This is a genomic window from Mesorhizobium sp. M7A.F.Ca.CA.001.04.2.1, from assembly GCF_003998485.1.
In the GTDB taxonomy this organism is placed as follows: Bacteria; Pseudomonadota; Alphaproteobacteria; order Rhizobiales; family Rhizobiaceae; genus Mesorhizobium; species Mesorhizobium ciceri.
In genome coordinates, this window is the sequence record NZ_RZQT01000006.1 from 27501 (window position 1) to 84290 (window position 56790).

Annotated in this window: 54 protein-coding genes and 1 tRNA gene (2 of these 55 running past the window's edge); 24 read left to right on the plus strand and 31 right to left on the minus strand. The window is 63.9% G+C overall.

What is annotated here, in order from left to right; all coding sequences use genetic code 11:
* Positions 1–155 carry the beginning of a hypothetical protein gene (locus EN955_RS03510; RefSeq protein WP_050580470.1) on the minus strand. The gene continues 190 nt to the left of window position 1, outside the view, so 155 of the gene's 345 nt are visible here — the first part of the coding sequence; the start codon lies at positions 153–155; the stop codon falls past the left edge of the window.
* 244 nt (positions 156–399) lie between these two features.
* Between EN955_RS03510 and EN955_RS03515 the strand changes: the two genes are divergently transcribed.
* Entirely contained in the window at positions 400–2367 is a 1968-nt protein-coding gene (locus EN955_RS03515) for a M23 family metallopeptidase (RefSeq protein ID WP_024503803.1), read from the plus strand.
* A 6-nt stretch (positions 2368–2373) separates the two neighbouring features.
* On the opposite strand, the gene EN955_RS03520 is transcribed toward EN955_RS03515, so the two are convergent.
* Entirely contained in the window at positions 2374–3933 is a 1560-nt protein-coding gene (locus tag EN955_RS03520) for an MFS transporter (RefSeq protein ID WP_024503802.1), read from the minus strand.
* 151 nt (positions 3934–4084) lie between these two features.
* Between EN955_RS03520 and EN955_RS03525 the strand changes: the two genes are divergently transcribed.
* Complete coding sequence (locus EN955_RS03525; protein WP_024503801.1) at positions 4085–4717, plus strand: TMEM175 family protein; 633 nt, start codon at positions 4085–4087, stop codon at positions 4715–4717.
* On the opposite strand, the gene EN955_RS03530 is transcribed toward EN955_RS03525, so the two are convergent.
* The 8 genes from EN955_RS03530 to EN955_RS03565 form a co-directional block, all read right to left on the minus strand.
* Entirely contained in the window at positions 4691–6196 is a 1506-nt protein-coding gene (locus tag EN955_RS03530) for a L,D-transpeptidase family protein (protein ID WP_024503800.1), read from the minus strand. The genes EN955_RS03525 and EN955_RS03530 overlap by 27 nt on opposite strands.
* A 150-nt stretch (positions 6197–6346) precedes the next feature.
* On the minus strand, positions 6347–6712 hold the full coding sequence (locus tag EN955_RS03535) for an MmcQ/YjbR family DNA-binding protein (RefSeq protein WP_013529465.1): 366 nt from the start codon (positions 6710–6712) through the stop codon (positions 6347–6349).
* Between the two features lie 59 nt (positions 6713–6771).
* Positions 6772–9378 (minus strand): ATP-dependent chaperone ClpB, encoded by a 2607-nt coding sequence (gene clpB / locus EN955_RS03540; protein ID WP_013529464.1) that lies wholly within the window; start codon positions 9376–9378, stop codon positions 6772–6774.
* Positions 9379–9597: 219 nt separating this feature from the next.
* Positions 9598–10542, minus strand: a complete 945-nt coding sequence (locus tag EN955_RS03545; protein ID WP_024503799.1) for a DUF4167 domain-containing protein — start codon at positions 10540–10542, stop codon at positions 9598–9600.
* 303 nt (positions 10543–10845) lie between these two features.
* Complete coding sequence (gene prmC / locus EN955_RS03550) at positions 10846–11718, minus strand: peptide chain release factor N(5)-glutamine methyltransferase (RefSeq protein ID WP_024503798.1); 873 nt, start codon at positions 11716–11718, stop codon at positions 10846–10848.
* Entirely contained in the window at positions 11711–12790 is a 1080-nt protein-coding gene (prfA, locus tag EN955_RS03555) for a peptide chain release factor 1 (protein WP_013529461.1), read from the minus strand. Before prfA ends, prmC begins: the two co-directional genes overlap by 8 nt.
* Positions 12791–12800: 10 nt before the next feature.
* Positions 12801–15071 (minus strand): phosphoenolpyruvate--protein phosphotransferase, encoded by a 2271-nt coding sequence (gene ptsP / locus EN955_RS03560; protein WP_024503797.1) that lies wholly within the window; start codon positions 15069–15071, stop codon positions 12801–12803.
* Positions 15072–15154: 83 nt separating this feature from the next.
* Positions 15155–16408 (minus strand): aspartate kinase, encoded by a 1254-nt coding sequence (locus EN955_RS03565; RefSeq protein WP_024503796.1) that lies wholly within the window; start codon positions 16406–16408, stop codon positions 15155–15157.
* A 258-nt stretch (positions 16409–16666) separates the two neighbouring features.
* Between EN955_RS03565 and EN955_RS03570 the strand changes: the two genes are divergently transcribed.
* Positions 16667–18523, plus strand: a complete 1857-nt coding sequence (locus tag EN955_RS03570; RefSeq protein WP_024503795.1) for a CHASE3 domain-containing protein — start codon at positions 16667–16669, stop codon at positions 18521–18523.
* Here EN955_RS03570 and EN955_RS03575 read toward each other — a convergent pair.
* Positions 18456–19157: a putative glycolipid-binding domain-containing protein gene (locus EN955_RS03575; RefSeq protein ID WP_245265339.1), complete on the minus strand. Its 702-nt coding sequence runs from the start codon at positions 19155–19157 to the stop codon at positions 18456–18458. The genes EN955_RS03570 and EN955_RS03575 overlap by 68 nt on opposite strands.
* A gap of 231 nt (positions 19158–19388) precedes the next feature.
* Between EN955_RS03575 and ubiG the strand changes: the two genes are divergently transcribed.
* Positions 19389–20138, plus strand: coding sequence for a bifunctional 2-polyprenyl-6-hydroxyphenol methylase/3-demethylubiquinol 3-O-methyltransferase UbiG (gene ubiG / locus EN955_RS03580; RefSeq protein WP_023811162.1), 750 nt, complete (start codon positions 19389–19391; stop codon positions 20136–20138).
* Positions 20139–20140: 2 nt separating this feature from the next.
* Here the strand turns inward: ubiG and EN955_RS03585 are convergent, their stop codons facing one another.
* Together EN955_RS03585 and EN955_RS03590 are read right to left on the minus strand one after the other, a co-directional pair.
* Positions 20141–20659 carry a flavin reductase family protein gene (locus EN955_RS03585; RefSeq protein ID WP_013529455.1) on the minus strand — a complete coding sequence of 173 codons (519 nt, stop codon included), beginning with the start codon at positions 20657–20659 and terminating at the stop codon, positions 20141–20143.
* A 142-nt stretch (positions 20660–20801) separates the two neighbouring features.
* Positions 20802–21692 (minus strand): DMT family transporter, encoded by an 891-nt coding sequence (locus tag EN955_RS03590; RefSeq protein ID WP_013529454.1) that lies wholly within the window; start codon positions 21690–21692, stop codon positions 20802–20804.
* Between the two features lie 96 nt (positions 21693–21788).
* Here EN955_RS03590 and EN955_RS03595 point away from each other — a divergent pair, with 96 nt between their 5' ends.
* Entirely contained in the window at positions 21789–22274 is a 486-nt protein-coding gene (locus EN955_RS03595) for a MarR family transcriptional regulator (RefSeq protein ID WP_013529453.1), read from the plus strand.
* A 6-nt stretch (positions 22275–22280) separates the two neighbouring features.
* On the opposite strand, the gene EN955_RS03600 is transcribed toward EN955_RS03595, so the two are convergent.
* The 5 genes from EN955_RS03600 to EN955_RS03620 all read right to left on the minus strand — a co-directional run bounded on the left by EN955_RS03600 (position 22281) and on the right by EN955_RS03620 (position 25354).
* Positions 22281–22847 carry a hypothetical protein gene (locus EN955_RS03600; protein ID WP_024503794.1) on the minus strand — a complete coding sequence of 189 codons (567 nt, stop codon included), beginning with the start codon at positions 22845–22847 and terminating at the stop codon, positions 22281–22283.
* 110 nt (positions 22848–22957) lie between these two features.
* A complete protein-coding gene (locus EN955_RS03605) occupies positions 22958–23383 on the minus strand; it encodes a DUF1178 family protein (protein ID WP_013529451.1) in 426 nt (141 codons plus the stop codon).
* Complete coding sequence (locus EN955_RS03610; RefSeq protein WP_024503793.1) at positions 23380–24246, minus strand: carbon-nitrogen hydrolase family protein; 867 nt, start codon at positions 24244–24246, stop codon at positions 23380–23382. The genes EN955_RS03605 and EN955_RS03610 overlap by 4 nt, the downstream gene beginning before the upstream one ends.
* Positions 24247–24256: 10 nt before the next feature.
* Positions 24257–24526 (minus strand): glutaredoxin 3, encoded by a 270-nt coding sequence (gene grxC / locus EN955_RS03615; protein WP_024503792.1) that lies wholly within the window; start codon positions 24524–24526, stop codon positions 24257–24259.
* Positions 24527–24553: 27 nt separating this feature from the next.
* Complete coding sequence (locus EN955_RS03620) at positions 24554–25354, minus strand: ComF family protein (RefSeq protein ID WP_013529448.1); 801 nt, start codon at positions 25352–25354, stop codon at positions 24554–24556.
* A 65-nt stretch (positions 25355–25419) separates the two neighbouring features.
* Here EN955_RS03620 and EN955_RS03625 point away from each other — a divergent pair, with 65 nt between their 5' ends.
* Positions 25420–26295 (plus strand): methyltransferase domain-containing protein, encoded by an 876-nt coding sequence (locus EN955_RS03625; RefSeq protein WP_024503791.1) that lies wholly within the window; start codon positions 25420–25422, stop codon positions 26293–26295.
* 27 nt (positions 26296–26322) lie between these two features.
* Here the strand turns inward: EN955_RS03625 and EN955_RS03630 are convergent, their stop codons facing one another.
* The 5 genes from EN955_RS03630 to argJ form a co-directional block, all read right to left on the minus strand.
* Positions 26323–26508, minus strand: coding sequence for a Flp family type IVb pilin (locus tag EN955_RS03630; RefSeq protein WP_013529446.1), 186 nt, complete (start codon positions 26506–26508; stop codon positions 26323–26325).
* Positions 26509–26617: 109 nt separating this feature from the next.
* Complete coding sequence (locus EN955_RS03635) at positions 26618–26932, minus strand: hypothetical protein (protein ID WP_013529445.1); 315 nt, start codon at positions 26930–26932, stop codon at positions 26618–26620.
* Positions 26933–27061: 129 nt separating this feature from the next.
* Positions 27062–27484: a (deoxy)nucleoside triphosphate pyrophosphohydrolase gene (locus EN955_RS03640; RefSeq protein ID WP_024503790.1), complete on the minus strand. Its 423-nt coding sequence runs from the start codon at positions 27482–27484 to the stop codon at positions 27062–27064.
* Positions 27477–28229 (minus strand): GNAT family N-acetyltransferase, encoded by a 753-nt coding sequence (locus tag EN955_RS03645; RefSeq protein ID WP_032899301.1) that lies wholly within the window; start codon positions 28227–28229, stop codon positions 27477–27479. Before EN955_RS03645 ends, EN955_RS03640 begins: the two co-directional genes overlap by 8 nt.
* A gap of 29 nt (positions 28230–28258) precedes the next feature.
* Positions 28259–29500, minus strand: a complete 1242-nt coding sequence (gene argJ, locus EN955_RS03650) for a bifunctional glutamate N-acetyltransferase/amino-acid acetyltransferase ArgJ (RefSeq protein WP_013529442.1) — start codon at positions 29498–29500, stop codon at positions 28259–28261.
* 457 nt (positions 29501–29957) lie between these two features.
* Here argJ and EN955_RS03655 point away from each other — a divergent pair, with 457 nt between their 5' ends.
* Positions 29958–30557 (plus strand): TetR/AcrR family transcriptional regulator, encoded by a 600-nt coding sequence (locus EN955_RS03655; RefSeq protein WP_024503788.1) that lies wholly within the window; start codon positions 29958–29960, stop codon positions 30555–30557.
* A 70-nt stretch (positions 30558–30627) separates the two neighbouring features.
* Here the strand turns inward: EN955_RS03655 and EN955_RS03660 are convergent, their stop codons facing one another.
* Positions 30628–31545, minus strand: a complete 918-nt coding sequence (locus tag EN955_RS03660) for a peptidylprolyl isomerase (protein WP_024503787.1) — start codon at positions 31543–31545, stop codon at positions 30628–30630.
* A 246-nt stretch (positions 31546–31791) separates the two neighbouring features.
* On the opposite strand from EN955_RS03660, the gene secA reads away from it, so the two are divergent.
* The 4 genes from secA (at position 31792) to EN955_RS03680 (ending at position 39223) form a co-directional block, all read left to right on the plus strand.
* Positions 31792–34524: a preprotein translocase subunit SecA gene (gene secA / locus EN955_RS03665; protein ID WP_013529439.1), complete on the plus strand. Its 2733-nt coding sequence runs from the start codon at positions 31792–31794 to the stop codon at positions 34522–34524.
* A 504-nt stretch (positions 34525–35028) separates the two neighbouring features.
* Positions 35029–36429 (plus strand): lipopolysaccharide biosynthesis protein, encoded by a 1401-nt coding sequence (locus tag EN955_RS03670; protein ID WP_024503786.1) that lies wholly within the window; start codon positions 35029–35031, stop codon positions 36427–36429.
* Positions 36429–37709: a GNAT family N-acetyltransferase gene (locus EN955_RS03675; protein WP_024503785.1), complete on the plus strand. Its 1281-nt coding sequence runs from the start codon at positions 36429–36431 to the stop codon at positions 37707–37709. The genes EN955_RS03670 and EN955_RS03675 overlap by 1 nt, the downstream gene beginning before the upstream one ends.
* 230 nt (positions 37710–37939) lie before the next feature.
* On the plus strand, positions 37940–39223 hold the full coding sequence (locus EN955_RS03680; protein ID WP_024503784.1) for a hypothetical protein: 1284 nt from the start codon (positions 37940–37942) through the stop codon (positions 39221–39223).
* 97 nt (positions 39224–39320) lie between these two features.
* Here EN955_RS03680 and EN955_RS03685 read toward each other — a convergent pair.
* Positions 39321–39405: transfer RNA gene (locus EN955_RS03685), tRNA-Leu, on the minus strand.
* Between the two features lie 272 nt (positions 39406–39677).
* Here EN955_RS03685 and EN955_RS03690 point away from each other — a divergent pair.
* Both EN955_RS03690 and EN955_RS03695 read left to right on the plus strand, forming a co-directional pair.
* Positions 39678–40265, plus strand: a complete 588-nt coding sequence (locus EN955_RS03690) for a YqaA family protein (protein WP_013529435.1) — start codon at positions 39678–39680, stop codon at positions 40263–40265.
* A 34-nt stretch (positions 40266–40299) separates the two neighbouring features.
* The gene (locus tag EN955_RS03695; protein WP_013529434.1) at positions 40300–40818 is read left to right on the plus strand and encodes a disulfide bond formation protein B; all 519 of its coding nucleotides are present in this window, start codon (positions 40300–40302) and stop codon (positions 40816–40818) included.
* 165 nt (positions 40819–40983) lie between these two features.
* Here the strand turns inward: EN955_RS03695 and EN955_RS03700 are convergent, their stop codons facing one another.
* On the minus strand, positions 40984–41541 hold the full coding sequence (locus tag EN955_RS03700) for an HNH endonuclease (RefSeq protein ID WP_024503783.1): 558 nt from the start codon (positions 41539–41541) through the stop codon (positions 40984–40986).
* Positions 41542–41669: 128 nt separating this feature from the next.
* Positions 41670–42311 carry a DNA-3-methyladenine glycosylase gene (locus tag EN955_RS03705; RefSeq protein WP_013529433.1) on the minus strand — a complete coding sequence of 214 codons (642 nt, stop codon included), beginning with the start codon at positions 42309–42311 and terminating at the stop codon, positions 41670–41672.
* Between the two features lie 74 nt (positions 42312–42385).
* On the opposite strand from EN955_RS03705, the gene gluQRS reads away from it, so the two are divergent.
* A complete protein-coding gene (gene gluQRS, locus EN955_RS03710) occupies positions 42386–43261 on the plus strand; it encodes a tRNA glutamyl-Q(34) synthetase GluQRS (RefSeq protein WP_024503782.1) in 876 nt (291 codons plus the stop codon).
* 148 nt (positions 43262–43409) lie between these two features.
* Positions 43410–44306: a DMT family transporter gene (locus tag EN955_RS03715; RefSeq protein WP_032899299.1), complete on the plus strand. Its 897-nt coding sequence runs from the start codon at positions 43410–43412 to the stop codon at positions 44304–44306.
* Between the two features lie 102 nt (positions 44307–44408).
* Here EN955_RS03715 and EN955_RS03720 read toward each other — a convergent pair whose 3' ends face one another.
* A complete protein-coding gene (locus EN955_RS03720; RefSeq protein WP_013529430.1) occupies positions 44409–45260 on the minus strand; it encodes a YihY/virulence factor BrkB family protein in 852 nt (283 codons plus the stop codon).
* A gap of 55 nt (positions 45261–45315) precedes the next feature.
* Between EN955_RS03720 and EN955_RS03725 the strand changes: the two genes are divergently transcribed.
* From EN955_RS03725 to EN955_RS03755, 7 genes are all read left to right on the plus strand, one after another.
* Entirely contained in the window at positions 45316–46182 is an 867-nt protein-coding gene (locus tag EN955_RS03725; protein WP_081714319.1) for an SDR family oxidoreductase, read from the plus strand.
* 24 nt (positions 46183–46206) lie between these two features.
* Positions 46207–46398, plus strand: a complete 192-nt coding sequence (locus EN955_RS03730) for a twin transmembrane helix small protein (protein ID WP_013529428.1) — start codon at positions 46207–46209, stop codon at positions 46396–46398.
* 25 nt (positions 46399–46423) lie between these two features.
* Entirely contained in the window at positions 46424–47005 is a 582-nt protein-coding gene (locus EN955_RS03735) for a cob(I)yrinic acid a,c-diamide adenosyltransferase (RefSeq protein ID WP_013529427.1), read from the plus strand.
* A 28-nt stretch (positions 47006–47033) separates the two neighbouring features.
* Positions 47034–47834: a rhomboid family intramembrane serine protease gene (locus tag EN955_RS03740; RefSeq protein ID WP_024503780.1), complete on the plus strand. Its 801-nt coding sequence runs from the start codon at positions 47034–47036 to the stop codon at positions 47832–47834.
* Positions 47835–48032: 198 nt separating this feature from the next.
* Positions 48033–48782, plus strand: a complete 750-nt coding sequence (locus EN955_RS03745; RefSeq protein WP_013529425.1) for an electron transfer flavoprotein subunit beta/FixA family protein — start codon at positions 48033–48035, stop codon at positions 48780–48782.
* 158 nt (positions 48783–48940) lie between these two features.
* Complete coding sequence (locus EN955_RS03750; RefSeq protein ID WP_024503779.1) at positions 48941–49870, plus strand: electron transfer flavoprotein subunit alpha/FixB family protein; 930 nt, start codon at positions 48941–48943, stop codon at positions 49868–49870.
* A gap of 208 nt (positions 49871–50078) precedes the next feature.
* Entirely contained in the window at positions 50079–50957 is an 879-nt protein-coding gene (locus tag EN955_RS03755) for a 3-hydroxybutyryl-CoA dehydrogenase (protein WP_013529423.1), read from the plus strand.
* A gap of 56 nt (positions 50958–51013) precedes the next feature.
* Here the strand turns inward: EN955_RS03755 and EN955_RS03760 are convergent, their stop codons facing one another.
* From EN955_RS03760 to EN955_RS03770, 3 genes are all read right to left on the minus strand, one after another.
* Complete coding sequence (locus EN955_RS03760; protein ID WP_032899297.1) at positions 51014–53053, minus strand: PAS domain S-box protein; 2040 nt, start codon at positions 53051–53053, stop codon at positions 51014–51016.
* A gap of 134 nt (positions 53054–53187) precedes the next feature.
* Complete coding sequence (locus EN955_RS03765) at positions 53188–53826, minus strand: NrsF family protein (protein WP_013529421.1); 639 nt, start codon at positions 53824–53826, stop codon at positions 53188–53190.
* Between the two features lies 1 nt (position 53827).
* Positions 53828–54379, minus strand: coding sequence for a sigma-70 family RNA polymerase sigma factor (locus tag EN955_RS03770; protein WP_013529420.1), 552 nt, complete (start codon positions 54377–54379; stop codon positions 53828–53830).
* A 261-nt stretch (positions 54380–54640) separates the two neighbouring features.
* On the opposite strand from EN955_RS03770, the gene EN955_RS03775 reads away from it, so the two are divergent.
* The gene (locus EN955_RS03775; RefSeq protein ID WP_013529419.1) at positions 54641–55648 is read left to right on the plus strand and encodes an iron ABC transporter substrate-binding protein; all 1008 of its coding nucleotides are present in this window, start codon (positions 54641–54643) and stop codon (positions 55646–55648) included.
* A gap of 174 nt (positions 55649–55822) precedes the next feature.
* On the plus strand, positions 55823–56790 hold the 5' portion of the coding sequence (locus EN955_RS03780; RefSeq protein ID WP_024503777.1) for an iron ABC transporter permease. The gene runs 613 nt beyond the window's last position; only the first 968 of its 1581 coding nucleotides appear in the window; the start codon lies at positions 55823–55825; its stop codon lies off the right edge, out of view.

Genomic DNA, 56790 nt, shown 5'->3' on the forward strand with positions numbered 1-56790 from the left:
AACACACATCGAGAATGTTTTTGAACTTTTTGCGACAGAAATTTCGGACCCGATCTGTCGATAGCCAACTGCCCCAGGGGAACGCTGGCAACATGCGTGGCACGGCCAGGAAGGAGCCCTATTGCCGCCGCATTGCCGTTCGACACCAAAGCCATCGAATGTGGGCGCCGCCGATCGAGCAGCGCCTCTCTTAGGAGCCCTCCTATATAGGAGTGTGCGATGGGCCTTGCGGAGAAGGTACACCGCCCCGCCTGGTAGAGTGCTCTATAGGAGAAGTGCCTGGGGGCAATTCGGTCGGAGCCTGGCGCTTCGTTGACTTCACCTGCCATGACAGGCAAATGTCACGGCCACAACAAAAGCGACAAGCCGTTCCGCCCGGGGAAGAAGCAGCCTTTCTGGATGCCAGACACGGAAGATGTCATAGCCGAACTCGGCAATGAGCCGCCGCTGATCGCGGATGGCCGCAGCGGCCCGCCCGACCGGCGCGAGGTTTCTGCACGCTGGCTGTCGGGAACATTTCTCACTGGCGTGACCTCGAGCGTGTTGATGGGCGTGGCGCTGTTCGCCGCTCTTGACGGCCGCCAGCAGCTGGCCACCCCACCCGAGATCGCCGAGTTGATCAGCCTTGCCGGCAACGGAGATTCCGGCGAAGTCGCCAAGACGACCAGGCTGGTGGCGCCGCGTCAGATCGCAAAGGCCAAGGACCGCCGCCGCATGGAAGTGTCGATGGTCACCAAGGTTGGCGACCGCGACGTCATCCACACCATGCCTTTCGTGCAGATCAAGATGGCCCTTGCCGCCGGCCACACCACCAGCCGCGCCTACCCCCCCTTCGACCCGATGCAAGTGTTCGGCGACGACGGCGACGACAATGCCCAGCCGGTGACGGCTTCGGCCGCTTCCGGCCAGATCTACGGCGCCAAGGTCGAAAGCGAGATGAGCCTGAAGACCGTCGATTTTCCGATCGACACGGCTTCCTTCGACGAAAAGAGCGACCTCTCCGCCGACGAGGTGGAAAAAGTGGTGCGCGAGGCCGGCACCGACCTCAGCGACGGCGCCGTGCAGGTCGCTTCGCTCCACTATGTCGATCCGCAGCGATTCGGCGAAGCATTTGCCGAGAGCATGGCCGGCTCCTACGACGTCAAGATCGTGCCGGAAAACGTCTCGGTGGCGCCGCGAGCCACCGTTGACGACCAGGCGCCGGCTTTCGCCGAGGAAATCATCCCCTTCACCAAGGATCTCGACGTCACCGAGGCTTTTGCTGATTCGGGCTACACAGGGGAAGACGCCACCGGAATGGCCGAAGCCATAGCCAAGTTGCTCAATGCGACGGCGCTCAAGGCTGGAACCGTGCTACGCGTCGGCCTCGAGGTTCACGGCGATGCCGCTAAGGTCGTGCGCACCAGCGTCTACGACCGGACCCAGCACATCGTCACCATCGCGCTCAACGATCGCGGCCAGTATGTGCCGGCGCAGGAACCGGATCCGAACCCCGAATTGCTGACGGCCTTCGATGATTCGTCGGCGCCGGTGGTGGTGCGCGGCAACCTACCCAACGTCTATGACGGCATCTACCGCGCCGCCTACTCCTACGGCATGTCCAAGGCGATGACGCAGCGGTTGATCAAGCTGCTGGCGTCCGATGTCGACTTCCAGTCTCGCCTCAGCCCCGCCGACCGCATCGAAGTCCTGTTCTCGCAGCCCGACGGCGACGATCAGACCTCGGACAGCTCCGAGCTTCTCTACGTCTCGGCGACGTTCGGCGGCCAGACCCGCAACTTCTACCGCTTCCAGATGCAGGACGGCGGTACCGACTATTTCGATGAGGACGGTTCGAGCGCCGAGCAGTTCCTGTTGCGCAATCCCCTGCCCGCCGGGAAATTCCGCTCCGGGTTCGGCGCCCGCAGGCATCCGATCCTCGGCTATGTCCGCATGCACACCGGCGTCGACTGGGCAGCCCCCATCGGCACGCCGATCATCGCCGCCGGCAACGGCACGGTCGAGAAGGTCGGCTGGGCCGGCGGTTACGGCAAGCAGATCATCATCCGCCACGCCAATGGCTACGAAACCTCATACAATCACCAGAGCGCCTTTGCCAAAGGCATCGAACCGGGCGTGCACGTCCGCCAGGGCCAGACCATCGGCTTCCTCGGCCAAACCGGCCTCGCCACCGGCCCGCATCTTCACTACGAGCTGATCGTCAACGGCACCAAGGTCGATCCGATGCGTGTCCGCCTGCCGGTCGGCAAGGTGCTGAAGGGCGATGACCTCGTCGCCTTCAAGCGCGAACGCGAACGCATCGACGAACTGTTGAAGCAGGAAGACAGCGATTCGCTGAAGGTTGCGAGCGCCAAGATCGACGGTTGATCGGCTTCAGCCTGGCGTATCTTCGGCCCGTCGCGGCCATGGCAATCGGTCACCGGGAATGGTCGTCCATGCGATGACAGCCGCAAGCAGGCAAAGCAGCGCGGTCACCGAAGAAACCGCGGCAAACGCGGCGTCGCTGGCGGCGAGCCTTGTCGCATCGATGGCCGGGGCAAGCCCGGCTGGCGCCGGTTCACCAAATCCCGGGATGCCGGACGTTGCGCTCGCGTCCAGTGCATTCGCGTAGACCCACGCGGCAAGCGAGCCCATCGCCGCCACCGCGATCAGACCGCCGATGCGTGAGACGGCATTGTTGATGCCGGAGGCCGCCCCCGTGTCCTTGTCCTCCACCGCCGTCATGATCGCGGTCGACAAGGGCGACACGACCAGAGCCATGCCGAGCCCCATCAGCCCCATCAGCGGGAATGTTCCCGTCCAGAAATTGTGGATGCCGGCGTAGGTGAGCAAGGCCAGCCCGGCAAACGCAAAAGCCACGACCAGGCTGCCGCAGGCGATCGGAAAACGCGGTCCGATCCGGTCCGACAGCTTGCCGACAGGTCCCGACAAAAGCGCGATCGATGCCGACAAGGGCAGGAAGATGAAGCCGACCTCGGCCGTGCTCAGCCCCCAGCCGGCGATCAGCAGCATTGGCAGATAGAAAAGGTTGGCCGACAGCGCAAAATAGAGGAAGAACGTCGCCACATTGGCGCCGGCGAAAGCACCGACGCGAAACAGGCTGAGGTCGATCATCGGCTCGCCCTGCCGAAGCTCGAAGACGATGAAGACAGCCAGCAATACGACGCCGGCGGCAATGCTCGGCCCTGCCATGAGGCCCTCGCCGCTGGCGCTCATCGAGGTCAGCCCATAGGCAAGCGCACCGAAAGCCAATGTCGCGAGCGCTGCACCGCCGAGATCCAGGCTGCGTTTCTCCGTCGGCGCATCGGCCGGAACCTTGGCCAGCAGAAGCCAGATCGAAATCAAGCCCAGCGGCAGGTTGATGGCGAAGATCGCCCGCCAGATGCCGTCACCGAAGGCCGACAGCACGAAGCCGCCGAACACCGGGCCAAGTGCCGTGGTCAGCGCCGAAGCCGCCGCCCAGATGCCGATCGCGCGGCCGCGTTCTTTCTTCGGGTAGGCCTTGGCGATGATGGCGAGGCTGCCAGGCACCATGATTGCCGCACCGATGCCCTGCAACGCGCGAAATGCGATCAGCACAATTGCATTCGGCGCCAGCGCACAGGCAAGCGAAGCGAGGATGAACAGCGCAATGCCGGCCACGAAGGCGCGGCGCAGACCGAATCGGTCGCCGGCACCGCCCCCGGCCAGGATCAGCGCCGACAGCGTCAATGCATAGGCATTGGAAATCCACTGCGCCTCGGCAAGGCTTGCGCCGAGATTGACGCGGATCGCTGGTGTAGCGATGGCCAGGATGGAGCCGTCTATGAAGCCAAGCGCCGAGGCCAGAATTGCCGCGACCAGCACAAATCGTCGCCGCGACTGCGGACAAAACGTTCCATTCGTGACCGGATTGGTCAGCGGGACGGCGGCGGCTTCACTTGGTGAATGCATGAAACCTTGCTTAAACCCCCAGCGCACCGGCAACAACCAGCCAGTGGCTTGCTGTCGCTGAAACCAGCCGTTTGGCCAGGGTCGCACCCTGTCAGATGCAAATGGCGGCAACCATGCTAAGTTTCCGGAAGGTGCCGATGGGGAAACATCGATGAAGCGGCCACTTGAAGCATCGGCTGAGGGACGCGGCCGTATCGTCGGGATCACCGATGGCGTATTCGCCATCGCGCTCACCCTGATCGTTCTCGAAATCAGGGTGCCGGCGCACGAGGCGATCCATTCCGAACGCGAGCTGCTCGCCGCGATCGCCGACCTGGCGCCGCGTTTCCTGACCTACGCCTTGAGCTTCCTGACGCTGACCATCTTCTGGTTTGGCCAGCAGGCGCAGCATGGTCTGATCGCCAAATCCGATCGACGGCTTGCCACGCTGAACCTTTGCTTTCTCGCCTTCATCGCCTTGCTGCCCTTCTCGACCGATCTTCTGGCCGACTTCCTCGAGTTCAGAACCGCGGTGCTGGTCTACTGGCTCAATCTGCTGGCGCTCGGCGTCACGCTGTTCGCGAGCTGGCGTTATGCGGAGAAAAGCGGCTTCGTAGCAGAGGATGTCGATGCGGAAACCAAACGCACGGTCTATCTGCGCATCATCAAGGCACAGATCCTGTGGGCGGTCGGCGCCGCACTCTCGCTTGTCAGTCCCTTGCTCGGCGTCGGCTTCATCCTGGTCGTGCAGTTGGTCTATGCCGCCGCGCTTCGCGGTTCACTGCTGCGCAAGGTTATCGGCTGAGGGCCCGCCGACAAACTCCACCGTCACGCCCGGCGAAACCAATTTGGCCAGCTCCCGCGCATCCCAGTTGGTCAGGCGTACGCAGCCATGGCTCTCGGTCTTGCCGATCTTCGACGGATCGGGCGTGCCGTGGATGCCGTAGGTCGGCTTATCCAGGGCGATCCAGACCGAACCGACGGGACCGTTCGGGCCCGGCGGAATGGTCAGGACCTTGTCGTTTTGACCCTGCTTGAAATTGATGCTGGGATTGTAGGTGTAGTTCGGATCGAGCGCCACGCGCGACACCGTGTGTATGCCGGACGGTGACGGCGTATCCGACGAGCCGATGGTTGCGGGATAGGCGGCGACCAGTTTGCCGCCGGCGTCATAGGCGAAAACCTCTTTCTTGTCCTTGTCGGCGACGATACGCGCCACCGGTGTCGAAACCAGCCTGCCGAAATTGGCGACCTTGATGATCGTGCCGGGACGATTGAAATCGACCTCCGGGTTGAGCGCCTTGAGATAATTCTCGTCCATGTGAAAGCGCTCCGCGAGCGCCTCGGTCACCGACGTATAACCCATGCGGTCGAGTTGCGCCTTCTGGCTGTAGTCTTCCGGGATCGACGCGACATAGGGACCGGCCGCGTCCTCCGCTGTGATCGTGTAGTTGGCGAAGGCATCGCCGCCGGATTGCGCAAGTGCCGCCTGGATGGCGACCGCGTCGGTCGATCGCAGATTGGCGCCGGTGATCTGGTTGTAGGCGGCGAGCGCCTTGTCGACATTCGAACCGAAACGCCCGTCGATGACGCCAGGCGAAGCGCCACCCCGGTCGAGCAGCACCTGAAGGGCGGCGACATCCTGGCGCGCTCCCAGCGAAAGTGCCGGGGCAACGGTGGTCTTGTCGCCGGCCTTTGGCGGCAGAGCCGCCTGATCGGCGGGTGTCTCCGGCTGGGCAGGGTCTATCGAGGCCTCGTTCAGCGGCTGGCGCTTGATTGTACCCGGCTTAGCCGGCTGCGGCGCGTCGGGATAATTGTCGTCGTAATTGCCATCGTCCTGCGGCGCCGGCGGGTAGGCTTCGACGGAATTGTCCCCATAGGGATCGTACTCATCCACCGGCGGCGGGATAACGCGGCCTTCCTCTTCCAACTGCTTGCGCCGGAACCGCGCCATGTCTTCCGGATCGTCGAGATAGTAGCGGTCGTCGCCTTCGGGGGCGCGGCCCAGTTCGCGCAGTCGTGTCTCGCGGCGCAAGGCGCGGCGGTCGAGCCGGGTCTGCGGCGGCTGGATGGCGATGACCTTGCCGGTATCGGCATCGACGATCACGCGGTTGCCCCTGGCGTCGTAGTAGATGTCGAGATTACCGTCCTGGGCGACAAGGATGCCCCCGGTATCGGCAGCGCGGACAACCCTTGGCGCATTGTCCGTCGTCGGCGCGGCGAACGCCCCGGAAGACACAAGCCCGGCGGCTAGCGCCGAGAGGGCAAAGATCGTGCGGAACATGGTGGCCAAATTCTCCGGTCCGTAAATTTGCCGCCGCCGGCATTGTCTTCTGGCGAACCCCTTCGCCAGCAAACCAGTTACACCATCCTATGGTTCCAACATGAACCGGGCATGAAGATGGCGGTTTTCCGGCGCCTCAAGGAATATAGGCTAGCTTTCGGCAAGTCCCAATTCCTTGCGCGCCTGCCTGGTAAGCTTCAGGGCGACAAGGCGATGGCTCTCGCGCAGATAGTCCTTCAGCGCGGCATCATCCATGCTCTGGCTTGTCCGACGCTGGATCCATGTCATGCCGCGCGAAGCAAGATACGGTGCGGGCCGTAGCCCCGGCTGTTCCTTGAGCACATCATAGGCGATATCGGAACATTTGAAGGTGACGAAGAGCTGCTGGCCATCGTCCCAGCCGCCGATCGCGAAGACCTTGGCCCCCACCTTCCAAACATGGGCGCCACCCCACTGGACGACATGGGTCGTCGAAGGCAGCGAGTCGCAGAAGCTGTTGTAGTCGTCCAGTGTCATCCCCGCCCCACGTTTTATATGAAAACGCCGCGCGTCCAGGAAGGACGCGCGGCGCAGGATCAGGCTGCCGCTTCCGCCGCGACGATCGTCGGTTTGGAGCGGAAATTCAGCCGGTCGGAACCGGCTGTCACCTTGACGGTCGAGCCGTCGAGGATGTCGCCGAGCAGGATCTTCTCCGCCAGTGGGTCCTGCAATTCCTTCTGCATCACCCGCTTCAGCGGCCGCGCGCCATAGGCCGGGTCGTAGCCCTTGGCCGCCAGCCAATCCACCGCCTCCTGGTCCAGCGATAGCGTGATCTTGCGGTCGACAAGCAGGCTCTCGAGCCGCTTGAGCTGGATCTCGACGATGCGGCCCATATCCTGCCGGCGCAGCCGGTGGAACAGGATCACCTCATCGACGCGGTTGAGGAACTCCGGCCGGAACGATGCCCTGACGACGTTCATCACCTCGTCGCGCACCAGATCGACATCTTGGTCCTCGGTGAGGTTGACGAGATATTCGGCGCCGAGGTTCGACGTCATGATGATCAGCGTGTTGCGGAAGTCGACCGTGCGGCCCTGGCCGTCGGTCAGACGGCCGTCGTCGAGCACCTGCAAAAGCACGTTGAACACATCCGGATGCGCCTTCTCGATCTCGTCGAACAGCACGACCTGATAGGGCCTGCGCCGCACCGCTTCGGTCAGCGCGCCGCCTTCCTCATAGCCGACATAGCCGGGAGGCGCGCCGATCAGCCGGGCGACCGAGTGCTTTTCCATGAACTCCGACATATCGATGCGCACCATGGCGCTCTCGTCGTCGAACAGAAAGCTCGCCAGCGCCTTGGTCAGCTCGGTCTTGCCGACCCCCGTCGGTCCGAGGAACATGAACGAGCCGATCGGCCGGTTCGGATCCTGCAGGCCCGCGCGGGCGCGCCGCACCGCTTTCGACACAGCTTGCACCGCCTCGCCCTGGCCAACGACGCGCTTGCCGATCTCGTCTTCCATGCGCAGCAGCTTGTCGCGCTCGCCCTGCAGCATCTTGTCGACCGGAATGCCGGTCCAGCGCGAGACGATATGGGCGACGTGGTCGGGGGTAACCACCTCTTCGACCATGCCGGCTTTGCCGTCCTGGGCCTCGGCCTCCTTCAGCTTCTTTTCCAGTTCCGGAATCTTGCCATAGGCAAGCTCGCCGGCGCGCTGGAATTCACCCTTGCGCTGGGCAATGGCAAGGTCGTTGCGCGCCTCGTCGAGCTGCTTCTTCAGGTCGGCGGCGAGCCCGAGCTTCTGCTTCTCGGCCTGCCACTTGGCGGTGATCTCGGTCGATTCCTCCTCAAGGCCGACGAGTTCCTTTTCCAGGCGGGCGAGCCGGTCCTTCGAAGCATCGTCCGTCTCGACCTTCAGCGCCTCGCGCTCGATCTTGAGCTGCATGATGCGGCGATCGATCTCGTCCAGCGCCTCGGGCTTGGAATCGACCTGCATGCGCAGCCGCGATGCGGCTTCGTCGACCAGGTCGATCGCCTTGTCCGGCAGGAAGCGATCGGCGATGTAGCGGTTGGACAGCGTCGCCGCCGCCACCAGCGCTGAATCCGAAATGCGCACCTTGTGGTGCTGCTCGTATTTCTCCTTCAGGCCGCGCAGGATCGAAACGGTGTCTTCCACCGTCGGCTCGTCGACGAAAACCGGCTGGAAGCGCCGGGCAAGGGCTGCATCCTTCTCGACATGCTTGCGATACTCGTCGAGCGTGGTGGCGCCGACGCAGTGCAGCTCGCCGCGCGCCAGCGCCGGCTTCAGCAGGTTGGACGCATCCATGGCGCCATCCGCCTTGCCGGCGCCGACCAGCGTGTGCATCTCGTCGATGAACAGGATGATGTTGCCGCTGGCCGAGGTGACTTCGGAGAGCACGGCCTTCAGCCGCTCCTCGAACTCGCCGCGATATTTGGCGCCGGCAATCAGCGCGCCCATGTCGAGCGCCATCAGCTGCTTGTCCTTCAGCGATTCCGGTACGTCGCCATTGACGATGCGCAGTGCCAGGCCTTCGGCGATCGCCGTCTTGCCGACGCCGGGTTCGCCGATCAGCACCGGATTGTTCTTGGTGCGGCGCGACAGCACCTGGATGGTGCGGCGGATCTCGTCGTCACGGCCGATCACGGGGTCCAGCTTGCCGGCACGGGCATCCGCAGTCAGGTCGCGCGCGTATTTCTTCAGCGCGTCGTAGCCCTGTTCGGCACTCGCCGAATCGGCGGTGCGGCCCTTGCGGACATCGTTGATGACCTGGTTGAGCGCCTGCGCGGTGACGCCGGCCTTGGCCAGTATGTCGGCGGTCTTGGCCGACTTTTCCATGGCGAGCGCCTGCAAGAGCCGCTCGACCGTGACAAAACTGTCGCCGGCTTTCTTGGCCAGTTCCTCGGCGGTCGAAAACACTTTCGCCAGCGGCTGGGCCAGATAGAGCTGGCCATTGCCGCCCTCGACCTTGGGCATCGCTTCGAGCGCCGTCTCGACGCCAAGCTTGACGTCGCGGACGTTGCCGCCGGCGCGTTCGATCAGCGACGCGGCCAAGCCCTCGTCGTCGTCGACGAGCACTTTCAGGATATGTTCAGGGGTGAATTGCTGGTGGTTGCGGGAAAGCGCCATGGTCTGCGCGGACTGGATAAAGCCGCGCACGCGCTCTGAGTATTTCTCAAGGTTCATATCTGTCTCCTTCCATCACCGGCCCGCTTTGCGGCACCGGATCCGATTGCGGTGACGGACCCGCTCATTCGAGCCGGGTCCAGTTGAGGCTGATATGGTGCACAGGCGCTGAACCCTCAAGACGTCCCGATATCGGCAACCACATAATATTGCACGGCCGCCCAAACGAAAACGGCGGAGATTTCTCTCCGCCGCTCAATGCCTTGAAATGCCGTTGGGTCAGTTATCGATATCGACATTGACCGGTTGGGCGTTGCCGCTGTCGGCCGGGGCCGCAGCCACCTCGCCGGCGTCGGTCCCGGAACTGGCATTGTCACTACCGCCATCAACCTGATCGGCGTTGACGCGCGGGCGGCGCGGACGACGCGGACGACGGGCAGCACCGCTTTCGGCGGCCGCCTCGTTGAGTTCGGCCTGGGCGGCAAGACCTGCCGGGGAAAGGTTCTCGAACGACGGAGCCGGTTCGGCCGGCGCCACAGATTCGGTCGGCGAAACGGCTTCGCCCTGGACCGGGATCTCGTTGCCCTGGGGCTGACCACCTTGCTCGGCGGACGATGAAAAGTCGCGCTGGCCGTTCTGGCCATAGCCGCCATTGGGGCGGCGATCACGATGGCGCCCGCCATTGTTGTCGCGGCCGCCATTGTTGCGCCCGCCATTGTTATCGCGGGCCTCGCGGCCACCTTCCCGGTTCAGCGCGACCTCGGCCGGCGTACCTTCGATAACCGGCTGCGGGCCGGCGCCATGGTTGACCACCGGGATCTGGACGTCGGAAGCAGCGTTGCTGTTGTTGCCGCTATTGTCGAAATCGTCGCGGTCCTCATCGCCATCATCGTCGAAATCATCGCGATTCTGCTGCGTGTTCTGGATCGGCATCTGCGCCTGTGCGGCCGCAATGATGCGATTGTAATGCTCGGCGTGCTGGAGATAGTTCTCCGCCATGACCCGGTCGCCGGAGCTGTGTGAATCACGGGCAAGGGTGGCGTATTTTTCGGCGATCTGCTGAGCCGAACCCCGGATCTTCACGTCCGGGCCATTGCTCTCGTAGTTGCGCGTCAGGGGATTAGGCCCCTTGCGGTTGTTGTTGTTATTGTTGTTATTGTTACCACCGCCGCCGCCATTGTTGTTGCGACCGCGCATGCGCCTGTTCTGCTGTTGTGGCCTCATCAAACTCTCTTCATTTTGAAATTTTCGAAAAACTCTTCACGAACGGAGGCGCTCATGCAGCCAGCCGTTTCGTCTCTTCACCGGCGTTCGCCCGCATCGATTGCGTTGGCGCCACGTGTCATCCTGTTCCGGTTACATCACTTGCCGGACGATTCCCGCACGAAGCTTGGGCATCGTTTGCGCAAGAAGGCAGCTATTTCCAAGGAAAACCGAATCGCTAAGAGCACTGCCTGCTTCGTCTCATCCGGTTAAGGCGACCCTAGCCGCATTCCCCGGCATTGCCAAGCGCTTTTTTGCACTGCGTCAAGGCTTTATCCTTTCAAAGACAATAACCCTGTCGTTTCCACCGAGGTCACGGAAAACACTGCCCGGCACGTAGCCGGCTGCAGTGAATATCTCGCAGACCTCGTTGCGTTGCGTATGGCCGATCTCGACCGCAATTCTGCCTTCAATTTCCAAAAACCTTGCCGCTTCCGCAGCGATGGTTCTGTAGGGGTTCAGACCGTCCGCGCCGCCATCCAGGGCTAGGCGCGGGTCGAAATTGCGGACTTCGTCCTGCAGATTTCCAATGTCTTCGGAAGATATATAGGGAGGGTTTGCGACAATTACATGGTACCGGCCGGAAACTTTTTCGAACCAGTCCGACTGCAGCCCCGTGAACCGGCCCGCAAGGCCCAGTTGCCCGGCATTGCGGGCCGCCGTCGCCAGCGCACCCGCGGACAGATCGACGCCGGTGGCATTAGCCGTCGGCACGACGCTGAGCAGCGCCAGCGCAATGGCGCCGGTGCCGGTGCCAAGATCGAGGATGCGACACTCGCCTTCCTGCGTCGCAACCGCCTTGACGAAGGGCAATATCGCCTCGACCAGCGTTTCGGTATCCGGCCGCGGTTCCAGCGTTTCCGGCGACAGCGACAGGCGCAAACCGTAGAATTCACGATAGCCGAGGATGCGATGCACAGGTTCGCCGCCGGCGCGGCGTCTCAACGCGGCATCGATTTCGGCAACAGCGCCGGCGCCGACCCTGCGTTCGGGGTCCGCAATGGCTTGCGTGCGCGTCGTGCCCGAAAAATGCTCGACGATCAGCCTCGCATCGAGCGCCGGGTCGTCGACGGTGCTGCCGAGCCGAGCCCGCGCTTCCCGCAGCAGCGGCCCGAGCGCGTTGGGCAGGTCAGTCATCGATGCCGATGTCGGCGAGCAGCTTGGACTGATGATCGGCGATCAGCGCGTTGATGATCTCGTCGAGTTCGCCCATCATCACCCGGTCGAGCTTGTAGAGCGTCAAATTGATGCGATGGTCGGTGACGCGCCCTTGCGGGAAATTATAGGTGCGGATGCGTTCCGAGCGGTCACCGGAGCCGACCTGTGACTTGCGCGATTCGGAGCGCTCCTCGTCAGCCTTGCCGCGTTCGAGATCATAGAGGCGGGCGCGCAGGATCTGCATCGCCTTGGCGCGGTTCTGGTGCTGCGATTTCTCAGCCTGCACGACCATGATGCCGGTCGGCAGATGGGTGATGCGGACCGCCGAATCGGTGGTGTTGACGTGCTGGCCGCCCGAACCCGAGGCGCGCATCGTGTCGATGCGGATATCTTCGGCCCTGATGTCGATGTCGACCTCTTCGGCTTCGGGCAGCACCGCGACGGTTGCCGCCGACGTGTGGATGCGCCCGCTGGCCTCGGTCGCCGGCACGCGCTGTACGCGGTGCACGCCGGATTCGAATTTCAGATGCGCAAAGACGCCCTTGCCCGACACCGTGGCGATGATTTCCTTGTAGCCGCCGGCGTCGCCATCGCTGGCCGAGGCGGTCTCGAAACGCCAGCCGCGTTCGGCGGCGTAGCGTTCGTACATGCGAAACAGGTCGCCGGCGAAAAGCGCGGCCTCATCGCCGCCGGTGCCGGCGCGGATTTCGAGAATGGCGTTCTTGTCGTCGGCGGCATCCCTGGGCAACAGCAGGATCTGAATGTCCTTCTGCAGCGCCTCGATGCGGTCTTCGACCCCTGGCAGCTCGGCCTCGGCCAGCGCCCGCATCTCGGCGTCGGTGCCCCTGTCGGCAAGCATGGCTTCGAGGTCGGCCTGTTCATGCTCGGCCGCGCGCAGCGCCCTGACCTTGGCCACCATGTCCTGGATTTCGGCATATTCGGACGCCATCCGCACATAGGCGTCCGGCGCCGGGCCGGCCGACATCTGCGCTTCGAGCATCTCGAAACGCTTGACGACTTGATCCATACGATCGCGGGGCAAATTGACCATGATGAGGCTGCTATAACGGGATCGAACGGTCGTCGGCAAAGGCCTGCAGCAGCGCCCGCATCGGCAGGCCCTGTGCCGGAGCCATCAGATTGTCGTCGAAAAACGCCTTCAATTCGTCCAGCGGCAGTTCCGTCAGCATCGCCTTGACCGGCCCGATCGAGGCCGGCGACATCGAGATCGAGCGGAAACCAAGGCCGATCAACGCCATCGCCGAGATCGGCTTGCCGGCGAGTTCGCCGCACAGCGTCACCGGCGTGTGATTGCGGACGCCGGCATCGGCGATCTGCTTGAGGACGCGCAAGAAGGGTGCCGACAGCGTGTCGAAGCGGTTGGCCAGTTGCGTGTTGCCGCGGTCGACGGCCATGACGAACTGGAACAAATCGTTCGAACCGACCGAGACGAAATCGACCGCTTTCATCAATTCATCGAGTTGGAACAGCAGCGATGGCACTTCAAGCATCGCCCCCAGCTTCAGGCTGGTCGGCAAATGATGGGCAAAGCGCGACAAATGCCGCACCTCGCGGTCGATGATCTCGCGTGCCTGGGCGATCTCGCCGAGTTCGGTCACCATCGGCAGCATCAGCTTCAGCTCACGCCCGCCGCTGGCCTTGAGCAAAGCGCGTATCTGGGTGCGTAGCAGGCCCGGCCGGTCGAGCGTCAGGCGGATCGCCCGCCAGCCAAGCGCCGGGTTCTCTTCCTGGATCGCGCCCTTGAAATAGGGCAGCACCTTGTCGCCGCCAATGTCGATGGTGCGGAAGGTGACGGGCTTGCCGCGCGCCGCTTCGAGCACGTCGCGGTAGAGCTTTTCCTGGGCCTCGGCCCGGGGAAAGGTGGAAGCGACCATGAATTGCAATTCGGTGCGGAACAGACCGATGCCGGCCGCGCCCGCTTCGGCAAGCTGCGGCAGGTCGACGGCGAGACCGGCATTCATCAGCAAATCGACCTGTACACCATCCCTGGTCGTCGACGGCTTCTTGCGCAGTTCGCGGTAGACCTCTTGCCGGCGCGCCCTGAAACGCACTTTTTCGGCATAAGCGGCCTCGAGATCTGGCTGCGGCCGCAAATGGATCACGCCCTCCTCGCCGTCGACGATGATGGCATCGCCGTTTTCCGCCATGGAAACAGCGCCCTTCATCTGGCCGGCGACGGGGATGCCCATGGCACGCGCGACGATGACGACGTGGCTGGTCGCTGCACCGTCCTCGAGCACCAGCCCGCGCATCTTGTCGCGGGGATAATCGAGCAGTTCGGCAGCCCCCATCGAACGGGCGACGATGATGGCGTCCTTAGGCAGCGATGCCGCGACATCTTCCGGCCCGCGCCCCATCAGCTGGCGTAGCAGGCGGTTGGCGAGGTCGTCGAAATCGCTCATCCGCTCGCGCAGATAGGGATCGGTCATGTGCAGCATGCGGGCGCGCATGTCGCTCTGCACCTTTTCCACCGCGGCTTCCGCCGTCAGGCCGTTGCGGATCGCCTCTTCCAGCCGTCGCACCCAGCCGCGATCGTTGGCGAACATGCGATAGGCTTCCAGCACCTGGCGATGCTCGCCCTCGAAGGCGACGTCGCGGCGTTCCAGCATGTCGTCGATGGACAGCCTGAGCGAGCTGAGTGAGGTCTCCAACCGGCGAACCTCTTCCTCGCTGTCCTCGTTGAACAGATTGGTGACGACGATGCGCGGCTCGTGCAGCACGACATGGCCAAGCCCGACACCTTCATTGAAGGACAGGCCGGTGAAGCTGACAGGACGGCGCAGATCGAGTTCGAGGCCGGGCCGGGTCAGCCGCACCAGATCGCCGGTGGCGATCATCTCGGCGATCACCATCGCCGTGGTTTCCAGCGCCTCGACCTCGTCGTCGCGGTAGTGGCGCATGGTCTTGTTCTGCACCACCAGCACGCCCAGCGTGCGCCCTGCCCGCAGCACCGGCACGCCCAGGAACGAGTTGTAGATCTCTTCCCCGGTCTCCGGCAGGTAGGCGAAGGCAGGGTGTTCCTGCGCATTGGACAGGTTGAGCGGCCGCGCGCTGGCGGCGATCGTGCCGACCAGGCCTTGGCCCAGCCGCAACTGCGCCAAATGGACGGCGTTCGGGTTCAGACCTTCGGTGGCGTAGAGTTCGAGCACCGAATCGGCACGCAGCACATAGAGCGAGCAGACTTCCGCGACCATGTTTGAGGCGATGTCGCGCACAATCCGGTCAAGCCGCTCCTGCGGCTCCAGCGGCTCCTGCATGAGCTCGCGGAGCCGTTTGAGCAAAACGCGCGGGCCACTGGCCTGATCACGCATCGCGGCTTGTTCTCCAATGGGCATTCTGCCCGCCGCAGTTTCCACCGCGACCGGCGCACACGCAACAACTCAAATCGTTCTCGCTACTGCTTATCCAGACCGTAGACGGAATGCAAAGTACGAACCGCAAGTTCCGTATAGGGGCCGTCGATCAGGATCGAAATCTTGATCTCCGAGGTCGTGATGGCGCGGATGTTGATCGATTTGTCGGCCAGCGCCTTGAAAGCGGTGGCGGCGACGCCGGCATGGCTCCTCATGCCGATGCCGATGACCGAAACCTTCGACATGCCGGCTTCCGACTGCACGACATCGTAGCCGATAGAGGCCTTGAGGCGTTCAAGCACGGCCAGCGCCTTGTCGACATCGCCCGACGGCACGGTAAAGGTCATGTCGGTGAACTTGCCGTCCTCGGAAATGTTCTGGACGATCATGTCGACATTGATGTTGGCCTCGGCCAGCGGCCCGAAGATGCCGGCGGCAACGCCCGGCCGGTCGCCGACCCGGCGCAGTGAAATCTGCGCTTCGTCCTTGGCGTAGGCAATTCCGGTGACGACCTGCTGTTCCACGATCTCTTCCTCGTCGCAAATGAGCGTTCCGGGCGGATTGAACAAATCCCCCATTCCGGGCGCGTCGGGATCGTCGAAGGACGACCGCACGAAGGTACGCACCCTGTGCACCATGGCAAGCTCGACCGAACGCACCTGCAGAACCTTGGCGCCGAGCGAGGCCATTTCAAGCATTTCCTCGAACGAGATCTTGGCCAGCCGCCGCGCCTTGGGCTCGATGCGTGGATCGGTGGTGTAGACCCCGTCGACATCGGTGTAGATGTCACAGCGATCGGCTTTGACCGCCGCAGCGATGGCGACAGCACTGGTGTCGGAGCCGCCGCGGCCGAGCGTGGCAATACGATTGTCCGGGCCGATGCCCTGGAACCCGGCAATCACCGCCACCTGGCCCTCGCCGAAGCGCTTGATCAGGAACGCACCGTCAATGTCGAGGATGCGCGCCGCCCCATGCGCATTATCGGTCTTGATCGGGATCTGCCAGCCCTGCCAGGAGCGGGCGTGCACGCCCATGTTCTGCAAAGTGATGGCCAGCAGGCCGGCCGTGACCTGCTCGCCGGAAGCGACGACCGCATCATATTCGCGTGCGTCATGCATCGGCGAGGCCTCACGCGTCCAGCCGACCAGTTCGTTGGTCTTCCCGGCCATCGCCGAAACGACCACCGCCACCTCATGGCCGGCGTCGACCTCGCGTTTGACGTGACGCGCCACGTTGCGGATGCGGGCGATGTCGGCGACGGAGGTTCCGCCGAATTTCATCACGATGCGCGCCATGGGAGCGAAATGCCTTTGCCTGAAGCCGGATCCCAGCCAAAAGCCGGAATCCCGAAAAGCGGAAGGCCGGCTGACGCCGGCCGCTGAATGCGCGGCCTCCTTAGCCAAATGACGAAGGTTTCGCAAGGCTGGCGGCCAATTGCCGGCTCCAGAAGCCGGCATATTGCCTTCCGCCCCGGCGCCGCCTACGAAATGCTGCCTGCGGGGAATTCTTTTGGTTCGGCATAGCAGATGATGATTGCTCGGTTTCGACGTGCCATGCGATGGCAATCGCTCCCGCTTGTCGCAGGCTTTGCGGTGCTGGCGCTTATTGTCGGCAGCCGTGCCATGCTGGTCGAGGAACAGCGGGCCAACCGCGCCGCCGCGCGCGAGGCAATCGAATATCAGCAATTGCTTTCGGGTCTGCTTTCTCTGGCACAGGAAGCCGAGAACGGCCAGCGTGGCTACCTGCTGACCGGCGAGAAATCCTATCTCGAACCCTATCGGAGCGCTGTCGGCGCCATTCCGGGGCAACTTGCCCGTATCGACAGCTTGACCGCCCCCGACGACCAGTTCGTCCAGCCGATCAACCACATCAAGGACGCGCTTTCGCAAAAGCAGGCTGAACTGGCCGAGACGATTGCCCTGTACGACCAGGGCAATGCGACGAAAGCGCTGGATCTGATTCGCAGCGGCCAGGGCAAGGCAGTCATGGACGAAATCCGAACCAGCATGGATACGGTCCGACGCATCAGCGCCGCAGCCGTCGCCGCGCGCGACGCGCATACCGACCAGGTCGAGACCTGGCTACGCATCGGTTCGGTGGCGGCACTGCTGGCGATCTTCCTGCTTGCCGGCTACGCGATCAGGGAATCGCGCCGCCGCTTCCTTGAGGTGGTCGTCGCCCAGGAGGAGTTGGTGCGCAAGAACGTCGCGCTCGGCAGTGAGATCGAGACACGTGAAAAGGCAGAATCCCAGATCCGCCAGATGCACAAGATGGAGGCGGTCGGCCAGCTTACAGGCGGCATCGCCCACGACTTCAACAACATGCTGGCGGTGATCATCAGCGCCATGAACCTCGCCCAGCGCAAGCTGGCGCGCGGCGAGCACGACATCGCACAATTCATCGACGCGGCGATCGATGCCGCGACCCGTGCCGCCAATCTGACGGCCCGGCTGCTCGCCTTCTCGCGTCAGCAGCCGCTGGCGCCGCAGATCGTCGACGCCAACCGCCTGCTGACCGGGATGTCCGACCTGATCCGGCGGGCACTCGGCGAAACCATACGCATCGAAACGGTGCTGGCGGGAGGCTTGTGGAAAACCCATGCCGACCCGAGCCAGATCGAGAACGCCGTTCTCAACCTGGCTGTCAACGCCCGCGACGCCATGGGCGATGACGGCAAGCTGACCATCGAGACCGCCAACAGCCATCTCGACGACAGCTACGCCGCCGCCCATGCCGAAGTCGCGGCCGGCCAGTATGTGATGATCGCCGTCAGCGATACCGGTTCGGGCATGACCCCCGATGTCATGGCCAAGGCCTTCGAACCCTTCTTCACCACCAAGCCGGTCAACAAGGGCACCGGCCTTGGATTGAGCCAGGTGTTCGGCTTCGTCAAACAGTCGGGCGGCCACGTCAACATCTATTCCGAGCCCGGCGAAGGCACGACAATCAAGATCTACTTGCCGCGGTATTTCGGCGCCGAAGAGCCGGCCGTGCCCACCGGGCGCGGCGACAACCCCGCCGCACCGGTCGCCGAAACGATCCTTGTCGTCGAGGATGATGCCCGCGTGCGGGTCTCCACCGTCGAGGCCATACGCGAACTCGGATACACCGTCATTGATGCCGCGAGTGGCGAGGAAGCGTTGCAGAAACTGGCGGAGAACCCGAAGGTCGCTCTGCTGTTCACCGACATCGTCATGCCCGTCATGAACGGCCGCAAGCTGGCGGAAGAGGCCGTTGCCCGCATGCCGCTGCTGAAGGTGATCTTCACCACCGGCTTCACCAGGAACGCCGTGGTCCACAACGGCGTGCTCGACCACGACGTGCATTTCCTCGCCAAGCCCTTCACCATTGAGCAACTGGCGGCGAAACTGCGTGACGTGCTCGGCACGACGCAAGTCGCAGCGGACTGATCACAATCGCTTCAGCCTGACGCAGCCGCGCTTCTCCACAGGCCGGGATAGTCGCAACGAAGCCGTGCGGCGAGACATTGAGGGTCTCGTCATAGCCGAACACCGGCGCGGCATAGGCATAGCGAACCGTGTCGAGACGCCGATAGGTCTGATCGAGGCGCACCAGGCTCAGTTCAGGGAAAGTCAGGTAGGCAGCCGGGGCAGGCGACGCTTCGCCGATCCCGAGGCCATACCGGCGGATCGCCAGCAGGTTCGATGCCGGTGTGAAGCCAAGATCGACGTCGACAAGACCGTCGACACCCTGCTGGACTTCGCCGTTCAGCGTCCACTGGCCGTTGAAATCGCGTTCGATCGCATAGTGCAGCTGGCGCGTGCCGAGAAAGCCTTCGACAAGCGCCGCCCGTGTGTGCCAGCCGGCATCGCAATCCACCTCGTAGGCGAGGCAGCACGGCTTGCCGTCCTGGATGAAGATGGCTTGTCCCTTGAGGCTGTGCCCGCCATCGGTCTGCGCAAGCAGACAGGCATCATGCCCCTCCACGTCCAGCCGATGCCAGAGGATCGAAGCCGTCATTGCTGTCATCGTCACCTCCTTCGAGTTCAAAACGATGATGTGTTCCTTCGCCCGCCAGGCCAATTGTGTTTCACCGCGGCGCACTCCAGCTGACATGCCCTGACAGAATCCAACTCCCTGCCGGCAGAGGAAAATTGTTGCCTTGACATTCGCGGCCTCACGCCCGACTTCCTAGCGCATGACCCCGAAATCGAAGTCGATTTCGGAAAGGATCATGCGCAGAATCTAAAGTGCTACAGCGTCCTTTGCGCGTCCAAGAGGACGCGCGGCGCTGTAGTGTCGAGGAGACCAACTATGCCAGAGCCCCGACGATCGACGATCGATGCCGGAGAAGTGGAACGCTTTTCCGCCCTTGCCGCCGAATGGTGGAACCCGAACGGCAAGTTCCGTCCCCTGCACAAATTCAATCCGGTCCGGCTGGCCTATATCCGCGACCAGATAGCGACGCGCTTCGGCCGTGACCCACGCGCTGCAAGGCCTTTCGAGGGACTGCGCATCCTCGACATCGGTTGCGGCGGCGGACTTTTGTGCGAGCCGATGGCGCGGCTTGGCGCCGAGGTTGTGGGCGCGGATGCCTCCGAAACCAACATCGAAGTGGCCAAGCTGCACGCCGCCGAAGGCAATGTCAGCGTCGACTATCGCGCCACGACGGCCGAGGACCTTGCCGACGCCGGCGAGAAATTCGACGTCATCCTCAACATGGAAGTGGTCGAGCATGTCGCCGACATAGACCTCTTCGTCGCCAAATGCGGCGAGATGGTGCGGCCCGGCGGCATCATGTTCGTGGCCACCATCAACCGCACGCTGAAGGCGCTGGGCTTAGCCATCATCGGCGCCGAATATGTGCTGCGCTGGCTGCCGCGCGGCACCCACCAGTTCGGCAAGCTGGTGCGCCCGGAAGAACTCGAAAAGGCGCTTGGCGGCGCCGGCCTGACCATCATCGACCGCACCGGCGTCACCTACAATCCGCTGGCCGACCGCTGGGCGCGGTCGAAGGACATGGACGTCAACTACATGGTCCTGGCGGAAAAAGGCTCGGTCTGACCTTATTCAGAATTCAGCGGCCTGTAGCCGCCGCGCCAGTAGATCAGCGCCTGGCCGGCATCGGACGTGCGCACGGCCTCGACCGAACCGATGACGATGGAATGCGTTCCGCGATCGATCATTTCATCGAGGCTGCAGTCGAATGCGGCCACCGCATCCGAAAGCAGCAAAGCTCCGGTCTTGAGCGTCACCCATTCGGCGCCCTCATAGCGGTCCTTGCCCTTGATGCCGCCGAAGCCGGAGAACCGCTCGGCCACGCGCTGATGCTGGGGGCCAAGCGAGTTGACGCCGAAATGCCGGTAGCGTTCGATCACCGGCCAGGTCGACGATGACCGGTTGACACAGGCGATCACCTTGGGCGGCTCGGCCGACAGCGAGACGACCGAAATGACCACCAGACCGGAGCGATCCTCGCCGGTGCCGGCGGTGATGACGCTGACATTGCCGACGATCAGCCGCATCGCGGCGCGAAAATCAGCTACATCGACGGCAGTCCCCTCGGATGTCTTCGGTTCGGTCATGGCTTGCTCCAGAGCACGATTCCAAAAAGGGAAAGGTCCTCGGAAAAGACCACGCTCAAACAAGAAGATAAAGCAGATCTGGATACAAATTCAGGTGAGATCGGCTCCAGGCGCGAAGGCAGTTCGGATCCCCTGCGACCGCTCACGCCTTCTGGCTTTGTGCCCTGGTGGTGATGAACACGCCGGCAGTGATGATGAGCGCGCCTGCCCAGGTCAGCAGTTGATAGTGCTCGCCGAGGAAGAGGGTTCCGGCAAACAGGCCGACGGCCGCCGCCACATAACCGATCTGGCTGAGATAGACCGGACCGCCGACCGCCTGCAGCCGGAAGAAGAACGCGAACATCGCCGATGCCGACGCAACCTGCGCGACGACGACCAGCGGCACGCCGCCGAGTGGGACGAAAGCTTCGCCGCCGAACAGGAGGAGAATGCCGGCAAGCAGCATCGCCGCCGACGCCAGATGGCTGCCGACGGCAAGCTCGATCGGGCCGGTACCGTCCGGCCAGTCGACCGTGCGATAGATGTTGCCGGCGGCAAGGCTGACCGGGATGAGCAACCCCATCGCCACCCAGAACAAATCGGCCGGCTGGCCGGCCTCGCCGCGCGTCACCGCGACCATGACGGCGCCGACGAAGCCGACGGCGATGCCGGCAATGCCCAGCATGTTGGGGCGCCGGACACGCAGCAGGATCGAGAACACCAGCGTGATGACCGGCGACAGCGTGAACATGATGCCGGTGTAGCCGGCGCCCAGATGCGGGATGGCCGAGAACATCAGGAGATTGGGGACAGCATAGGACACCGCGGCGGTGACGAAGAAATAGCGCAATTTGTGCGCGGTGAGCCGGACCCGCTTGCCGCGAGCCAAGAGCATGCACAGCAAGACCCCGCCGGCGCCGAGCGAGATGACGAAGGCCCAGACCATGGCCGGCACGCCGGCAGCCGTGGCGAGCTTGCCGAACGGCAGCGTCAGGCCGAGCAGGCCGCCGGTGACGACCAGCAGGCCGAGCGCCGAATCCCAGAGAAGCTTCATTGACCGAATCCTGTAGCGCGGCTCTTGGCCGGCATTGCATCTTGCAGTAAGATAACGGAAAGATTCTTAACGTCAAGATAAATGATGGTGAGACAGTTGGACAGGGCAGCACGGGCGATCGAGCAATGGAAGCGGGAACGACCCGATCTGGACGTCTCGCCGATGGGTGTGCTCGGGCGGCTGAACGAGGCCGCCTCGCTGATCGCCCGCGAGCGCCTGGCGCCGTTGTTTGCCCGTTATGGATTGCAGTCCGGGGAATTCGACGTGCTGGCAACGCTGCGCCGCTCTGGATCACCCTACGCCCTGACGCCGACCGCCCTCTATGAAGCGACGATGGTGACGTCAGGCGCCATGACCAACCGGCTCGACCGGCTCGAAACGTCCGGATTGATCTTGCGCGGGCCGCACCCCAACGATCGGCGCGGCATTGTCGTGCGGCTGACCGAAAAGGGTCTCGCGTTGATCGATGAGGCTATTGCCGCCCATGTTGCCAACGAGCATGAGATTCTTTCCGGCCTGACACCGGCCGAACGGGAGACGCTCTCTCGGCTGCTTGAGAAATTGATCGGGAGCGTGAGCTAAGCCGGGTCAGTTCGTAGGCTGCCGCGAGAACCGGCGCCGGTGTTTCCAGCGGCGGTATGATACGGTGAGGTCGACAAGCCGGGTCGGCATGTTGAGGTAGAGCAGAGCATCCCGCAAACCGCTGAGATAGCGCTCACTCATCGCCTTGTCGGAAAAGTCCGGCATGGCCTCGAGTGTCGCTTCGGCTTGCTGGCTCCGGCCCTTTCCGGTCGGCAATCTGGCCGCAAAGGCTATTTCTCGACGCAGACAGACCTGCTCCACGCGATCCCGCAGCGCCTCTTCGTAGCCGATACCACATCGCATAAGCCGCGCGTGGGTGGCTTCATGGACGATAATCGAAGCGACCAATTCCGGCGTCGTCCCTTCGCTGATGATATGGCGCTCGTCCAATTCGCATGCCTTGGAAGAGTTTGCCCATTGCGCGACGGAAGCAGGAAGGGTTGTGACAAATACCTGTCTTACGTCACCAAGCAGCCGTCTGTAGCGCACTGGATCAAAATCACGAATAAGCTGAAGCGCCTCGACGATCTTGTCGGTTCCCTTGTCGCTGATGATGAGCAACCCGTCGATCATTCGGGTACCGCTAAGCTTGACGGCGCCCCAGCGGGCCAATCGGCCAACGACGGCTCTTATGCTGCGTCGCGGCTCAATCGCTTCTGGGTCGCGCAAAGCTCCCTCGGAACTCAGTTGCGGTCGTCCGGAAACACCGGGATCGGCATGAACTCGACGCCGTCCTCGACCAGGCTCTTGGCCTCGTCCAGCGTCGCCTCGCCATAGATGCCGCGCGGGTCGCTCTCGCCGAAATGGATCTTTCGCGCTTCCTCGGCGAACTTGTCGCCGACATAATCGGCATTCTCGCGCACCTTCTCGGCCATCGCCTTGAGCTGCGCCAAAGCCTGCTTCTGCGCCTCGCCCATGGCCAGCGCTATGGTTTCCTGCTTGCGCGCCGTGGAGACGGCCGGCGCCATCAGTGCTTTCTGCACCTTGTGCGAACCGCAGCTCGGGCAATCGACGAAGCCGCGCTTCTTCTGGGTATCGAAATCGTCGTTGCTGCGGAACCAGCCTTCGAATTCGTGCTCGTGCTCGCAGATCAGGGCAAAACGGATCAAGAGGCTGCACCCCTGAGCCGCGGCGCCTCGCCCGAGCCGGCATTGACGGCGAAATCCCGCGCATTCCTGAGATTGGGGATCTTCTTGCGCGCGGCAAGCGACTGCGCCGGATCGATCTCGGCGACGATCACCGCCGGTTCGTCATGCGCGGCTTCCGCAATGATCCGGCCCCACGGATCGACGATCAGCGAATGGCCGTAAGTCTCGCGGCCGTCTTCATGCAAGCCGCCTTGCGCGGCGGCGACGACATAGGCGCCGTTCTCGATGGCGCGGGCCCTGAGCAGCACGTGCCAGTGCGCCTCGCCCGTCTGGCGGGTGAAGGCAGCCGGTACGGAAAGCAGGTCTGCGCCGGCCAACGCCTCGGCGCGGAAGAGTTGCGGAAAGCGCAGATCGTAGCAAACGGCGAAGCCGAGCTTTGCACCCTCGATGTCGGTGACGACGGCCTCGGTTCCCGGTTCATAGGCGGCGGACTCACGCCAGCTCTCGCCATTGTCGAGATCGACGTCGAACATGTGGATCTTGTCGTAGACGGCGAGCGCAGCACCATCCGGCCCGAACAGCAGCGCCCGGTTGGCGAGCTTGCCGTCGGCGCGCAGAATGGCGGTCGAGCCGATATGCAGGAAGATGCCGAGCTCCCTGGCCAGCCTGCGCGCGGTCGCGACGACGATGTCCTTGTCTTCCGACGTGAACGATGCGGCGCGAGCTTCCTTGTCGCGGATCAGCGCCCCGGTCATTTCCGGCGTCTGGATGTAGGTGGCACCCAGGCTGGCTGCTTCACGCACCAGCCGTTCGAGATCGACGGCGTTGCGCTCGGGGCTCTCGCCCGAACGCATCTGGATCGCAGCGGCCTTGAAAACACCCATCGTCATTCCCTCAATTCGTCGCGCCGTTGGCGAGCAATTTGTCCAGCCGGCCTTCGGCCTCCAGCTCGTGGAGGTCGTCACAGCCGCCGACATGCGTATCGCCGATGAAAATCTGCGGAAAGGTCGTGCGGCCATGCGCCCGGGAGATCATCTCCTGGCGCAATTCCGGCGAGAAGGAGGCATCGTGCTCGGTAAAGGCGACGCCCTTGCGCTCGAGCAGCCGCTTGGCTGCCGTGCAATAGCCGCACATCATGCGGGTGTAGATCGTGACATCGGTCATGACGAATTTCCGCTGTTCGTTGCCGACTTATATAGTCGCGGACTCGTCCGCCCGAAAGTCCCCCGGCAACACACGCGCAAAGGTCAGCACGTCGACGGCGGCCGCACCTCCCCTTTTCAGCGCCTTGGTGGCGGAACGCACCGTGGCGCCGGTGGTGTAGACATCGTCGATCAAAAGTACCCTGCGGCCGGCGATCTCGATTTCCGCCTCGGCGGGCACCCGGAACGCGGCCCGCACATTCTCCTCGCGTTCGCCGCGCTCCAGCCCAACCTGCTGGCGGGTGAGTTTCACGCGCCGCACCGCCGACGGGGCGAAGGGCAATCCGCTAAGTGCCGAGACCGCCCTTGCCAGTTCCGCCGACTGGTTGAAGCGCCGCCTGAAAAACCGTCGCCAGTGCAGCGGCACCGGCACCACCACATCCGCCTCGGCGATGAGATCGGCACCCGCACGCATCATCCAGCGCGCCATCCAAGGTGCCAGATCCGTGCGATCCTGGTATTTCAACCCTTGCACCATCTGGCGCGCAACGCCGGAATAGGCGACCGCCGCCCGCGCCCGCTCGAAAGGCGGCGGATCGGCAATCGCCTCGGCCGACAGAAAGCCTTCGCCCATATGGTGGGTGAACGGCGTACCCATGACAGGGCACCATGGCCGCTCCAGCAGCCTGAGCTTCGGCCAGCAGGCGCCGCACAGCACGCCCGGCTGCGAGACATGCCGGCGGCAACCGGCGCAGACCGGCGGAAACAGCATCCGCGCCGGCCAGCCGACAACCGACCGGGCCAGGTTCGTGATCCCGATGGACTTGATCTTGGGCATCGGATCGGCCACGTGGTTGCTCCTGCGCGCCACCATATCAACGATCTCGGAGCGTGGACAAACAAAGGATCTGCCCGTTGCAGCCAATAATGGATACCTCTCTGTGGCTGACGCACAAGCGGCGCGCGCTTGCCCGTCCGGTCGACGGCGCGGACTTCCTCATGCGCCGCACGGCCGAGGACCTTGCCGACCGGCTGGGCGCCGTCGAGCGCCGGTTCGGCAAGGCGGCCGTGCTGTTTTGCCAGACGCCGGCGGCGGCCGAAACGCTCGCTGAAAGCGGCAAGGTCGCCGACATTGTCCGCGTCGAGACGGATACGGCTTTCCTGAGCGGTGGCGATGCCGGCCTGATCGCACCGCTCGAAACCGTGCCGTTCGAGCCGGAAAGCCTCGATCTGGCGGTGTCGCTCTTGTCGCTGCAGGCCATGAACGACATCCCAGGCATGCTGATCCAGATCCGCCGTGCGTTGCGGCCGGATGGGCTTTTCCTCGGCGCCTTTGCCGGCGCCGGTACGCTTTTCGAGTTGCGCGAAAGCCTGCTTGCGGCCGAGACCGAGCTTTACGGCGGCGCCAGCCCGCGTGTCGCCCCGTTCACCGACGTGCGCGATGCCGGTGCGCTGCTGCAGCGCGCCGGTCTCGCTCTGCCGGTCGCCGACGTCGAGACGGTGACGGTGCGCTATGCCAGCCTGTTCAACCTGATCGCGGATCTGCGGGCCATGGGCGAGACCAATGCGCTCACCGATCGCAGCCGGCGGCCGGGCTCGCGCAAGCTGTTTGCCCGCGCGGCGGAAATCTACGCCGAGCGGTTTTCCGACCCCGACGGCCGCGTCAGGGCAAGTTTCTCGATTGTCTGGATGTCCGGCTGGGCGCCCGACGCTTCGCAGCAAAAACCGCTGAAGCCAGGGTCGGCCAAGGTCTCGCTGAAAACAATCCTGGAGGCGCCCGACGGGCAATGATCCTGCCCCAGGCGCGGAAAAGCCGGATCAGGGAGTGGGTGCGAAAGCGTTCGCAAGCTTGCTGTTGTTGTCGCTGAACAGCCAGATGATCCCGTCGCGGACCTCACCGATACCGCCGACGATGGCCAGCGACAGCACGGCGATGATCACGCCATATTCGACGGCCGTGGCGCCGGTCTCGTCGTTCAGAAAACCCAGCAGCACTGCTTTCATGGCCTCAACCCCTCTGTCCGGGACCTTACAGCCGACCTGTTAAGAAAGGTTAACGGCAAAGGCTTAACAGGCGGTGAAACCGCCGCCTTTGCGAAATTTCTTAACCATGTCAGCAGTCGCCGCTGCTCCGGCCATTGGACCTGATGATGCAGACCGAGCTCGGCTGCGGCTGCAGCACGCTGCGGCGCAGCGTGTAGGTTTCGCGATGGCCGATCGAGCCTGTGGCCGCCATGTCGAGCCCGCCGAAACCGTCACGGGCCGACAGCGAGCGTGTCTGGCTGTCGAGGAAAGGGGTTGCGATCAGCGCCAGCGCCACCGCGGCCGAACCGAACAGAAGCGTTATGCGCAATATGCCCATGCCCGCATCGGCGGCGCGAAACCCCCGCTCGGGCCGGATCGAGTCCCAATCCCTGTCTAGGCTCATGCTATCGCTCCCCGGCAAATCGACGGCTCGGCCGCGAACGGCCATGCTTCAATTTTTCACGACGAGATAAATCTTCCATTAATGCTGGCTGATACAACGCCTCGGCCAGGAACCGGCCGGACGGGAGCCTCAGAGAAGATCGATGAGGAACGGGATCAGCGGCTCATCGGCCGGCGGCATCGGATAATCGCGCATCTGCTTCGGCCTTACCCATTTCAGCGCCTGCCCTTCCCTGGGCTGCGCGATACCGCGAAAGCGGCGGCAGATGAACAGCGGCATCAGCAGGTGGAAATCGTCGTAGGAATGGCTGGCGAAAGTGAGCGGCGCCAGGCACGGGATGTCGGTTTCGATGCCGATTTCCTCATGCAGTTCGCGAATGATGCATTGTTCGGGCGTCTCGCCCGGCTCGACCTTGCCGCCGGGAAATTCCCACAGCCCGGCAAGTTGCTTGCCCTGAGGCCGCTGCGCCAAAAGCACCCGGCCGTCGGCATCGACCAGCGCGCAGGCGGCGACCAGCAGCAGGCGCTTGCCGGCAATCACGACATCATTCATGACCCGGCGGCCGGCGGTAGTGGTAGCGATAGACTTCCTCGAAGCCGAGCGAATGGTAGAGCGCCAGTGCCGGCACATTGTTGGCCTCGACTTGCAGCCAGGCTTCCCGTGCGCCCCGCAGCCGTGCCCATTTCAGTGCCGACAGGATCAGGTTGCGGCCGTGGCCCCTGTTGCGTGCCGACTTGTCGGTGGCGACTTCGAACAGGCCGGCGAGATCGCCGTCATGCACGCAGATCAGCGTCGCCAGCGCTTCTGATCCATCTTCGAGCGCGAACAGCCCGGCTTCGGGCTGGATGGCGCCGATGATCTCCGACAGGCCGGGGCGCAGCGAAACATCCGAACCGCTGACCTTGAGCGACGCGCCGATGAAGCGGCTGATGTCTTTCAGCGGGATCTGGTCCATGGCAGCGTCGAGTTGCGCATCGGCCAGCGGCAGCCGCATGACCAGCGACTCGTCGAACCGGCTCCATCCCTCACGGTCGAGATGGCCAGCAAGATCGGGACCCGACAACGGCGACATGCGGAATGTCAGCGGCCTGCCATAGGCATCGAAACGGCGGCTGGCCCGGCCGATACGGTCGGCAATGTGCTGGATGTCGCCGGGATCGAGCGGATTGACCGAGTTCAGCCGCTTGGCCGGATGGCCGGCGGTCAGCCGCACCACCCAGGTGCCGTCATAGTGGACGGCGGCCGCCGGCCAGGCGCGAAAGCCGGCCGCCTCGTAACGGCGTACGATCGCGAGCATGCTTGCCGGATGCCTGGAGCTCAAAACCGTCAGCTCCGGTAATCGCCATTGATGGCGACATATTCCTTGGTGAGGTCGCAGGTCCACACCGTCGCCTTGCCGCGGCCGATGCCGATATCGGCGCGGATGCGGATATCGTCGCGCTTCATGTAGGCCGACGTCGCGGCCTCGGAATAGCCGGGGTCGCGCTCGCCTTCATGCGCCAGCCTGTTGTCGCCGAACCAGATCGACAGCCGGTCGCGATCGGCGGGTTCGCCGGCCTTGCCGACGGCCATGACGACGCGTCCCCAATTGGCGTCCTCGCCGGCGACTGCCGTCTTGACCAGCGGCGAATTGGCGATCGACAGCGCGATGCGCTTGGCCGAGCGCGCCGATTTGGCGCCGGTGACGGTGACTTCGACCTGCTTGCGGGCGCCTTCGCCGTCGCGCACCACCTGCAGCGCCAGCGATTTCAGCACCTTGCCGAGCGCCCGGCGGAACGTGCCGAGACGGGCATCCTTGGGATCGGTTATCTCCGGCGCGCCGCGCCTGGCGGCCTTGCCGGTGGCGAAGATCAGCAGCGTGTCGCTGGTCGAGGTGTCGCTGTCAACGGTGACCGCGTTGAAAGTCTTGGCCGTGCCGCGCGACAACAGATCCTGCAGGACAGGTGCGGCGATCGGCGCGTCGGTGGCGATGAAGGAGAGCATCGTCGCCATGTCGGGCGCGATCATGCCGGCGCCCTTGGAAATGCCGTTGATGGTGACATCGGTGTCGCCGAGCTTGACGGTCGCGGTCGCCACTTTCGGATAGGTATCCGTGGTCATGATCGCCTTTGCCGCTTCGGTCCACAGCTCGGGCTTGCCGTTGCTGACCAGCCCCGCGAGCAGATGGCTGAATTTGCTGGTGTCGAGCGGCTCGCCGATGACGCCGGTCGAGGCCATGAAAACCTCCGCTGCCGTGCAGCCGGCCGCCTTCGCCGCCGCCTCGCCGGTCAGTGCGGTCGACTCGCGGCCCTTCTTGCCGGTGAAGGCGTTGGCGTTGCCGGAATTGACGACCAGCACCCGCGCCTTGCCCGCGCCGAGATTCTGCCGGCAGAAATCGACCGGCGCCGAGGGGCATTTCGATTTCGTGAACACGCCGGCGACCGCAGTGCCTTCATCGAAGACCATGGTCAAAAGATCGGTGCGGCCCTTGTACTTTATCCCTGCCTCGGCGGTTGCGATGCGCACCCCCTCGATTTCTGGCATTTTCGGGTATTTCTTCGGCGCAAGCGGCGAAATCGTCGTGGACATGGAGGCCTCGGGCGGGAAAATCGCAAGGGAAGGCCGGTTTGCCCGATAGACCGCGCCGGCGCAAGGGCGTTTTCGTTGCTCTTGTCCGGGAGCTCGAACTCGCCCCTCGGAGCAGGGCTCCGAGACGTCGCAAGCCATGCAGTAGACATCGTCCGACGGCCGGTCCGGCGGTGTCAGCCAGTTTGCGCCGGCCGCGGTCATGTTATTAGGAATTTATTCTTGACAGGGTGAGAGCAGCTATGCTACATTTTCGTCCATGGTGCTGATTTGCGCCAGTGACCCGCCTCCGGCGGGTTTTTCTTTTGGGGCCTCGCCAACCAAGACGCCGGTAAGGTTCCAGAAAAACGACCAACCCCTGCCCCGACTAGCCAGTCTCCAGAAGCTTGAAAACGCGCCGTTTCGTTTGAGCGTCGGGTCACCTATATTGCCGGCGAAGTGTTTGGCGAGGACGACAGAGATGGCCGAGGACGCCGATCCGGCGCGCAGATCGATCGGTGCGCGGCGCAACCCCGACAGCGCCGAGGCCATTCTCCAAGCCGCCGAGACCGTACTGGTCGAAGCCGGTTATGCCGGTTTCTCGATCGAGGCGGTGGCGCGGCGGGCCCGCGCCGGCAAACCCACCATCTATCGCTGGTGGCCGAGCAAGGCGGCGTTGCTGCTTGAGGTCTACCAGCGCCAGAAGCGCGTCGATGTCCCCGATACCGGGCGGCTGGAGGAGGATCTCGTCGGCTTCCTGAAGAACCTGTTCGCCCACTGGCGCGAGACATCGTCGGGAAGCGTGTTCCGGTCGCTGATCGCCGAGGCACAGTCGGACGAGACCGCGGCCGCGGCCCTTGCCGACTACTCACTGGGCCGACGGTCCCATACCGCCCAGATCATCGAACGCGCCAAGGCAAGGGGCGAAATCCCGGCCGAAATCGATTCAGCTGTTGTCGCCGACCTGATCGCCTCCTTCGCCTGGAGACATCTGCTGACCAACCGGCTCGACGAGGACGAAGCGACCATCGGCAAGGCCGTCAACTACGTGATGCGAGGCATAGCGGCGCCTGCCTCGTAAAGACGGCAATGAATGAAAAAGGGCGCGGCAACCCCTGGCTGCCGCGCCCCTTTTCAAAAAGCTGCCAGTCTTACTTGGCGCTTTCCAGCGTATCGACCGCCTTCTTCAGGTTGGCGTCGGGGATCTCGACCTTGGCGCCGGCGCGCAGCGACTTGACCAGCGCGAAATACTTGTCGCGGATGACCGCCTGCTTGGCCTGGTCCTTGACGTCGTCGAAGGCCGGCGGCTGCTTGGTGCGCTTGTCTTCAAGCTTGATGACATGCCAGCCGAACTGCGTTTGCACCGGCTGCTCGGTGTATTTGCCGACCTCGAGCGCGGAGGCCGCCTTGTCGAACTCCGGCACCATCTGGCCAGGTCCGAACCAGCCGAGATCGCCGCCGCTGGTCTTGCCTGACGGATCGCTGGTGTGCTCGTTGGCGAGCTTCTGGAAGTCGGCGCCGCCGTCGAGCTGCTTGATGATCGCCTCGGCCTCTTCCTTCGTCTTCACGAGGATGTGACGGGCATGCAGCTCGTTGGTGGGCGGCGTGTTGGCGATTTCCTGGTCGTAACGGGCGCGGACCTCGGCGTCGGTGACCTTGTCGACGACACCCTTCTCGACCATCTCGCCATGCAGCGCGCGCTGCTGCAGGAAGGCCATGCGGCGCTGGAAGTCGGGATCCTTGTCGAGCCCTGTGGTGACCGCCTGGGCGGCCATGACGCGGATCTCGATGGCAGCCGAAAGGGCGGCGGCACGGCGCTGCTCGGGCGGCAATTGTGCGAACTGCTGCGACAATTCCCCTTCGGCAAGCACCAGATCTGCTTCGGTCAGGGGCTGACCGTTGACCGTGGCGATAACCTTATTGGGATCGACCGGTGCCGCGGCTGGCGCTGCTGCATCCGCTGGAGCGGGAGCGGTTTGCTGCGCCATCACAGGCGAGAGCGAAAGGGCCGACAGGCCGACGGCCAAGCCAAGGCTGGCGAGCGACGCGCGGCGAAACAACAGGGACATAGGGGGACTCCGGTGGGGATTGTTAAGAGGGGTGCTTCCAGATCGGCCAGATTGTGGCGGAATTTGGCGCAGCCAGCAGGGCCAGCGCGGCGTTGACATCAGTTGAGCCCCCTCTTATCTGTCCAACGACTTTGCGTCCAGAACCGTTTTCCGGGCGCTTTTTGTGTTTGTCCACGTTCACGTGGAATTGATGGGGCCGCCCGGCGCTCATCTCAAGATTGAGAATTCTATCGAAAGGACCATTGGATGGTCAGTCTCGGCGGTCTCGCCCGTAAGGTTTTCGGTTCCTCCAACGACCGTCGGGTCAAATCGACCCGGCCCCGTGTCGAGGCGATCAACGCCATGGAAAACGAGATGCGGGCGCTTTCCGATGAGGAATTGGTCGGCCGCACCGCGAAATTCCGCCAGGACATCGCCAACGGCGCCACGCTCGACGATCTGTTGGTGCCGGCCTTCGCCACCGCCCGCGAGGCCGCGCGCCGCGTGCTCGGCATGCGCCCCTTCGATGTCCAGCTGATCGGCGGCATGGTGCTGCACAATGGCGGCATTGCCGAGATGCGCACCGGCGAGGGCAAGACCCTGGTCGCGACGCTGCCGGTCTACCTCAACGCGCTTGCCGGCAAGGGCGTCCACGTCGTCACCGTCAACGACTATCTGGCCACCCGCGACTCCGAATGGATGGGCCGCGTCTACAAATTCCTCGGCCTCTCGGTCGGCGTCATCGTCCACGGCCTGTCCGACGAGGAGCGCAGCGCCGCCTACGCCGCCGATGTCACCTACGCCACCAACAACGAGCTCGGCTTCGACTATCTGCGCGACAACATGAAATACGAGCGCGCCCAGATGGTGCAGCGCGGTCACAATTACGCGATCGTCGACGAAGTCGATTCCATCCTGGTCGACGAGGCACGCACGCCGTTGATCATTTCCGGTCCGCTCGAGGACCGTTCGGAAATGTACAACACCATCGACACCTTCATCATCCAGCTGCAGCCGCAGGATTATGAGATCGACGAGAAGCAGAAGACCTCGATCTTCACCGAGGAAGGCACCGAGAAACTCGAGAACCTTTTGCGCGACGCCGGCCTGCTCAAGGGCGAGTCGCTCTACGACGTCGAGAACGTCGCCATCGTCCACCACGTCAACAACGCGCTGAAGGCGCACCGGCTGTTCCAGAAGGACAAGGACTATATCGTCCGCAACGGCGAGATCGTCATCATCGACGAGTTCACCGGCCGCATGATGCCGGGCCGCCGCTATTCGGAAGGCCTGCACCAGGCGCTCGAAGCCAAGGAGCATGTGGCGATCCAGCCGGAGAACCAGACGCTCGCCTCCGTCACCTTCCAGAACTATTTCCGCCTCTACAAGAAGCTGTCCGGCATGACCGGCACGGCGCTGACCGAGGCAGAGGAATTCGGCAACATCTACGGCCTCGAAGTCACCGAGATCCCGACCAATTTGCCGGTGATCCGCATCGACGAGGACGACGAGGTCTACCGGACGGTCGAGGAGAAATACAAGGCGATCGTCAGGGAGATCCGCGAAGCCAGCGCCAAGGGCCAGCCGACGCTGGTCGGCACCACCTCCATCGAAAAATCCGAGCAGCTGGCCGAGCGCCTGCGCAAGGAAGGTTTTACCGATTTCGAAGTGCTGAACGCTCGCCATCACGAGCGCGAGGCGGCGATCGTCGCCCAGGCAGGCAAGCCCGGCGCCATCACCATCGCCACCAACATGGCCGGCCGCGGCACCGACATCAAGCTCGGCGGCAATGCCGAGATGCGGATCGAGGAAGAGCTGGGCGACATGCCGGCCGGCCCCGAACGCGAGGCGCGGGAAAAGGAAATCATTGCCGACATTGAGCGGCTGAAGGAAAAGGCGCTGGCCGCCGGCGGCCTCTATGTGCTGGCCACCGAACGCCACGAATCGCGCCGCATCGACAACCAGCTTAGAGGTCGTTCAGGAAGACAAGGCGACCCCGGCCGCTCGAAATTCTTCCTGTCGCTACAGGACGATCTGATGCGCATCTTCGGCTCCGAGCGCATGGACGGCATGCTGCAGAAGCTCGGCCTCAAGGAAGACGAGGCGATCATCCATCCGTGGATCAACAAGGCGCTGGAAAAGGCGCAGAAGAAGGTCGAGGCGCGCAACTTCGACATCCGCAAGAACCTGTTGAAATATGACGACGTCTCCAACGACCAGCGCAAGGTGGTGTTCGAGCAGCGCATCGAACTGATGGACGGCGAAGGCCTCTCCGAAACGATCGCCGAGATGCGCGAGGGCGTCATCGACGAGATCGTCGCCAAGGCCATTCCCGAAAACGCCTATGCCGAGCAGTGGAACGTTGCCGGGCTGAAGGCCGAGATCGCCGAGTTCCTGAACCTCGACCTGCCGGTCGAGGACTGGGCCAAGGAAGAGGGCATCGCCGAGGACGACATCCGCGAGCGCATCGCGCAGGCCGCCGAAGCCGCCGCCAAGGAGCGCGCCGAGCGTTTTGGCCCCGAGGTGATGAACTACGTCGAGCGCTCGGTGGTGCTGCAGACGCTCGACCATCTGTGGCGCGAGCACATCGTCAATCTCGACCATCTGCGTTCGGTCGTCGGCTTCCGCGGCTACGCCCAGCGCGATCCGCTGCAGGAGTACAAGGGCGAGGCGTTCGAGCTCTTCCAGGCCATGCTTGGCAATCTGCGCCAGGCCGTCACCGCGCAGCTGATGCGCGTCGAACTGGTCCGGCAGGCCGCCGAAGCGCCGCCTCCGGAAGCCCCCGACATGTTCGGCACCCATATCGACGGCACCACCGGCGAAAACGACTTCGAAGGCGGCGAAACCGCCCTCCTGGTCCGCCCGGAGACAACCGCAATCGTCGCCCCCGAAGACCGCGACCCCAACAACCAGGCCACCTGGGGCAAAGTCGGCCGCAACGAAGCCTGCCCCTGCGGATCGGGAAAGAAGTACAAGCACTGCCACGGGGCGTTTGCGTAAGGGGCGCTTTTCCTTCTCCCCGTTCACGGGGGTGAGGCGTGGTCCGCGTAACGGACGAAAAGCCAATTGCTTGGCTTTTCGAACGACGAACGCCCGGAGCGATAGCGAAGGGCTGGAGTGCCGACGTTCGCGATTAGCCAATCTCCCCACCTGAGGGGGAGATGGCCGGCAGGCCAGAGGGGGGCGCTGTCCCGCCGACTAAGCCGCCTCGAACTCGAACTTCAGCTGCGCGGCCTCTTCCTCTGGCAGCCAAGGCACCATCTGAGGCACGATCTTGCGATAAAGCCGGGTGCTATCCTGATCGGCAACGTCTCCGTGCTGCGCGCCTCGGCGATGATGAAACAGCGGCGCAACCTCAAACGCCTGCGCCGCCCCTCATCCGCCTGCCGGCACGTTCTCCCCGTATAGGGACGGGGCGAAGGAAACTCCTCACCCAACCGTTTCTTAATGTGTCTCCGCTACACCAACGCCTGAAAAAGAAGCGGAAAACGGAGAGAAATCGGGGTGCGCTTTTCCGCGGCCACGACTGCCGGGCGGTTCTTGCCGCAGCGTTGGGCGCTGCGCATGGGGCCGTTGCTTGGCCGCATCGATGCCGTGCTGTTCACCGCCGACGAGCGCGGCGAGGCCAGCCGCATGTCGGTCATCGCCTTCTCGGTCCGCATCGTCAGCGCCGTCATCGCCTTCGTCAGCCAGGTGCTGATGGCACGCTGGATGGGCTCGTTCGAATATGGCATCTTCGTCCTCGTCTGGGTGACGATGGTCATCGTCGGCAATCTCGCCTGCCTGGGCTTCCACACCTCCGTCATCCGCTACATTCCCGAATACCGCGAGCGCGGCTTGATGGACGAGTTGCGCGGCATCGTGCTGGCCAGCCGTCTGTTCGTGCTGATCGCCTCGACGCTGATTGCCGGGCTCGGCGCGCTCGGCGTCTGGCTGGCGGCACCCTGGATCGAGAACTACTATGTGATCCCGTTCATCCTCGGCGTCATCTGCCTGCCGATGATCGCCATGTCCGACCTTTTGTCGGGCCTGGCACGCGCCAACAGCTGGGCGCTGTTTGCCCTGTCGCCGACCTATCTGGTGCGGCCGGTGCTGATCCTGCTGTTCATGGCGCTGATGCTGCTGGCGGGCTATGCTCCTGACGCAAAGACCGCGATCTTCGCCTCGATCGCCGCCACCTACGCCACAACGCTCGGCCAGCTTATCGGTGTCACCCAGCGCATGGAACGGCAGATCCCGGCCGGGCCGATGAAGGTGCATTTCGCGCAATGGTTCGTCGTCTCGCTGCCGATCTTCCTGGTCGAGAGCTTCTTCTTCCTGCTGACCAATGCCGACGTGCTGATGGTCGGCGCCTATATGGACCCCAATGACGTCGCCGTCTATTTCGCCACGGTGAAGACCCTGGCGCTGGTGCATTTCGTCTACTTCGCCGTCAAGGCCGGCGTTGCCCAGCGCTACGCCCAGTTCACCCATGGCGACCCGCAAAGGCTCGCCGCCTTTGCCCGCGAGACGGTGTCGTGGACGTTCTGGCCTTCGCTGTTGATGGCGCTGCTGGTGCTGGCGCTCGGCGAGCCGATGCTGGTGCTGTTCGGCCCGGAATTCAGCAGCGGCTATCCCTTGCTGTTCCTGCTCGTCTTCGGCGTCGCGGCGCGCGCCGCCGTCGGCCCCTGCGAAAGCCTGCTGACGATGAGCGGCAACCAGAACATCTGCGCCGCCGTCTATGCCATGACGCTGGCCTTCAACATCGCCCTCAACGTGGTGCTGATCCCGATGTTCGGCCTGTGGGGCGCGGCCATGGCCACCGCCTTTGCCATGATCTTCGAAGCCGGCGCGCTGTCCTTCACGGTGTGGCGCAAGCTCGGCATCGTCATGCTTATCTTCGTGCCTGCGAAAGGAGCCGCGTGATGGCTGCCATCCCGTTGCTTGAGGAAACCAGCGGCGGCACCGCCGGCGCCATGGTGTCGGGCCTTGCCGGGCTGACCCGTGACGCCGACCCCGCCCATATCGAGATTCTCGCCAACAACCGGCCCGAGCGCAAGCTCGCCATCTACCCGGCATCCGCCGGCTTCGACCTGGTCGAGGAGCTGGATTATCTCTGCGCCCGCACGGTCGAGCCCAACGTGTTCTTCAACCCGCGTTTCCTTGCGCCCGCCATGCCGCGGCTGGAGGATCGCGAGGTGCGGCTGGCGGTCATCCGCGACGGCGACGAATACCGCAACCGGCTGCGCCTTCTGGTGCCGTTCTCGGTGGAACGGCCGGTGGTGCCGCTCGGCGTGCCGGTGATGCGCACATGGTCGAGCCCGTTCGGTCCGCTCGGCACGCCGCTGGTCGACCGCGACGACCCGGTGGGCGTCGTCGAGGATTTCTTCTCGATGCTGTCGCGCCCGCATCTCAAGCTGCCGAAAGTGTTCGTCCTGCCCGATGTCCGGCTCGATGGCCCGGTGGCGAGCCTGTTTGCCACCGTGGCCGAGACGCGCGGCCTGATGCTGGTCACCACCGGCCAGACCCTGCGTCCGGCGCTGGAGAGCGAGCTCGACGGCGATGACTATCTGAAGGCCTCGCTGCGTTCGCACCATTATCGCGAGTTCCGGCGGCTGAAGCGGCGCCTTGGCGACCTCGGCAGGCTGGAGCATGTCGTGGCGCGCGGCCCCGAAGACATCCGCCACGCCATCGAGAACTTCCTGACGCTGGAGGCGGCCGGCTGGAAGGGCCGCGAACGCACCGCCATGGCGATCGACCGTTTCCGCGCCGCCTTCGCCCGCGAAGCCGTGCACCGGCTGGCCGAGCAGGACATGTGCCGCATCCATTCGCTGACGCTCGACGGCCGCACCATTGCCTGCCTGATCGTCTTCGTCGAAGCCGGCATCGCCTACACCTGGAAGACCGCCTATGACGAGACGCTGGCCAGCTATTCGCCGGGCACCTTGCTGATGATCGAGGTGACCAGGCAGCATCTCGACGATCCCAACATCATGATGACCGATTCCTGCGCCGTGCCCGACCATCCGGTGATGAGCCGGCTATGGGCCGAGCACAAGCCGATGGGCACGCTGGTGATCGGCCTGACGCCGGACGCCGACCGCCTCACCCGCCAGGCCGCCTCGCAACTGCACCTCTACCGCGAAACCCGCAACATGGCCCGCCTGCTGCGCAACCGCATGAAGAGCTTGTTGGGGCGGCGCTGAGGCAGGCAGGGTGCGGTTCTGGAAGGATGGCACATTTTCGCTGCAATATTTGACACAGAGGTGGTCGGGACTTTACTTCGATTGCCCAAGAGGCAAGCGCTAAGATCGACTTCCGCTTCAAAAAAACGAGATTTCTTGCAGCAATTTTCCGGTGAAACCCGGCAAGATCTACTCGCATTCTTGTCCTTGATGCACGATAGTCTAGTGATTCGGTCCGCGATGAGAGAAAAATGTCGCTGAATCATGAGGCCAACGGCGCCCGGCACATCAGTGCGAACGACAGCGCCGTTGTCCGAAGGGCCGACGAAGACTTCGAAGAACTGATTCGAAGCATCCGAGCCGCCACGCATCAAGCTTTGCCTCTCTTCGAAGAGGAGCCCGTGACCGGATTGGCCCAGTCAGACACGCTGGCCGCCTCCCTCGGCTCGACTTCGGCCCGGACGGGCTCGAGTCAGGCCCACGCCATGCGCGGCTCCTCGCTCTTGTCCAACGATGACGACTTGGCGTGGTCGCTGGTTGAGGACTATGTGGCCAGGCTCAATGCGCAAACGCACGATGCCGACGCTCCCGATACGGACAAATGGGACTTGCAGGAAGAGGTGGCGAAGCTGCAACGCTTGCAGGATCGCACCTCGAAAGAGCTTGGGCGAAAATCGCGCGAGCTATCGATCGCAAGCAAGACCATCGCCGACCTGGAGGTCCAACTCAACAGGGCACGGCAGACCATTGCGCAGGCAGATAGGCATGCCGGCCAGCGCGCAACACGGTTCCTCGAGGCGAATGTCGAGGTCGAGCGCCTGGGACGGAACCTGGCGCGCGTGTCGGGGCAACTCCGCGACGAGACCATGGCCAGGCAAGCCGCCGAGCAGGCGCGTGAGGACGTTGCATCGCGGCTCGCCAGCTTGCAACAGGCCGCCATGCTGCTTCGTTCCAAGGTCGCGGACTACCAGCTCCACAACGAACGACTGACCGGCAAACTATCTGCGCAGATGCTTGTACAGCAGGACCTGCAGGCGCGGCTGTCCACGGTCGAGCATCAGCGCGGCGTTCTCGGCGATTGCGCCGCCGCCGCGCAGGAACGGGCCGTGGAACTTGAAAAGAGGTTGCGCTCGCTCCAGCGCAGCGCCCCCGATCAAAGCGTGGTCCGCGCAACGCCGAGCGCCGGGCAGCGCGCCGAGGACGTGGCCGAGCATCGGCGCCAAACCTCGGAAACCGAGATTGCGAATTTACGCCAGGAGCGCGACGCGGCGCGCCGGGACTGTGGCGCGGTGAAGGTTCAACTCGCCGATCTCCGCTTGCGCGGCATGACCGACGAACTCGCGCATGCCCGTTGCCGCAACGAGAACCGCCAGCTTCACCAAAGGCTGGAAACGCTGACACGCCAGGATCCGCCCAGCGGACCGGCAGCCGATGACAGCGCCGATCTAGAACGGACATTCGACGAATTGCTGGCAGCTGGCGAGATCGGCCCGGCCAATGACGGCGACCCCAGCGTGGCGCGCAAAGCGTGTTGATCGCCTGCTGAGACGTATCGGGAGCCAAAGCGACCGTGACGCCCTTCGTCTATTGAACTTCGAGTGACCCGCCACCCGAAGCTCGGAGAGCGAAGGGTGGTGCCCCTAGCCGGGATCGAACCAGCACTCCTTGCGGAACTCGATTTTGAGTCGAGCGCGTCTACCAATTCCGCCATAGGGGCTCAGGCCGGGCGGCCTGGATGGCGCGGGACTATACGGTTGGAGGCCTGTTCGTCAACTGGCCAATTCCTCGTCGCCCCGGATGCGACCAAACTGCGCCTTTCGATTTCGTGACGGGGCTGCCATTGTGCAGCGCGGAAAATCTTTCTAGACAGGCGGCGCATCAAAGCGCGGCACGTCCGCGGGGACGGATGGCGTGCGCTGGGTCTTTGTTCTGTGCATGCCGTTACACCCCAACCTGCCTGCAATTGAACGACACGCATTAGGAGTGCCGATGCTTCGCGGACTTTACGACTGGACCCTGTCGCTGGCGGCCCGCAAATCCGCCGAATGGTGGCTGGCCTTCATCGCCTTCGTCGAAAGCTCGGTGTTCCTGGTGCCGGCCGACGTGCTCTATCTGCCGATGGCGCTGTCGCGGCCGGACCGCGCCTACCGCTATGCGCTGATCGCCACCGTCGCCTCGGTGCTGGGCGGCATCGCCGGCTGGTTCATCGGCCACTATGCCTATGACGCGGTCGCCAGGCCGATCCTCGAATTCTACGGCAAGTACGACGAGTTCGAGCAACTGCGCGCGGGCGCCGGCGTCGGCTTCATCGTCCTGATGCTGATCACATCGGGTGCCGCCCACCTGCCGCCGATCAAGGTGGTGACGATCCTGTCCGGTGTCATCGGCGTCAATTTGCTGCTGTTCATCGTGCTGGCGATCGTGGCCCGCGGCGCCCGCTTCCTGCTGCTCGCCTGGCTGCTGCGCCGCTATGGCGAACCGATCCGCGAATTCATCGAAAAGCGCCTCGGCCTGATCGCCGGCGCCGGCGCGGTTGCCCTGATTTTGCTCTATATCCTGGTCAAATACGCGTTCTGAACAGAACCATTGCAAGCCGGACGGACCGATTGAAATGACAGCGACCATGAATGCCGACACCGGACGCCAGCGCACGCTGACCGCCTTGTTCCTCGCCGTCGCCATGGCCGCCACCGTCGGCTCGGCGCTCGGCTTCCAGTATCTCGGCGGCTATATCCCCTGCCACCTCTGCCTCGAACAGCGCACGCCCTACTATATCGGCGTCCCGCTGATGGTGCTGGCGGTGATTGCATCGATGCTGCACGCACCCAGCTGGCTGACACGCGGCCTGCTGGCCGTCGGCGGCATCCTGATGCTCTACGGCCTCTATCTCGGCGTCTACCACTCCGGCGTCGAATGGCAGTGGTGGGCCGGCCCGACCGATTGCACGGCGGGCGCCGGGCCGGTCGACACCGGCGGCAAGGGCGTGCTCGACGCGCTCGACAAATTCGTGCCGCCATCCTGCGACAAGGCCGCCTTGCGCATCCTTGGCCTGTCGCTGGCCGGCTGGAACGCCATCGCCAGCCTGATCCTCGCCGCCGTCGCCTTCCGCGGCGCCCTCACCCGCGACTAAGCCAATTCGATTGAACGGCGCGACGCAGAGTTCGCGCAAAAATTCGCCAGGCTGAGTCGGATGGCGCGGCTTTCGAGAACCGGAGCGGAGCGTACTGAAGTACGTGAGCACCGGAAGCGCAGAAAGCTGCGTCAGGCGGCCAGCATGGCGGATTTGTGCCGAACTCTATGGTTCGAGTTCGACATCCCAGTAGAGATAATCCATCCAGCTTTCATGCAGATGGTTGGGCGGGAACAGGCGGCCATTGTTGTGCAGATCGTGCACCGTCGGCTGGAAAGGCTTCTGCAGCGGCCACATCTTGGCGTGCGCCGGCATCATGCCGCCCTTCCTCAAATTGCACGGCGAGCAGGCGGCAACGACATTCTCCCACGTCGTCGCGCCGCCGCGATGGCGGGGGATGACGTGATCGAAGGTCAGGTCCTCCGGCGTGCCGCAATATTGGCACTGGAAGCGATCGCGCAGGAAGACGTTGAAGCGGGTGAAGGCCGGGTGCCTGGAGGGCTTCACATAGGCCTTAAGACTGACAACGCTCGGCAGCCTCATCGAGAAGGTCGGCGAGGAGACGGCGTGCTCGTATTCGGCGACGATGTTCACCCGGTCGAGGAACACCGCCTTGATAGCGTCCTGCCACGACCAGAGCGACAAGGGGTAATAGCTGAGCGGACGGTAATCCGCATTCAGCACCAGTGCTGGAAGCCCATCCGGAGATACGGCAACCGTCACGTGTTCACCTCCTTGGTTCTAGACCCGAACGGCACGGATACTGTAAGCCCGACATGACAGGGATGTGAAGCGGATTGTCGCGTCGCTGAAGCGCCAAAAATGCATGATTTTTATGATTTTTCGCGGATTCAGGCCGGCGGCGCGGCGTCCCGCCCTCTGGTTTCACGATAATAGGACCAGAAAAGCCGCGATGCGACACCTCGCCACGGGCTCCATGATTCGGCCAATGCGATCAGCGTTTTCTCCGGCGGACGCGGCTCGATGCCGAGCGCGTGGCCGACCGCGCTCTGCAGCGCGACATCACGCGCGGGGAAAATGTCGGGGTGCCCGGCGGCGAATAAAAGGTACACTTCCGCCGTCCACGGGCCGATGCCGGACACCGCCGTCATTGTCGTGATCGCCTCCTCGGCATCGAGCGAACAGAGGTGATGCAGGTCGAGGCCGTCGACCACGGCCTGCGCAATTGCGATCAGGCCGCGCTGCTTCGGCCGCGACAGGCCGGCCTCGCGAAACATGTCCTCGCCGGCGGCCAGGATCGCCTGCGGCGTCAGCGGATCGACGAGCTTGGTCAGCCGGCCGAAGATCGCATCGGCGCTGGCGCGGGACACTTGCTGCGAGACGACGATCGACGCCAGGCTTCGAAACCCCGGTTCGGACAGCCGCAGCGGCACCTCGCCGGCCATGCCGCGCACCTTTTCCAGGCGCGGGTCGATCACGCAAAGCGCATCGAGCCCCCGGGCAATGTCGTCTGATGTCGCGATACGCTGCATGCTTTCTTGTTCCTGAACCGGCAGCACGGTAGCAATTGGCAAAACCGCCGCACAACCCGATTGCCGCCGCAGAGATGACACTCCTGACATTCCGCTTCGCGCCCAGCCCCAATGGCGACCTGCATCTCGGCCACGCCTATTCGGCGCTGCTCAACCAGAAGCTGGCGGCACGGGCGGACGGCCGCCTGCTGCTGCGCATCGAGGATATCGACACGACGCGCTGCACGCCGCAATTCGAGGCCGGCGTGCTTGCCGACCTGGAATGGCTGGGGCTTGGCTGGGAAGAGCCGGTGCGCCGCCAGTCCGAGCATTTCGCCGAATACCAGGCGGTGCTCGAGCGGCTGGTCCGGGAGGAACTCGTCTATCCCGCCTTCATGAGCCGTGGCGAGATCCGCGCCTTCATCGCCGACAGCGAAAAGCGTGGGCGCGACTGGCCGCGCGATCCCGATGGCGTGCCGCTCTACCCCGCCGCGGACAAGGCGCTGCCAGTCAAGGAACGCCAGCGGCGGATCGCCGGGAATGCGCCCTTCGCCTGGCGGCTGGATGTCGATGCCGCCTTGGCGCGTGTCGGCAAGGACCTGTCTTGGACCGAATTCGCCGACGAGACGCTTTCCGCGACACGCTCGATTGAAGCCCGTCCGCAGGACTGGGGCGACGTGATCGTGGCGCGCCGCGATATCCCGACCAGCTACCACCTCGCCGTCGTCATGGACGATGCCCTGCAAGGTGTCAGCCACGTCGTGCGCGGACAAGATCTGTTTTCCGCCACCGGCGTGCAGCGCCTGCTGCAGCAACTCCTGGGACTGCCGCAACCGGCCTATTTCCATCATCGCCTCCTCCTCGGGCCCGACGGACGAAAACTGTCGAAGAGCCTGGGCGATACCGGCCTTGCCGCCTTGCGCCATGCCGGCGCATCGCCTGACGACATCAGGCGAATGGTCGGGCTTTGAGCCCGGTGAGACCAGGGAGCCACCCCCCAGATGGGTCGGCCGTTGAATTCCGGTGATCTATGGATCAACCGTTTCGCTTTGCGCGCCGGGGTGAACGGGATTAGAGCATCGCCACGGCAATTCTCTCCAGTGCGGCGGACTCCGGAACATGCACAGCATCAAGCGGTTCATTCCCGCCACCTTCGTCGTTCTGTGGGCGACCGGCTTCATTGGCGCACGCTACGCCATGCCATGGGCGGAGCCGTTCACCTTCCTCGCCGCGCGGTTCGTCATCGCCGCCATCCTGCTGGCCGTCCTGATGCTTGTATTGGGTTCGAAAAAAGCCACCCGCGAGGAGGCGCTGCATGCCACCGGCGCGGGCATCCTGATGCATGGCGTCTATCTCGGCGCTGTGTTCTGGGCCATCCACAGGGGCATGCCGGCCGGCTTTTCGGCCCTCATCGTCGGCCTGCAGCCGCTGATCACGGCGGTGCTTGCCGGCAAGTTTCTCGGCGAGGCGATCCTGCCGCGCCATTGGCTTGGCCTTGGCATCGGCCTTATCGGCATCGTCATCGTGCTGTGGCCGAAGCTCGGCGCGCTCGGCGGCGGCGTGACCGCGGCGACATTGACAGCCTCGCTGGTTTCGGTGCTCGGCATGAGCGCCGGCACCATCTGGCAGAAGCGCTTTGCCTCCGGCGGCGACCTCGTCGCGGCGACCATGTGGCAATATGTCGGCGGTGGCTCGCTGATGCTCGTCGCCTCCCTCGCCTTCGAAACCCACACCGTCGTCATCAATGGCGAACTGATCTTCGCCATGGCCTGGCTGGTGCTGGTGCTGTCGCTCGGCGCCATCTTCCTCCTGATGGTGATGATCCGCGACGGCGAGATGTCGAAGGTGGCCTCGCTGTTCTACCTGGTGCCGGCGGTGACGGCGATCATCGCCTGGGCCCTGTTCGGCGAGCAACTCAACGCACTTCAGATTTCCGGCATGGCGATCACGACATTCGGCGTCGGCCTGGCAACGGCGCGGCAGGCCAAGGGAAGAACTGTGGAATTGAGGAATTGAGGAATTGAGGAATTGAGGAATTGAGGAAGAAGCACAGACAGCGCCGGATATGGCCCGCTTTTTCTCCAATTCTTCAGTTCTTCAATTCCTCAATTCGACCTGTCATCCGACCCGCGCGCGCGCCTCCAGGTAGCGGCTGATCGCGGCATTGAGCTCGCCGCCGAGGATGAAGATCGCCGAGACCATGTAGAGGAAGACCACGGCGATCATGATCGAGGCCAGGCCGGCATAGGTCGTCACATAGGACGAGAAGTGGTCGAGATAGGTGGCGAAGATGGTCGAACCGATAAGCCATGCCGCCAGCGTGAAGACGATGCCCGGCACCAGCGACACGAAGCGGCGCTTGCCCGCCGGCAGCCAGAAATGGACGGCAAACAATCCGCCGACAATGACCGCCGAAGCGATGACGTAACGCCATAGCGTAATGGTGCCCATATAGGGCTTGATCCAGTCGATATGGGCTTCCGCGAGCCGCGCCAGCAGCGGCGCGAACACCAGGAGCACGCTGATCGCCAGGAAACCGGCCGTGGCGATGAGCACGAAGATGATGCTCTGCACCCGGCGGTAGATGATGCCGCGCGTTTCCGAGACGCGGTAGGCGCGGTTGAGCGACGTGCGCAGCGCCTCGATGCCGTTCGAGGCAAAATAGGCCGCAAGCACCACACCATAGGTCAAAAGGTCGGTGCGCCTGACGGTCAGCACATTGAGCACTTCGCGCGCGATCGGCTTGGCGATCTGTTCGGGCCAGGTGTCGAAGACCAGATGCACGGCCGTGTCGGAGAACGCCTGCGCGCCGAGGAAGCTCGCCAGCGTCGTCGCGAAGATCAGGAACGGGAACAGCGCCATCAGCGAGGTGATCGCCAGATGGCTGGCCATCGCCCAGCCGTCATCGGTGTTGAAATGGCCAAGTGCGTCGTAGAGGACCCGCTTGAGGGCTACGATCTTCCGCAACAAGAACCGCGCCCTCCAATTGTCTCCACGCCGGGAATATGGGAAGGGATTGCGGCAAATGGCAACCCTTGGCGAAACCACGAACAGTCCGGCGCAGAAGTTGCGCTCGATTATCATCACCGGTGCGTCTTCGGGAATAGGCGCGTACTGCGCCCGCGCGTTGAAGGCGGAAGGCTGGCGGGTGTTCGCAACGGCGCGCAAGCCACAGGACATCGCCGCGCTCGAAGCCGATGGCATCGAGGCCTTCTATCTCGATTATTGCGAGCCGGACTCCATCGCCGCGCTGGTGACGGCGGTGCTCGACCGCACCGGCGGCCGGCTCGACGCCCTGTTCAACAACGGCGCGTATGCGCAGCCGGGCGCCGTCGAGGATCTGCCCGTTGCCGCGCTCAAGCAGCAGTTCGAGGCGAATTTCTTCGGCTGGCATGATTTGACCCGCCGGCTGGTGCCGGTGATGCGCCGCCAGGGTCACGGCCGCATCGTCCACTGCTCCTCGATCCTTGGCCTCGTGCCGGTGCGCTTTCGTGGCGCCTATTCGGCGTCGAAGCACGCACTGGAGGCCTTGATGCTCTGCCAGCGCCAGGAACTGGCGGCCAGCGGCGTCCACGTTTCGCTGATCGAGCCGGGGCCGGTGAAGTCGAAGATCGCCAGCAATGGCCTCATTTGGTTTCTCAGCAACATCGACCACGAGAATTCCGTGCACCGCGTGGACTATGCGGCGCAACTCGAGCGACTGCGGGCCGGCGGCAGCCGATCGGCCTTGAAGCCAGGGCCGGAAGTGGTTCATGCGGCGCTGCGCCATGCACTTCTGTCGCGGCGCCCACGCCCGCACTATGTGGTAACAGTGCCCGCCAGGATCGGCGCGGTGCTCAGACGCATCCTGCCGGCATCGATGCTTTACCGCCTGATGGCCAAACGCGCCTGAACGCCAACCAACTGGAACGAAGCAATGGCAACCGTCTTCAACATTCTCGCCATTCTGGTCATGGTCGCCGTTGCGGTCGTGCTTGTTCGCGGCCTCATCAACATGATGCGCGGCGGCTCCGGCGTCACCTCGAACAAGCTGATGCAGGCACGAGTCATGCTGCAGGCCGTGGCGCTGGTGCTGATCCTGCTGGCGGTGTATTTCACCCGCAAGTGAGGATGCCGGCGGCCGGGGAGGCGAAATGGTCAAGCTCAACAAGATCTACACCCGCACCGGCGATGATGGCACCACGGGTCTCGGCACCGGCGAGAGGCGGCTGAAATCCGATCTGCGGGTAGAGGCCTACGGCACGGTCGACGAGGCCAATGCCTGCATCGGCATCGCCAGGGTCCACACGGCCGCGGCCCATCCCGCGATCGACGCCATGCTGTCCCGCATCCAGAACGATCTGTTCGATCTCGGCGCCGATCTCGCCGTACCCGACGACGGCAAGCCGCTCGGCTATGAGCCGCTTCGCATCGTCGCCGTGCAGACCGACCGGGTCGAAAAGGACATCGACCTTCTCAACAAGGAGCTTCAGCCGCTCAAATCCTTCGTGCTCAATGGCGGCACAGCGGCGGCGGCGGCACTTCACCTTGCCCGCACCGTGGCAAGGCGAGCCGAAAGGCTGATGGTCGCACTGGCCCAGGACCCGAACGAGCACGTCAACCGCGACGGTCTGAAATACATCAACCGCGTCTCGGATTTCCTGTTTGTCGCCGCCCGGGCGGTCAATGACAACGGAAACGCCGACGTGCTATGGGTTCCCGGCAAGAACCGCTGATTGTCGAAAGCGGAAGAGGGCCTGGGGCATGTTCATCCCGCTTTACGACACCAACAGGCTGCGCCACATCCGCCTGCAATATGTGACCATCGGGCTGATCGTGGTCAACGCCCTGGTCTACCTCGCCACCGCGCTCGGCGGCGAGAGTTTCTCCAATGCCGCCGTGCTTGGTCTCGGCTTCATCCCGTCGGTCGTCCATGACACCGCCGAGCTCGATCCCCGTTTTATCGTCATCCCCGAAAGCCTGAGCTACCTCACCTATTCCTTCCTGCATGCCGACATCTTCCACCTCGGCGGCAACATGCTGTTCCTGTGGGTGTTCGGCGACAATGTCGAGGACGCGCTCGGTCACATCCGCTACCTCATCTTCTACCTGTTGTGCGCGATCGCCGGCGCCGCCTTCCAGGGCCTCGTCGCCTGGGACTCGCAGGTGCCGCTGATCGGTGCCTCGGGCGCCATCGCCGGCGTGGTCGTCGCCTATCTGATCCTTTATCCCAGGGTGAAGGTCTGGGTGTTGGCCTTCGCCCGCATCCCGCTGCGCATTCCGGCCTTCATCCCGCTCATCCTGTGGGTCCTTTTCCAGGTGGTGATGTTTGCCGCCGGCGGCGAGGATCAGATCTCCTGGGCCTGCCATATCGGCGGCATCATCGCCGGCGCCGTTCTGGTGCTTGTCTTGCGTAGCCGCGGCGTGCCGCTGTTTGCCGGCGCCGACGAAGACGTCGCGCCCGCCGCGCCCGACCAGCCGCCGGTTGCCACGGAACCGCTGATCCCCGATCAACCCGCCGCGACACCGCGCTGGGGACGCGGAAACGCTTCCAGTTCGGACTGAACCGATTTGAGCCACTTGCAGCGTATTGACGTGCAGGGTTGCCGCAACTACGGAAACGTCTCCGCCGCAACCTAAGGCGGGCAAAGACCAGAATTTCCATCCGGCCAGAATTTCCACCTGGAATGTCGGCTTTCGACAACTCAGAACGGGCGCAGGCTGTTATAGCGCGCCCAATTAGCGTGAAGAGGTGACAGGCAAATGAAGATCCTTGTGCCCGTGAAGCGGGTTGTGGATGCGAACGTCAAGGTTCGCGTGAAGGCTGATGGTTCGGCGGTGGAGCTCGCCAACGTCAAGATGGCGATGAACCCGTTCGACGAGATCGCGGTTGAAGAGGCGATCCGGCTGAAGGAAGCTGGCAAGGCGGAAGAAATCATCGTCGTCTCGATCGGCCCGCAGCAGGCGCAGGAAACCCTGCGCACGGCGCTCGCCATGGGCGCTGACCGCGCCATCCTGGTCAAGACCGACGAACAGACCGAGCCGCTCGGCGTCGCCAAGGTGCTGAAGGGCGTCGTCGACGCCGAGCAGCCCGGCCTCGTCATCCTCGGCAAGCAGGCGATCGACGACGATTCCAACCAGACCGGCCAGATGCTGGCGGCACTGTTGGGCTGGGCGCAGGGCACCTTCGCCTCCAAGATCGTGCTCGACGGCGACAAGGCCAAGGTGACGCGGGAAGTCGATGGCGGCCTGCAGACGGTGGAACTGAAGATGCCGGTGATCGTCACCGCCGACCTTCGCCTCAACCAGCCGCGCTATGCCTCGCTGCCCAACATCATGAAGGCCAAGAAGAAACAGCTCGACGAGAAGAGCCCGGCCGACTACGGCGCCGACGTCAAGCCGCGGCTGAAGGTCATCAAGACCGAAGAGCCGAGCGGCCGCAAGGCAGGCGTCAAGGTCAAGAGCGTCGCTGAGCTGGTCGACAAGCTGAAGAACGAAGCCGGCGTGCTGTAAGGAAATCCGATGAGGCCGGCCTGCAAACGGCTGGCTTCTCCGCTTCCGGTGCTCACGTACAGAAGTACGCTCCGCTCCGGTTCTCGAAACCAACCGTTTTCGACTCGGCCTGACCGGATTTCAGGGAGCCGCGAAGACGAAAGTCAGGAATATCATCAATGGCTATTCTTCTGATTGCAGAACACGACAACGCAACCCTTTCCGACCAGACCGCCAAGGCGCTGTCGGCCGCGCTGCAGATCGGCTCGGACGTGCATGTGCTGGTTGCCGGCAAGGGCGCCAAGCCGGCAGCCGACGCTGCCGCCAAGCTGAAGGGCGTGAGCAAGGTGCTGTTGGCCGAGGCCGACGAGCTTGCCGAGCGCCTGGCCGAACCGACGGCAGCGCTCATTGTGTCGCTGGCGGGCGCCTACGACACCATCATCGCGCCGGCGACCTCGTCGGGCAAGAATGTCGCGCCGCGCGTGGCTGCGCTCCTCGATGTCGCGCAGGTGTCCGAGATCATCGAAGTCGTATCGCCCGACACCTTCAAGCGGCCGATCTATGCCGGCAACGCCATCCAGACGGTGCAGTCGAGCGACGCCAAGAAGGTGATCACCGTGCGCACCGCCTCCTTCCAGGCAGCCCCCGAGGGCGGCTCGGCAGCCGTCGAGACCGTTAAGGCCGCGGCGAATCCGGGCCTCTCCACCTTCATCGAGAACAAGCTTTCCGAGACCGACCGTCCGGAGCTGACCTCGGCCAAGATCATCATCTCGGGCGGCCGCGCGCTGGGCTCCTCGGAGAAATTCCAGGAGGTCATCCTGCCGGTTGCCGACAAGCTGGGCGCCGCGGTCGGCGCTTCCCGCGCCGCCGTCGATGCCGGCTATGCGCCGAACGATTGGCAGGTCGGCCAGACCGGCAAGGTGGTTGCCCCCGATCTCTACATCGCGGTCGGCATCTCCGGCGCCATCCAGCACCTTGCCGGCATGAAGGATTCCAAGGTCATCGTCGCCATCAACAAGGACGAGGAGGCGCCGATTTTCCAGGTTGCCGACTACGGCCTCGTCGGCGACCTGTTCGTCATCCTGCCGGAACTGCAAAAGGCGCTTTGACGCTTTCTGCCAAAGCGTATTAAATGGTGAGGGTGGGGTAGACGAAGTCGCCCCGCCCTTTTAGTTTGCACCGCACAAAAAGCAGGCCGCAAAGGCTGAAAGCAATCCAGCAAAAGTGCGCAGCGGTTTTGCGTCCGGGATTGCGGTAAAATAAAAGGTGGAGCGCTTTCGCAGTTCAAGCGGAAGGGTTCAGGACGGGATCGGTGTAATGAGCAAGATCGAGACGATCGGCATCATCGGCGCGGGCCAGATGGGTGGCGGCATCGCCCATGTCTCCGCGCTTTCAGGCTACAAGGTATTGATCTACGATATCTCGCCCGACCGCATCGAGAAGGGCATCGCCACGATCAGCGGCAACATGGCCCGCCAGGTGGGGTCCGGCAAGCTCGACGAGAAGGTGCGCAACGATGCGATGGGCCGCATTTCGGCCGCGCCCGCGATGGCCGATCTTGCGGGTGCTGACCTGGTGATCGAGGCGGCGACCGAGGACGAGACGGTCAAGCGCAAGATCTACGCCCAGCTTTGTCCGCAGCTCAATCCCGAAGCCATCCTGGCGACCAACACCTCGTCGATCTCGATCACGCGGCTTGCCGCGCAGACCGACCGGCCCGAGCGGTTCATCGGCATACATTTCATGAACCCGGTGCCGCTGATGAAGCTGGTCGAACTGGTGCGCGGCATCGCCACCGAGGACCAGACCTTCGAGGCAGCCAAGACCTATGTGAAGCAGCTCGACAAGACGATCACGGTCTCGGAGGATTTTCCTGCTTTCATCGTCAACCGCATCCTGCTGCCGATGATCAACGAGGCGATCTACACGCTCTATGAGGGTGTCGGCTCGGTCGACGCCATCGACACCGCGATGCGGCTCGGCGCCAACCATCCGATGGGGCCGCTGCAGCTGGCTGACTTCATCGGGCTCGATACCTGCCTGTCGATCATGCAGGTGCTGCATGACGGCCTGTCGGACTCCAAGTACCGCCCTTGCCCGCTCCTGGTGAAATATGTCGAGGCCGGCTGGCTCGGCCGCAAGACCGGGCGCGGCTTCTACGACTATCGCGGCGAGCATCCCGTCCCGACGCGCTGAGCGGATCGTCGGCGCAAATCAGGGACAAGCCTTTCGGTTCAGCGGCGACGGGTCTATCAGGAGGCCACCGCCAGTGGCTCTGTCCGGCCATCCACGATCTGTGCGTCGGGCGCCACGGAGACACAGCCACGGCCCGCCGCCTTGGCGGCATAGCAAGCCGCATCGGCCCTGGCGATGATCTCGTCGACCTCGCCACAATTGGCATTGATCGCAGCCAACCCGATGCTGGCGCCGATCACGTGAGGACGGCCGTCCCAGGTGAAGTCTAGCCCGCCGATCGCATCGATGATGGAGCGCGCCGCGATCTTGGCGCCGGCTGCCGAACCCGATTTCAAAACGACCGCGAATTCGTCGCCGCCGAGGCGAGCGACGATGTCGTCTGGACCAAGCACGCCGCGAATAGCCACGGCAACCCGCTTCAGCAGCGCGTCTCCCGCCGCGTGGCCACCCGTGTCGTTGACCAGTTTGAAGTGGTCGAGGTCGATGAACATGAACTGATGTCCGGCGCCTCCGACCGACCTTGTCGTGTCGCCGACCAACCTTGTCGTGTCGGCGGTGCCGTCCTTGCGCGCCTGGTCGACGAGGTCCTCCATGGCGCGGATGAAGCTGGAGCGGTTGGCAAGGCCGGTCAGCGCATCGTGTGCCGCGGCGTGGGCGAGCTGGCGCTGCAGCGCGCGCGCATCGGTAAAGTCCTGGAAGACGATGACCAGCCCGCAGAATTCGTTGCGGTCGTTGACGATCGGCGACACCACCTGGCGGATGCTGCAGCGCGTGTCGTCGCGCCGGATGAGGACGGCGCGGCTGTTCTGGTCGGCGGGCGCATGAACGCCAACCGCGGGCCGGGTCACGCCGATCCTGTGCCCCGTCTCCTCGTCGACCGCCCAGTAGACATGGCCAAGCATCTTGCCGAGAGCCTCGCCGCCGGCAATCCCGGTCAGCTTTTCGGCGACCGGGTTCATGAAGGTGATCCGGTTTGCGGCATCGGTGCAGATGACGGCATCGCCGATCGATTGCAGCGTCACCCTCAGCCGCTCCTTTTCATCGGCAAGCATTGCCGCCGACACGGTGAGGCGCTCTTCGGCCTCCTTGCGGCGGGTGATGTCGGTCAAGCTGCCGATGGCCCTGATCAGCCGTCCATCCTCATCACGTTCGATGGCCTTGCCGCGGTCGAGGATCCACACCCAGTGGCCATCCTTGTGGCGCATCCTGAACTCGGCCTCAAAGAACGGTGTCTTGCCCTCGAGATGAGCGCGATCCGCTTCGGCGACAGTCTCGCGATCATCAGGATGGATCATCGTCAGCCAGCGGTCGGTGTCGCCATCGAGCTCGCCATCCGCATAGCCCAGCATCTTGACCCAGGTCGAGGAATAGGTCGTGCCGCCCTTGCGCATGTCGAGGTCCCAGACGCCCTGGCCGGCGCCGGCGAGCGCGAAATTCCAACGCGTTTCCGCTTCGGCAATGCGCGCCTCGGCCTGCTTGCGAGCGTCGATGTTCTCGATTTGCGAGACGAGATAGAGCGGGCGGCCGCTGGTCTCATCGCGAATGACCGAACCGGCAAGATGGGCCCAGACGGGCGTTCCGTCCTTGCGGAGATAGCGCTTCTCGAAATGGAAGGAATTGACCGTGCCCGCCTTCAGATCGTCCATCGTCTCCCGCCCGATCTGCTGGTCGTCGGGATGCGTGATCTGGAAGAAAGTCAGCGTCTCGATCTCTTCGCTTGTGTAGCCAAGCATGGCCGCGAAGGCCGGATTGGTCTGGCGGATGCGCCCATCGAGACCGACAACGACGATACCGATCGCTGAATCCTCCATGGCGCGGCGGAAGCGCAGCTCGCTCTCGGCGATCTGTTGGCGATCCATGCTGATCCTGCGGGTGGACAGGGCGGCGAGGAACAGCGCGCCCGCCGCCACTGCCATCGCGATCTGCAGGCAGAGTTTCAAGGCTTCGGTGCCCAGGTCCAGGCGCGACAGCAGGATCGAGGCCGCCAGCACGCCCAGGCCGGCGACGAGCAACGCCAGCCCTGCACGCCCAAGAGATTCTCGGCTGGTCAATCCTCGCCACATCACGATACGTGCCACCCCCGTGCGCAAACGCATGTTCTCGCCTCAACCTTGGCGGATCGATTTTAAGGAAAGGTTGCGTCAGGCATTCCGGTGCCATCGCTAACCGGCAAACAATTGCCGGCATGATTAAGGATCGGTATGCGCGAGCGGGCGAGCGTGGCGCAACGCTACCAGCGCACGAAAAACCGTCCGCCGAGCGCGCCAAGCAATGCGAGCGCTGCAATGGCTATCGTGTACCAGGTGGCGACGAAAAGCGGCGAATCGTCGAAGCAGTGGGCGGCATAGAAGGTTGCCGCCAGCCCGCCGGCGAGCAGGCCTGCCACCGCACCGGCAAGCACCGGCCGTGTCGGCGCCCCGTAGCGCAGCATCCACAGGAAGATGGCAAGCGGACCGAGGCCGATCAGCGGGATGAAAGCCATGCAGATCATCATGTTGGAGCCGACCATTTTGGTTCCCCACAGCGCCTCCGGCACCATGAAAAGCTCCAGAACCACCGCCACGGCTACCAGCACTGGCGCCGCAGCCATCCCAACCATCGCCCGGCCCGTCGACGCACCCGGTGTCGACAAGGCGCGGATCAGGGCGAAGGCGCTGACGGCAAGCACGATGGTGAAAACGAATTTGGAAAGGAAGCGCATCGTGTGCGCGGCCGCCATGAAATCCGGGCGTGGGCCGATGGTCAGCAGGAAAACGACGGCCGCGATCACCGCTGCCGCACCGGCGGCCAGCCACCAGGCCGATTGCAGCGGCATCGCCTTGCTGGTTGCATCGGCGTCCAGCGCCTTGATGAGATCGTCCGTTCTCATGTCATTCCCGCCCGAACCGCCCCTGCCCGAATCGCTTGGCTATCGCGGCAAGTCCGCGATGCAGCGACACCCGCACCGCCGTCTCGCTGATGCCGAACTTTGCCGCCGTCTCGCCGATGGACCGCCCTTCCACCGACACGGCCGAGACCACGGAGCGCTGAGCCGGCGACAGACCGTCCAATGCACGGTTGATGTCGCGCTCGCTGACGGTCTCGGTTTCCGGCTCGGCGAACGTCTCGGCGATATCGTCGACGTCGATCTCGATGCGCCGTCCGCGCCGCCTGAACGCATCGATCAGCTTGAAGCGGGCAATCGCATAGACCCACGGCAACACCGGCGCATCCTGACGCCAGGTATGCCGTTTCACATGAATGGCCAGCAAGGTTTCCTGCACGACATCCTCGGGATCGACCCCGCCCTGCACGATCTTGCGCCTGGCAAAACCGCGAACCAGCGCGGCAATCCGGTGCAGAAAGTCGGCGTAAGCCCTTTCATCTCCCGCGATCGCGGCCCGCATCAGCCGGGAAAGTTCGGCCTCGTCCTTGCCGCTCACAAGAGTTCACTCCCCGATTTTCGCGTCTCGGCGCTGATTTGTTACGTGGCCGGCGAAATAATGTCCAAGCCAAACTGTCGGCAAGTCACGAAAGTTTGCGGCACCGCCGAACCGTGAGCATCACGCGGAATTGTCCGTTCGGCACCGACCTTTGCACGTCAGCGACCGATTGAAGCACACCAACAATGTTGACTATAGCTGTCATGTATCGATAGGTGCAGCCGTGACAGACCTAGGACCCCCGAAATCGAGGACAATGCCATGAAATACGCTCTTTCCACCCTCGCCGGCGCCGCCGCGCTGGCAATCAGCCTCATCGCCGGTCCGGCAAAGGCGGAAGAGGATGGCATCATTGTCTACAACGCCCAGCACGAAAGCCTGACCAAGGCGTGGGCCGAAGGCTTCACCAAGGAAACAGGCATCAAGGTCACCGTGCGCAATGGCGGCGACAGCGATTTCTCCAACCAGATCGTCGCCGAGGGCGCTGCTTCGCCCGCAGACGTCTTCCTGACCGAAAACTCACCGGCCATGGCGCTGGTCGAAAGCGCCGGCCTGTTCGCGCCGGTCGACGCGGACACGCTGGCGCAGGTTCCCCAGGACTATCAGCCGGCCAGCGGCAAATGGGTCGGCGTTGCCGCGCGCAGCACGGTCTTTGCCTATAACAAGACCAAGCTGACTGCCGACCAGTTGCCCAAGTCGATGCTGGACCTCGCCGATCCGAGCTGGAAAGGCCGTTGGGCCGCCTCCCCCTCGGGCGCTGATTTCCAGGCCATCGTCAGCGCCCTGCTCCAGCTCAAAGGTGAAGCCGCTACCGCCGACTGGCTGAAAGCGATGAAAACCAATTTCACCGCCTACAAGGGCAACAGCACGGTGATGAAGGCGGTCAATGCCGGCGAGATCGAAGGCGGCGTGATCTATCACTATTACTATTTCGGCGATCAGGCCAAGACCGGCGAAAACAGCAAGAATGTCGCGCTGCACTATTTCAAGAACCAGGATCCGGGCGCCTTCGTCTCGATCTCCGGCGGCGGTGTGCTGGCTTCGAGCAAGCATCCGAAGGAAGCCCAGGCGTTCCTGAAATGGCTGACAGGCAAAGGCGGTCAGGACGTGCTGAAAACCGGCGATTCCTTCGAGTACGCGGTCGGCAAGGGTGCGGACTCCAACCCGAAGCTGGTGCCGCTCGCCGATCTGCAGGCGCCGAAGGTCGATGCCACGACGCTGAACTCCAAGAAGGTGACCGATCTGATGACGGCAGCCGGCTTGCTTTAGTTGCCATTCGTCCTAAAAGGACACCCGACCACGCTCCCGCGGGAATTCGCCTTCCGCGGGAGTGATTTTGTTTTTCGAGATGGCATTCGTCGATGACGACACGCTGTGTTCCCGACCGCGATCGCGGTCCTTCAATTGCTGCCGCTGGACGGCAACGGCACGGCGTCTGACCTGATGCAGTCAGCGGTCGATCTCGCGCATTCGGGCCTGCCTTCGGGCACAGGCCGAAGGGCTCGGCGACGCGCACCGCTTTGGCTGGTCCTCGCCGCCATCTTCGTTGCGCTGCTGGCGCTGGTGCCGCTTGCCTTCATCATCTGGATCGCGGTGCAGACCGGCTGGGAAACAGTCTCGGCACTGGTCTTCCGGCCGCGTGTCGGCGAGCTTCTGGTCAACACTGTCCTGCTGGTCGCGCTCTCGGTGCCGATCACCATCGTGCTGTCGGTTTCGCTGGCCTGGTTGACCGAGCGCAGCGACCTGCCGGGCGCCCGGCTCTGGGCCTGGCTGTGCGTGGCGCCGCTCGCCATCCCGGCTTTTGTGCACAGCTATGCCTGGGTCACCATGGTGCCGGGACTGCACGGCCTGTGGGCCGGCGTGCTGGTTTCCGTGATCGCCTATTTCCCGTTCCTGTATCTGCCGGTGTCGGCGGCGTTGCGCCGTCTCGATCCCGCCCTGGAAGACGCCGCCGCCGCACTCGGCCTTGGGCCCCGGCGCGTGTTCTGGCGGGTCGTGCTGCCGCAATTGCGGCTCGCCATCTGCGGCGGCTCGCTGCTGGTCGGCCTGCATCTGCTGGCCGAGTACGGCCTCTATGTCTTCATCCGCTTCGACACCTTCACCACGGCGATCGTCGACCAGTTCCAGTCGACCTTCAATGGACCGGCCGCCAACATGCTGGCCGGCGTGCTGGTCAGCTGCTGCTTCGTGCTGCTCGGCCTCGAAGTGCTGGTGCGCGGCGAGGAGCGCTATGCCCGTGTCGGCTCCGGCGCGGCGCGCCATCAGCAACGCACAAGCCTCGGACGCGCCACCCTGCCTAGCCTGCTCTTGCTTGTCGTCATCACGCTTTTGGCGCTCGGCGTGCCGTTCGTCACCATTGGCGGCTGGCTTGCCGCCGGCGGCTCCGCTGTCTGGCGCTTGGACGAGATCGG

What these genes read in the sequence shown, in the direction of transcription:
- EN955_RS03515 (WP_024503803.1), top strand. Translation starts at nt 400, where the DNA reads ATGCCAGACACGGAAGATGTCATAGCCGAACTCGGCAATGAGCCGCCG.
- EN955_RS03520 (WP_024503802.1), bottom strand. Translation starts at nt 3,933, where the DNA reads ATGCATTCACCAAGTGAAGCCGCCGCCGTCCCGCTGACCAATCCGGTC.
- EN955_RS03525 (WP_024503801.1), top strand. Translation starts at nt 4,085, where the DNA reads ATGAAGCGGCCACTTGAAGCATCGGCTGAGGGACGCGGCCGTATCGTC.
- EN955_RS03530 (WP_024503800.1), bottom strand. Translation starts at nt 6,196, where the DNA reads ATGTTCCGCACGATCTTTGCCCTCTCGGCGCTAGCCGCCGGGCTTGTG.
- EN955_RS03535 (WP_013529465.1), bottom strand. Translation starts at nt 6,712, where the DNA reads ATGACACTGGACGACTACAACAGCTTCTGCGACTCGCTGCCTTCGACG.
- clpB (WP_013529464.1), bottom strand. Translation starts at nt 9,378, where the DNA reads ATGAACCTTGAGAAATACTCAGAGCGCGTGCGCGGCTTTATCCAGTCC.
- EN955_RS03545 (WP_024503799.1), bottom strand. Translation starts at nt 10,542, where the DNA reads ATGAGGCCACAACAGCAGAACAGGCGCATGCGCGGTCGCAACAACAAT.
- prmC (WP_024503798.1), bottom strand. Translation starts at nt 11,718, where the DNA reads ATGACTGACCTGCCCAACGCGCTCGGGCCGCTGCTGCGGGAAGCGCGG.
- prfA (WP_013529461.1), bottom strand. Translation starts at nt 12,790, where the DNA reads ATGGTCAATTTGCCCCGCGATCGTATGGATCAAGTCGTCAAGCGTTTC.
- ptsP (WP_024503797.1), bottom strand. Translation starts at nt 15,071, where the DNA reads ATGCGTGATCAGGCCAGTGGCCCGCGCGTTTTGCTCAAACGGCTCCGC.
- EN955_RS03565 (WP_024503796.1), bottom strand. Translation starts at nt 16,408, where the DNA reads ATGGCGCGCATCGTGATGAAATTCGGCGGAACCTCCGTCGCCGACATC.
- EN955_RS03570 (WP_024503795.1), top strand. Translation starts at nt 16,667, where the DNA reads ATGCGATGGCAATCGCTCCCGCTTGTCGCAGGCTTTGCGGTGCTGGCG.
- ubiG (WP_023811162.1), top strand. Translation starts at nt 19,389, where the DNA reads ATGCCAGAGCCCCGACGATCGACGATCGATGCCGGAGAAGTGGAACGC.
- EN955_RS03585 (WP_013529455.1), bottom strand. Translation starts at nt 20,659, where the DNA reads ATGACCGAACCGAAGACATCCGAGGGGACTGCCGTCGATGTAGCTGAT.
- EN955_RS03590 (WP_013529454.1), bottom strand. Translation starts at nt 21,692, where the DNA reads ATGAAGCTTCTCTGGGATTCGGCGCTCGGCCTGCTGGTCGTCACCGGC.
- EN955_RS03600 (WP_024503794.1), bottom strand. Translation starts at nt 22,847, where the DNA reads ATGATCGACGGGTTGCTCATCATCAGCGACAAGGGAACCGACAAGATC.
- EN955_RS03610 (WP_024503793.1), bottom strand. Translation starts at nt 24,246, where the DNA reads ATGGGTGTTTTCAAGGCCGCTGCGATCCAGATGCGTTCGGGCGAGAGC.
- grxC (WP_024503792.1), bottom strand. Translation starts at nt 24,526, where the DNA reads ATGACCGATGTCACGATCTACACCCGCATGATGTGCGGCTATTGCACG.
- EN955_RS03630 (WP_013529446.1), bottom strand. Translation starts at nt 26,508, where the DNA reads ATGAAAGCAGTGCTGCTGGGTTTTCTGAACGACGAGACCGGCGCCACG.
- EN955_RS03635 (WP_013529445.1), bottom strand. Translation starts at nt 26,932, where the DNA reads ATGAGCCTAGACAGGGATTGGGACTCGATCCGGCCCGAGCGGGGGTTT.
- EN955_RS03640 (WP_024503790.1), bottom strand. Translation starts at nt 27,484, where the DNA reads ATGAATGATGTCGTGATTGCCGGCAAGCGCCTGCTGCTGGTCGCCGCC.
- EN955_RS03645 (WP_032899301.1), bottom strand. Translation starts at nt 28,229, where the DNA reads ATGCTCGCGATCGTACGCCGTTACGAGGCGGCCGGCTTTCGCGCCTGG.
- argJ (WP_013529442.1), bottom strand. Translation starts at nt 29,500, where the DNA reads ATGTCCACGACGATTTCGCCGCTTGCGCCGAAGAAATACCCGAAAATG.
- EN955_RS03655 (WP_024503788.1), top strand. Translation starts at nt 29,958, where the DNA reads ATGGCCGAGGACGCCGATCCGGCGCGCAGATCGATCGGTGCGCGGCGC.
- EN955_RS03660 (WP_024503787.1), bottom strand. Translation starts at nt 31,545, where the DNA reads ATGTCCCTGTTGTTTCGCCGCGCGTCGCTCGCCAGCCTTGGCTTGGCC.
- secA (WP_013529439.1), top strand. Translation starts at nt 31,792, where the DNA reads ATGGTCAGTCTCGGCGGTCTCGCCCGTAAGGTTTTCGGTTCCTCCAAC.
- EN955_RS03675 (WP_024503785.1), top strand. Translation starts at nt 36,429, where the DNA reads ATGGCTGCCATCCCGTTGCTTGAGGAAACCAGCGGCGGCACCGCCGGC.
- EN955_RS03680 (WP_024503784.1), top strand. Translation starts at nt 37,940, where the DNA reads ATGTCGCTGAATCATGAGGCCAACGGCGCCCGGCACATCAGTGCGAAC.
- EN955_RS03690 (WP_013529435.1), top strand. Translation starts at nt 39,678, where the DNA reads ATGCTTCGCGGACTTTACGACTGGACCCTGTCGCTGGCGGCCCGCAAA.
- EN955_RS03695 (WP_013529434.1), top strand. Translation starts at nt 40,300, where the DNA reads ATGACAGCGACCATGAATGCCGACACCGGACGCCAGCGCACGCTGACC.
- EN955_RS03705 (WP_013529433.1), bottom strand. Translation starts at nt 42,311, where the DNA reads ATGCAGCGTATCGCGACATCAGACGACATTGCCCGGGGGCTCGATGCG.
- gluQRS (WP_024503782.1), top strand. Translation starts at nt 42,386, where the DNA reads ATGACACTCCTGACATTCCGCTTCGCGCCCAGCCCCAATGGCGACCTG.
- EN955_RS03715 (WP_032899299.1), top strand. Translation starts at nt 43,410, where the DNA reads ATGCACAGCATCAAGCGGTTCATTCCCGCCACCTTCGTCGTTCTGTGG.
- EN955_RS03725 (WP_081714319.1), top strand. Translation starts at nt 45,316, where the DNA reads ATGGCAACCCTTGGCGAAACCACGAACAGTCCGGCGCAGAAGTTGCGC.
- EN955_RS03730 (WP_013529428.1), top strand. Translation starts at nt 46,207, where the DNA reads ATGGCAACCGTCTTCAACATTCTCGCCATTCTGGTCATGGTCGCCGTT.
- EN955_RS03735 (WP_013529427.1), top strand. Translation starts at nt 46,424, where the DNA reads ATGGTCAAGCTCAACAAGATCTACACCCGCACCGGCGATGATGGCACC.
- EN955_RS03740 (WP_024503780.1), top strand. Translation starts at nt 47,034, where the DNA reads ATGTTCATCCCGCTTTACGACACCAACAGGCTGCGCCACATCCGCCTG.
- EN955_RS03745 (WP_013529425.1), top strand. Translation starts at nt 48,033, where the DNA reads ATGAAGATCCTTGTGCCCGTGAAGCGGGTTGTGGATGCGAACGTCAAG.
- EN955_RS03750 (WP_024503779.1), top strand. Translation starts at nt 48,941, where the DNA reads ATGGCTATTCTTCTGATTGCAGAACACGACAACGCAACCCTTTCCGAC.
- EN955_RS03755 (WP_013529423.1), top strand. Translation starts at nt 50,079, where the DNA reads ATGAGCAAGATCGAGACGATCGGCATCATCGGCGCGGGCCAGATGGGT.
- EN955_RS03760 (WP_032899297.1), bottom strand. Translation starts at nt 53,053, where the DNA reads ATGCGTTTGCGCACGGGGGTGGCACGTATCGTGATGTGGCGAGGATTG.
- EN955_RS03765 (WP_013529421.1), bottom strand. Translation starts at nt 53,826, where the DNA reads ATGAGAACGGACGATCTCATCAAGGCGCTGGACGCCGATGCAACCAGC.
- EN955_RS03775 (WP_013529419.1), top strand. Translation starts at nt 54,641, where the DNA reads ATGAAATACGCTCTTTCCACCCTCGCCGGCGCCGCCGCGCTGGCAATC.